The following is a 56981-nucleotide window of genomic DNA, read 5'->3' as shown; positions in this document are numbered from 1 at the left end:
CGCCGCGAGGCGCCGCTTGCAGCGGAATCCGCCTTGAACGTCGATTTCCCGATGCTCGGCAAGTTCTGATCGCACCCGGCCGCCGCAAGGGCGTCGCCGGGCTCAGGTGACGTCCGTAGTCCGGGCGGGATTCAGTCCAGCGCCCGCGCCATCGCAACGAAGCCGGCCACCGGGACCTCCTCTGCGCGGGCAGTCTCGGCGATGCCCGCCGCGTCGAGCAGGCGCGCCGGATCGGGCGTGGCGGCCTTCAGGCTCTGGCGCAGCATCTTGCGGCGCTGGCCGAACGCCGCTCGCGTCACCCGTTCGAGCGCTGTCACCGAACAGGGCAGGGGGGCGCGCCTCGGCTTCAAGTGGACGACGCTCGATGTCACCTTGGGCGGCGGCACGAAGGCCGAAGGCGCCACGTCGAACAGGATATTCGCCTCGGTGCGCCAGCCGCAGAGGACGCCGAGGCGCCCGTAATTCGCCCGGTCCGATTCATCCGCGACGATCCGCTCGGCGACCTCGCGCTGGAACATCAACGTGAGGGAGTCCCACCAGGGCGGCCAGACCGCTTCGGTAAGCCATCCCGTCAGCAGCGGCGTCCCGACATTGTAGGGGAGGTTGGCGACGATCCGCACCAGCCTATCGCCCACGAGGGGGCGCGGATCGAATTTCAGCGCGTCGGCGTCGATCACATCGAGGCGGCCCGGATAGTGGGCGGCAATCTCGGCCAGAGCCGGCAGGGCGCGGGGATCGCGCTCGATGGCGACCACGCGGGCGGCGCCGGCGGAGAGGAGGGCGCGGGTCAGGCCGCCGGGGCCCGGCCCCACCTCCACCACCGTGACCCCCTCCAGGGGGCCGGCGGCGCGGGCGATCCGCCCGGTCAGGTTGAGGTCGAACAGGAAGTTCTGCCCCAGCGCCTTCTTCGGCGCGAGGTCGTGCTTCAGCACCACGTCCCGCAGAGGGGGAAGTCCGTCCTCGCTCACGCGTGTTGCCCCGCCAGTCTGGCGGCGAGCCGCAGGGCGCCCATCAGACTGTCCGGCCGCGCCACGCCCTTGCCCGCGATGTCGAAGGCGGTGCCGTGATCGGGCGAGGTCCGGATGAAGGGCAGGCCCAGCGTGACGTTGACGCCATCGTCGAAGGCGATGGTCTTGATCGGGATCAGAGCCTGGTCGTGGGTCGGCGTCAGCGCGACGTCGTAGGTCGCGCGGGCACGGGGATGGAACAGCGTGTCCGCCGGAAGCGGTCCTCTGATATCGATCCCTTCGTCCTGGAGCTGCGCCACGGCGGGTTCCAGGACGTCGCGGTCTTCCGTCCCCATCGTGCCGGCCTCGCCCGCATGGGGGTTCAGCCCCGACAGGACGAGGCGCGGATGCGCGATGCCGAAGCGCTCCATCAGATCCCGCGCCACGATGCGCGCCGTCCGGACGACGAGGTCCTGGGTCAACAGATCGGGCACGCGGCGCAGGGCGACGTGGATCGTCACCGGAACTACCGCCAGGGTCTCGCTCCACAGCATCATCACGGGGAGCGGCGCGGCCTTGCCGGGCTCGGCCGCCAGGGCCGCGAGGAATTCGGTATGGCCGGGATAGGCGAAGCCGACACTGGTGAGAACGTATTTCGCGATCGGATTGGTGACGAGGGCGATCGCCTCGCCCGACCGAACCAGACCGACAGCCGTCATGATCGATTCGAGGGTCGCGCCGGCATCGGCCGCGCTCGGCCGTCCCGCCACCGCACCGACGCGGGCGCCGCTCGGCAGGGGCATCACCGGAAGTGCGCGGGGAAAGACCTCGACCGCGAGATCGGGGCCGACCTCCGCCACCGGGACCTGAAAGCCGAGGCTGCTTGCCCGCGCCTCGATGAAATCGGGGTCGCCGATGAGGAAGAACGGCGGAAGCCCGGCGCTCGCATCCCGTGCGAGCCACGCCATGAGAGCGATCTCGGGCCCGATGCCGGCGGGATCGCCCATCGTGAGCGCAATGGGTCTGTGCACCGTCATGGCCTGTTGTCGTCGCCGGATGAAGGCGAGGCCGGGCTCGCGCCCGATCTCACCGGGTGGCCGCAATGCCGTCGGCCGTGCTCGCGATGTTGACGTTCTGGCGCAGGTCGACCTCGCCGAGGGTCTTCAGCTCGATACGCAGCAGCACGGTGCGGTTGCGCTCCGTCACCCCGAGGGCAGCGGCCGTCGGAGAGACGATGTAGTTGAGCGAGAAGGTGGTGCACTCGTCCTGATAACCGCCGCCGACGCTCAAGCCGGCGAGGTTGGCGCGGCCGGGATTGGTATAGACCGGCGCAGCACCCACGGGATTGGCGAGATAGGCGGTGTAAGCGTTGGCGAAGGTATCGCGCACGTCGAGATAGTGCGTGAGATCGACGAGGGCCGAGCCGGTGACGAACCAGTTCGGGGTGATGTGGTAGGTCGCCGAGGCGGTCAGGCCCTCTCTCCGGTTGTTGAATCCGAGCATGGGCTGAGCGGCGTAATAGGAATAGAACATCGACAGGTCGATGGGCGCGAACGGGGCGAGGCGCGCGATGACGCCCGATTCCAGACGGTTGACGGTGAAGTCCCGCTGTTCGAACCGCGCACGGGTGACGAAGCTGATATTCTGGTTCGGGGAGAGCTGGAATCGTCCGACGTAATCGGATTGCCGCCGCTCCAGGCCGGAATCGAGACCGACATTGGCGAGATCGCCGCGCCGGAACGAGTTGACCCCGGCGACCTGGATGGATTCACCGAACATCACGTTCGCGTACCAGCCCGACGGCGTCACCACCGAGTATTGCGCGCCGAGATTGGTGCGGACGCCCCCTTCGACACGGTCGTAGCCCGAGAACTTGTCCCACTCGAACAGCGACGTGTCGTCGAAGACGAGGCTCTGCGCGTCCTCGTTGGGCAGGCGGCCGATATGGGTCTCACTCGGACGGATCACGACCTGCGCGATCGGTTCGAGGGTGTGGACGCCGAGAGGGCCGAAATTGCTCACGAAGGGATAGCGGTAATCGAGACCCACCGCCGGCATCACCCGGCCCGAGAAATCCGAATCCGTGGTGCTGATCGTTTGCGCCAGGGCGTTCTGATAGCCGGAATTGCGCGGGTCGACGAAGAAGGCGTCCGTGCGCAGATAAGCGAAGGGCGTGAAGACCTGGCCGGCATCGTCGATGAAGGTCCGGCGCCATGACAGCTGCGCGGATGCGCGCGTGTTGCTCCCCGACAGGCCGCGGATGATGCAGGTGCTACGCGTGAAGGTGGTGCAGGTGTCGTAGAGCGAATAGGTCGTCCCGTTGACCGTGGGGTTGAAGTAGTAGGAGCCCGTGCGCGGGATGGCCTGGAAGTCCGTGGCTTCGCGGTCGAGATGGGTGATGTTGGCCTCGAAGCGCACTTCGCCGCCGAGGAAGCCCGGACCGTTGATGCGCTTGTCGTAATCGATCACCGGCGCGACGACCGGCTGCTCCTTCTGCCAATCGTAGCTCGACAGGCCCTTGAAATAGTAGGCGCGCGCCTCAAACCACGAGCGGTCACCCTGGCCGATCAGATAGGCCGTCGACACCGCCTCGCGGAAATAATCCGTCGTGATGCTCGAATTGCGGACGCGGTAGTTGTCGAGGAACCATTTGTCGGTGACGCCGACCACGTCCCAGCCGGTTCGCCAGCGGTCGTTGATGTAGAACTGGCCCGTGGACTCGATGGAACCACGGAAGTCGCGGTCGCCCGCGCCGAGCGGGCCGGGGAGGAAGGCGCTGGGCGTCGTCTGGAAGATGCCGCTGGCGCGGATGGTGTAGGTTCCGGTGTCGAGCCGGTGGCGCAACTCACCCTGGCCGAGGATACCCTGCTCGCTCAGGAAGGACGGCGATAGGGTGATGTCGAAATTCGGCGCGACGTTAATGAAGAACGGCGTCGAGATGCCGCTGCCGAGGGCGGTGGAGGTGATGAAGCGCGGCGTGAGGAAGCCGGTCTTGCGCTTCACCGTCGGATCCGGCGCCTCGAAATACGGCAGGTAGCCCACGGGGATGCCGGCGATCTCGAGGGTCGATTCCTCGAACCCGATGATGTGCGTCTCGTTGTTGTGGATGATCTTGGCGGCGCGCACCTGCCACAGCGGCGGCGTCTCCGGATTGTTCTTGCACGGCTCGCAGGCGGTGTAGGTACCGGATTCAAAGGTCGTCTGCTCGCCGTCCACCCGCTCGCCGCGCGGCGCGGAGAAGCGCGTGCGGACCGGCTGGCCCCGCATCTCGACGGTCTGCTGGATGCGCAGGGCGTCGACGAACCCGTTCCGGAAATCGTCCGTCAGCTCCATCGTATCGCCGGTCACGACGGCACCGGTCTCGTCGGTGAGACGGACGTTGCCTTCGGCGAAGACGCGGCTGCTGGCGCGGTCGTAGCGCACGCGGTCGGCCTGAAGGGTGCGCGGACCGTAATGCAGCTCGGCATTGCCGCGCGCCGTGACGGTGTTGTTGTCGTTGTCGTAGATCAGCTCGGCGGCCTCGACGAGGAGTCGCTCGGCCGGCTTGCCCGTGGGCGCTGGCTGCGGGGCTGCCTTGGGCGCCACAGCGGATTTGGGCGCCGCAGCCTTGCGGGCCTGGCCCTTGTCACTCCGGCCGGCCGTCTGCGCGCTCGCTCCATCGGAGCCGAGCATGAGCGCGGCGCTGGAGACGAACGCCAGCAACCCGGCGAGCTTCGCGATGTCGGAGACTGTACGCAACCCGTGTCCCAACCTCTGCCTCGGCCTCGTTTCGCGTCCCGTCACCGACAACGGCATCAGCCGTCCTCCTGATAGAGAAGCGTGAGCGTACCGAGAAGACTCCCTACCACGGCCGGGAACCATGCCGCCACCGGGGGCGACACGATGCCTGATGCGCCGAGGCCCTCCATGACCTGCCGCGCGACGTAGAGGAAGAACCCCGCCGCCACACCGCCAAGCACAAGCTTACCCACTCCACCAAAGCGGAAGAACCTTAAGGAAACGCTGGCTGCCACGAGCACCATGGCAACGAAGAGAATGGGCCTCGCCATGAGAACATCATACTGGAGTCGGTAGCGCGTCGCATCCAACCCCGCCCTCTCCGTGCGTGCGATGGTCTCGTTCAGTTGCCAGAAAGGCACAGATTCCGGGGGCGTGAAGCGCTGCTTCACCTGTCCGGCGTCGAGGTTCGAGGCGAGGATATAGGTGTCGTAGCTCTCGGGAGGCTGGCCCTTGGCGAGGAGCCGCGCGTCCTGAAGGGTCCAGTAGCCGTCATGCAGCGTCGCCCGCGCGGCCTCGATCTGCGATAGAAAGACCCCAGCCTCGTCGAACGTATAGACCGATACGCCGGCCAGGGTGGTGGTGCCCTCGATCGCCGTCCCGGCGCGCAGGATCGCCTGTCCGTCGAGGCTGTTCTGGCGGATCCACAGATCCTTGCCGGAATTCGCCTTCGTGGATTTCGCGAAGATCTTCGCCTCGATCTCGGTAGAGCGCTGCTTCATCGCGGCGGAGACCGGATTGTAGATCCCCACCGTGAAGGCTCCGATGGCCAGCGCCACCAGGATGCCGGGCTGGAGGAACTGCCAGGCCGAGATGCCCGCGGCCCGCGCCACCACGAGTTCGAGCTTGCGCGACAGCTGAAGCAGCGCCGCCATGGAGCCGAACAGGATCGCGAAGGGCAGCACGCCCTCGGCCACCGCCGGGGTGCGATAGAGCGAGAGCTGAGCCATCAAACTTGTGGATGCGCCCTCGGTGTCGCCCGCCCGCCGCAGCAATTCGACGAAATCCAGGGTGTAGACCAGGGCGAAGACGGTGATGAACACGCCGAGCACCGTGCGCAGGAAGCGCAGGGCGAAGTAACGTCCGAGGGTGAAGCCGATCATCATGGCGGCGGCCTCACCCGTCGCCGAGGCGCGGCCGCCGCATCACGGTGCGGCCGAGATTCGAGAGGGTCCTGGAGACGCGCGCGTTCCAATCCCGTACCGCGGCCCCGTTGAAGACGACGAGGCAGGAGATCGCCAGCGCCAGGGCCGGGGCGGCATAGATCGCGATCACGGCGCCTTGGCTTCGCACCGCCGCGCTGCTGGCGGCAAAGCCCGCGATGCGCAGGACGATGACGGCGACGACGGCGCCCGCCATGGCGAGGCCGCGCCCCTGGCGCGTCGTGCGCGGGTCGCCCAAAGCGGCGAAGGCGATGAGGGTCAGGGCAAGCGGGTAGAGCCAGGCCGAAAGTCGGTCATGCACCTCGGCGCGGAAGCGACCCTTCTGCGACTGGTAATAGGTCTCGCTCGTATCGGGGAAGAGAAGCTGCGCGGTCGACCGTTCGCGCGGCTTGTAGACGATCTCGCCGTCGGGCGGGGTGAAGGCCGCGAGATCCACCGTGTAGCGCTCGAAGGTGATGATCGAAGAATCCCGCGAATCCTTCTGCTGCCGATGGATGCTGCCCTTCTCGAGGGCGAGATAGCTCTGGCCCTCGTAATCCACAGCCTGCCCCTGCTCGGCGAGATAGACCACCGTCTTTCCGGCTTCGCGCTTGTCCTGGATGAAGATGCCCTGGAGCGTTCCGCCCGGGCCGCGCTCGCGGAAATGGAAGGTGATGCCGCTGTCGAGTTCGGTGAACTGGCCCTCCTTCACCACGTTCGCGATGAAGTCGCCGCGCACACGGGTCAGGACGTCGCGCAGTTCCTGGAACGAGGACGGCATCACCTGGATCGTCAGGAAGGCGACGCCGGCGCTCACGATGAGCCCCAGGGTCAGGAATGGGCGAAGAATGCGCCGCGGCTGCATGCCGGCCGCCGACATGACGATGAGCTCGGAATCGCCGTTCAGCCGGTTCAGGGCGTAGACCACGGCGATGAACAGGGCCACGGGCGCGATCACGGTGATCAGCGTCGGCACCGACAACCCGGTGATCAGGAAGAAGACGATGAGGGTCTGGCCCTTGGCCGTAATCAGGTCGAGTTCGCGCAGGGCCTGCGTCACCCAGATCGTGCCCGTGAGGCCGATCAGGCAAGCGAGGAACGCCCCGGCCGCGATCCTGAATATGTAGCGCTCGATCTGCGTCATCGGATCTCGTGGCGGGCCCTACGCGCGGCTTGCGTGGGACGCGTCCCACGGGCCTTCCTCATGCCCCCCGGCATCGCGCCCGTCCACCGATGTCGATCGCCTTGGGGCGCTCCAAATCAGGCGGTTTCGCGGCGGCCGGATCACGTTGCGTTCTTCGCATCAACGGGTACACAGGGAGCGTCGCGGCGCCGCGTGTCGGGCCGCACGGACCAATTCAGATCTTCGGAAAGCGTGACTTATGGCGGACGGTATCACGATCGCATTCGGGCCGCTCGGTTCGGTCGGCCAGGGCGACGTCGTTCTCTTCGTCGGCGATGATCTGGCTCTCTCGCCCGCGGTCACTCAGGCCTTCGGCCGCGGCGCGGCCGACCTGGTGGCGCGCGCCGCCGCGAGCGAGCGTTTCAAGGGCAAGTCGCTGACCTCCCTGGCGCTGCCGGCCCCCGCCGGGCTCGATGCCGACCGGCTCCTCGTCATCGGCCTCGGTTCGGAGAAAGACCGCGCCAAGATCGATTGGCCGGCGCTCGGCGGCTATGCCGCGAGCAAGGTGAGCGGCCGCCAGGCCCATGTGGCCCTCGATTGGCCCGGTTCTTCGGTGAGCCCGGCGAACGCCGCCGATTTCGCCCTCGGTGCGCGTCTGCGCGCCTACAGCTTCGACCGCTACAAGACGAAGAAGAAGCCGGAGGGCGAGGAAGGCCGCGTCACCGCGCTCACCCTCATGGTCGCCGACCCCTCGGGTGCGGAGGCGGCTTCCAAGGTCTCGGAGGCCGTGGCCGGCGGCGTTCTCCTTGCCCGTGAGCTCATCAACGAGCCGCCGAACGTGCTCTACCCCGAGGAGTTCGCGCGGCGCGCCGAGGAATTGACCAAGCTCGGCGTCGAGGTCGAGGTCCTCGGCCCCGGCAAGCTCGAGGCCCTCGGCATGGGAGCGCTTCTCGCCGTAGCTCAGGGCTCCACGCGCGAGGCCCGCGTCGTCGTCATGCGCTGGAACGGCGGCGATGATGCCTCGGAGGCGCCGATCGCCTTCATTGGCAAGGGCGTCTGCTTCGATTCCGGCGGCATCTCGATCAAGTCCGCCGGCGGCATGGAAGACATGAAGGGCGATATGGGCGGCGCCGCCTGCGTCGTCGGCACGATGTTCGCGCTCGCCTCGCGCAAGGCGAAGGTCAACGCCATCGGCGCCATCGGCATCGTCGAGAACATGCCGGACGGCAACGCCATGCGCCCGGCCGACATCGTCACCTCGATGTCCGGCCAGACCATCGAGATCATCAACACCGACGCCGAGGGGCGCCTCGTCCTCGCCGACGTGATCTGGCACGTGCAGAGCGCCTACAAGCCGAAATTCATGATCGATCTGGCGACGCTCACCGGGGCGATCATCGTCGCCCTCGGCCAGGACATCGCCGGCATGTTCTCCAACGACGATGCGCTCGCGGCCAAGATCGCCGCCGCCAGCGAGGCCACCGGCGAGGCAGTGTGGCGGATGCCGCTCATCCCGGCCTACGACAAGGCCATCGACTCGAAGTTCGCCGACATGAAGAACACCGGCGGGCGCCATGGCGGCGCGGCCACCGCCGCCTCCTTCATCAAGCGCTACGTCAACGACGTGCCGTGGGCGCATCTCGACATCGCCGGCGTTGCGATGTCGTCGAGCCCCAGCGAGATTAATCGGAGCTGGGGCGCCGGCTGGGGTGTGCGTCTCCTCGACCGGCTCGTGCGCGACAATTACGAGGCGTGATGCCATCCGGCGGCTCGCCGGTGGCGCGGCACCTCCCGGCGGCGGCGTTTCCCCCTGCCGCCGCAGGCTTTCCTCTCGCAACCGCGGCGTTTCCCCTCGCCGCTGCGGGCTTGGCCGTCTGCGCGGCTGCCGTGACCGGCCTGAGCCAAGCGTCGGCGTTGCCGCCTGAGATCGCCGCGCGGTTCTATGGGTTCTTCCTCCAGCAATACCCGCTCTTCACCTTCGCGCTGATCTACGCTCTCGCGCGGATCGTCGCGATGGCAGCGACGAGCACCGCGTCACGTCTCCGGCGCGTCGTCGGTGCCCTGGTTGGGGCCACGCTGCTCTTCGCGCTCAGCCTCTATCCGACCTTCGGCGGTCTCGTTCTCCGCGCGGGCTTCGCCACCGGCGGCATGACCTTCCTCACCTACCAGCCCATGAATGCGGCCTTTGCCATCGGCGCCGCGGCATCGGCTTTCGTCTTCGGGTCGGCCTTGGCCGTCAGCCGAATCCTGATCGGCGGTGGTGCGTCCGCCCCGTCATGGGGCCGCCGTCTTGCGGTCGGTCTCTTCCACTGCGGAACGGGCTTTCTCGCCCTGTGGTTCGCCTTCGCGGTGATCGGGCAGGCCCATCCAGCCGGTTTCGGCCCCTGGCCCCGCCGCGCCCTATCGGTCGGCGAGACAGGGGTGGGAGTGTCCCTGGTCCTCGCCGCGTTTCTGCCCCATGCCATCCTGGTCTGGCTGGCACTTCGTGGCAGATCCCGACGTAAGTCACCCGATGTACGATCGATTGCGGCTTGATCCCATACGCGGGACGCCGGAAAAATAGTGCACATGTGAACGAAGGTGGCACCAAGCCGCCCCGCGCATCTAGAGGGAGGATCGAGATGATCCATGGCATGGCCCAAGGGCCGCTTTCCGTGCGCCCATGGCTTTCCATGTATCCGCCCGGCGTCCCGGCCGAGATCGATGTCGCGAGCCGGCGCACCCTCGTGGACATCCTGCGCCTCGGCACAACGGAATGTGCCGCCCGCCCGGCGATCCGCTGTTTCGGCAAGTCCATCACCTATGCCGAACTCGGTGCCTCCGCCGACGCGATCGCGGCCTGGCTGGTGGCCGAAGGGTTCGGCAAGGGCGACCGGATCGCCGTCATGATGCCGAACGTGCCGGCCTATCCGGCGGCGATCTACGGAATCCTCCTGACCGGTTGTGTCGTGGTCAATATCAACCCGCTCTACACCCCGCGCGAACTGGCGGTGCAGATCAACGATTCGGGGGCTCGAGCGCTCTTCGTCCTCGAGAATTTCGCCCATACCGTCGCCAGTGCGGGCGCCGACCTCGACCTCGACCGCATCGTCGTCGCCGGACCGGGCGACGGGCTCGGCCTCAAGGGCCGGATCGTCGATCTCGTCTCGCGCCACATCAAGAAGGCGGTGCCTCCCTATCGCCTGCCCGAGGGTAAGACGCTGCGCTTCGAGACGGTCCTGCGCCGCGGCCGAAGCCTGCCGAAAGCGTCGGTGTCGGTCGGGCCGCAGGATCTCGCGTTCCTGCAATATACCGGGGGGACGACGGGCGCCGCCAAGGCCGCCATGCTGACCCATGCCAACGTCGTCGCCAACGTGGCGCAGTGCCGGGTCTGGTTCTGCGTGTCGGAAACCGACGGGGTCGACCGGGTCATGGTCACGGCCCTGCCGCTCTATCACATCTTCGCTCTCACCGGCTGCTTCTTCCTGTTCATGAGCATCGGCGGATGCTGCCTGCTCATTCCCAATCCCCGCGACATCGACGGGTTCGTGAAGACCCTGAAGGGCAACCGCTTCACACATTTCTCCGGAGTGAACACACTGTTCAATCTGTTGAACAACCATCCGAAGATCGCGGAGGTGGATTTCTCCAAGGTCCATTTCGTGATCGCCGGCGGCATGGCCGTGCAGGCCCCCGTGGCGGCCAGGTGGAAGGCGATCACGGGCAAGTCCATCGTCGAGGGCTACGGACTCTCGGAGACCTCACCCGTGGTCTGCGTGAACGACCCGCGGGCGGACTGGACCGGCACGATCGGCTTCCCGGTTCCCTCCACCGATGTGGCGATCCGCGATGCCGAGGGCAGGGACGCCCTCCCCGGCGAGCCCGGCGAACTCTGCGTACGCGGCCCCCAGGTGATGGCGGGCTACTGGAAGCGGCCGGACGAGACCGCGCGGGCGACGACCAGTGACGGCTACTTCCGCACCGGTGACGTGGCGGTTCTCCAGGCGGACGGGCAGGTGCGGATCGTCGACCGGATGAAGGACATGATCCTGGTCTCGGGCTTCAACGTCTACCCGAACGAGGTGGAGGAGATCCTCGTCGGACATCCCGGCGTTCTCGAATGCGCCGTGGTCGGTACGCCATGCGAGGAGACCGGCGAGATGGTCGTGGCGCATGTGGTGCTCAAGGACAGAAGCGTCGGCGTCGAGGCGCTGCGGACCTACGCGCGCTCGCAGCTCACCGGCTACAAGGTGCCGAGGCGCGTCGTCTTCCACGACGCCCTCCCGAAGACCAATGTCGGCAAGGTGCTGCGCCGGGCGCTGCGCGAGGAGATGCCGCGCGCCTGACGTGCCCGCCGATGTAACCCGCGACGGCGTCTCGCCGAATGGTGACGATCGGCCCTGTTGCACGGACGGTCAGCGAGGCCGATCTTCGCGGGACGAGGCCGCCCCGCGCGGCCATCCCTTCTTTGTTCGAGGACGCCACATGTACATCAAGCGGACACGCGGCTGGGAAATGCCTGAGCGCCTCGCCACGCCCGAGAGCGTCTTCCTGAACCGCCGCGCCTTGCTCGGCGGCGCCGCCGGCCTTGCGGCGACCTCGCTTGTCGGCGTGGAGGGCGCGCGCGCCGCCGCCGACCCGACGAGCGGCCTCTATCCGGCCGCGCGCAACGAGGCCTATACCCTCGACCGTCCGCTGACGGCCGAGAAGTTCTCGGCCGATTACAACAACTTTTATGAGTTCGGCACCTCGAAGACCGTGCTGCCGGCGGCCAACGCCCTGAAGACCCGACCCTGGACCATCAAGATCGACGGTTTGGTCGAAAAGCCGTTCGAGATCGGAATCGACGATCTCGTCCGGAAGATGAGCCTGGAGGAGCGCCTCTACCGCCACCGCTGCGTCGAGGCCTGGTCGATGTCGGTGCCCTGGACGGGATTCCCGTTCTCGAAGCTCGTCGCTTTGGCAAAGCCGGCCTCGGGGGCGAAGTACCTCCGCATGGAGACGTTCATGGACAAGTCCATGGCGCCGGGACAGCGCTCGTTCCTGTATCCGTGGCCCTATGTGGAAGGGCTGACGATGGAGGAGGCCAACAACGACCTCGCCTTCATCGCCACCGGTATCTACGGCAAGCCGCTGGCCAACCAGTTCGGCGCGCCGATCCGGCTCGCGGTGCCGTGGAAGTATGGCTTCAAATCAGTGAAGTCGATCGTGAAGCTGTCTTTCGTCGCCGAGCGGCCGAAGACCTTCTGGGAAGGCCTGCAGGCCTCGGAATACGGCTTCTGGGCCAATGTGAACCCGGCGGTCTCGCATCCGCGCTGGAGCCAAGCATCGGAGCGCGTGCTCGGCACCGACCAGCGTGTTCCGACCCTGATCTACAACGGCTATGGCGAGCAGGTGGCCGGGCTCTACAAGGGCCTTGAGAACGAGCGCCTGTTCGTCTGAGCGAGCGTCCGGTCAGTAGGTCCAGCGCTGGGCCTTGGCCACGAGGAAGTCGCGGAAGGCTTGCACGCGGGCGACGGAGCGCATCTCCTCAGCATAGACGAGGTAGCTCTCCATGTGCGGCATCTCGACGTCGCGCAGGACCTGCATGAGACCGGTCTGCCCCTCCACGGCGTAGTCGGGGAGGATGCCGATGCCGGCGCCGGTCTCCATCGCCTTCTGCAGGGCGGCGATGTTGTTCACCGTGAAGTGGATCGTCCGCCGTTCCTGGCCCTCGCGGCCCACTGTCGAGAGCCAGTGAGTCGCCAGCAGGTAGGACGGCTCGTTGCCGCCGAACGACACGAGCCGGTGGTTGTCGAGATCCGCGATCACCTTGGGTTCGCCGAACCGCTTCACGTAATCGGCCGAGGCGAAGGCATGGTAGTGGACCGTGAACAGCCGCCGCTGGATCAGGTCGGGCTGGGCCGGGCGCCGCATCCGGACGGCGACGTCCGCCTCGCGCATGGCGAGATCGAGTTCCTCGTTCGTGAGGATGAGTTCGACGCGCACGTCGGGATAGAGGTCGAGGAACTCGGCGACGCGCTGGGCCAGCCACGAGGTGCCGAGGCCCGTCGTCGTCGTCACCTTGAGGTCGCCGCTCGGCCGCTCGCTCGTTTCCACCAGCCGCGCCCTGGTGTTCTCCAGGCGCAGCTTCATGTCCCGCGCTGCCCGGAACAGCAGGTCGCCCTGCTCGGTCAGGATGAGGCCGCGCGCATGGCGGTGGAAGAGCGGGGCCTTCAACTCCCGTTCGAGGGCGCTGATCTGGCGGCTCACCGCCGATTGGCTCAGGCCGATATCGTCGCCGGCACGCGTGAAGCTGCCGGCTTCGGCAACGTTGAGGAAGATCCGGATCTTGTCCCAGTCCACGGCGTCCAACCCCCTCCCGCAGCCCCGTGCCGACGGCAGGATGTCCGATGTCGGACCCGGTACGGTCAGGCATCGGTTCTTGCCGTGTCTCGGCGTGCCCGGCCGCCGTTTCATGCAGTTCGGCCGGGCAACATGGGACGCCGAGCCGATGGAACTCGGCTCACGCTGGTTTTAGGACAACGATCTTGCGATTAGGTTGATGTCCGACGCAAGGCGCCGAACAAAGATTTCCCTATTCCGCTGCAGCCTGCTGTGGGGTTTCGCCGAGTTCGAGGGCCGCGAGGTACTTTTCCGCCTCCAGGGCCGCCATGCAGCCCATCCCGGCCGCGGTGATCGCCTGCCGGTAGACGTCGTCCGTAACGTCGCCGGCGGCATAGACACCGGGGATCGCCGTCTCGGTGGTACCCGGCTTCGTCTCGATATAGCCGCCATGGCGCATGGCGAGCTGCCCCTCGAAAATCCCCGTTGCCGGCTGATGCCCGATGGCGACGAACACGCCGTCCGCCTTGAGCTCCGTGACCGCGCCCGAGCGCACGTCCTTCAGGCGCAGATGCGTGACGGAGGGCGGCGCCTGCGTGCCGCAGATTTCCTCGATCGCGTGGTGCCAGACCACCTCGACATTGGGATGCTTGAACAGGCGCTCCTGCAGGATGCGCTCGGCGCGAAACTCGCCCCGGCGATGCACCACCGTGACCTTCGCGGCGAGGTTGGCGAGATAGAGCGCCTCTTCCACGGCGGTGTTGCCGCCGCCGACCACCACGACCTCCTTGCCACGGAAGAAGAACCCGTCGCAGGTGGCGCAGGCCGAGACGCCGAAGCCCTGGAACTTGGCCTCGGACGGCAAGCCGAGCCACTTCGCCTGCGCGCCGGTGGCGATGATGAGCGCATCGCAGGTGTAGGTCTCGCCGGAATCCGCTTCCAGATGGAAGGGCCGCGCCTGCAGGTCGACCTTCGTGATGTATTCGGAGACGATCCTGGTACCCACATGCTCGGCCTGGAGCCGCATCTGCTCCATCAGCCATGGACCCTGGATCGGGTCGGCGAAGCCCGGATAGTTCTCGACATCGGTGGTGATCATGAGCTGGCCGCCGGGCTGGAAGCCGGAGATCAGCAGCGGCTCGACCATGGCGCGAGCGGCATAGATGGCGGCGGTGTACCCGGCCGGGCCTGAGCCGATGATGATGAGCTTGGAATGGTGGGGGGCCATGGTTCGGACGTCTCCTACGGCCGCGGCGCAGGTACCAACCCGGCGCGGTGCTCGATATAGGCGCGGGCCATAGCTTCTGCGATGGCCGGCGTCGCGTCGAGGGGGGTGTAATGCAACTCTTCCAGACGACCGGTGAAGGGCTTCAGGGCGCCCACCATGGCCAGTCCGGCAAAGAGCCGCCTGTGCCGAATGTAAGTCTTCGGGAGATCGAAGAGAAGCACCGGCGCACCGCTACTCACCGCTTCTCCCACCATGTTGGCCGAATCCGACGTGACCACGATGGCGTCCGCGAGGGCGAGCAGCGAGACGTAGGGGTTCGTCCCGGAACCGTCCCAGAAAAAGCCGCCCTTTTCCGTGACGAGGCGCTGAAGCGCCGTCCGCAGGGGCGGCGGCGTTCGGCGGGATACCGTGAGCATCAGCGACGATCCGCCATCGGCGAGTTTCGTCAGGCGGGCGAGCAGCCGCTTCATGTCGGCGGAACGATAGCTGAGATGGCGGCTGTCGCCGCCGATCAGGACCGCGACGCGCGGCCCCGGCAACCGGACCAGGCGCGGGTCGGGGGAACGGCGCGCCGCCGCCAGCCGCGCCGCCGTGACCTGATGCGGTGCCGTCAGGGTCGTGAACACGTTCGGCCCGCGAAGATCGTCGTAATCCGGCACCCAGATGAAGTCCGCGGTGTCGTGGCCCGTCCGGGGATCCTTCAGGAACGCGGTGAACGTCCGGCCTTTCGACGCCTTGCGGATCGCGCGCAGATAGGGAACCGCGCGGCGTCCCGAGGCGATCACGATCTCGGGGAACGGGCCGGCCAGGGCACCGCCGCGAAGGCCGGGGCGGTCGCGCGGATCGATCGGTCCCCATGGGGCGAGCCAGCCGAAGGGGGGGCGGGGGGCGACGCGGTGGATCTCGAAATCGAGGCCCAGGGTCTCCGCGAGACCGATGCATTGGTTCTCGTCACCGGCCTTGCCGTCGGTGACGATCCAGGCTCCCACATGCGCCAGGTTGGCGGCGAGGCCGGGGCTGAGGTCCTCTCCAGCAGATCGCATCACGCCGGACGCTCCCGATATCGACATGGCAGCGTCAGTTCGACGGGAATGCCCGGCGCAGCCAGCCGGCATAATGCTGGGCGATCGCGGCAACGCGGCGACGTTCGGAATCCGGATCGTACCACGCCCCGCCCGAGCTCGACGGCAGCGCGGATAGCTGCGGATGCCGGGCCAGAACCTCGCCGCGACGACCGACGATCAAGGCTTCGCCGTCGAGATAGTCGGATTGCGAGCCGCCGCCGAAGCCGCTGCGGCCCCCTTCGCTCCCGGTATAGGGCCGGAGCGACAGGCTCTTGATCCTCACCACCAGAACCGGACCGGCGCCCCCGATCCTGTCCGCGAACTCGCGGTTGAGCGCGCCGAGGAGATCGTCACGCAAGGCTTCCGCCGGCGCGCCGCCGCCCTGCGCCAGGAGCGGCCCCACATCGACGCGGATCACCGACAATTGCGTGGCCCCAAAGGACGACAGGCCCTCGGCCAGGGCAGGGGATGCCATGGCGAGGACGGCCACGAGGCCGATCCAAGCCCGCCGCCAGACCGTGACGGACCAGCGAGATACCGTCTGGCGCATGGTCGAAGCCTCGGGCGTCAAACGCCGTACTGGACCGCGACGACCTCGTAGGATTTGCCACCCCCGGGGGTCGTCACCTCCACCGTGTCCCCGACGCCCTTGCCGATGAGGGCGCGGGCGATGGGGGAGGTGATCGAGACCAGACCCGAACGGACGTCGGCCTCCGGCTCGCCGACGAGCTGGTAGGTCTTCTCTTCCTCGGTATCTTCGTCGACGAGCTTCACCGTGGCGCCGAACTTGATCTTCGTGCCCGACAGCTTGGTGACGTCGATGACCTCGGCCCGGGCGATCATGCTCTCGAGCTCCATCACCCGTCCCTCGTTGTGGGACTGGGCCTCCTTGGCGGCATGATACTCGGCATTCTCCGACAGGTCGCCGAGCGCCCGAGCTTCGGAGATGGCCTGGATGATGCGCTGGCGCTCCACCTGCTGGCGATGCTTCAGCTCGGCTTCCAGCGCAGCGAACCCGCGCACCGTCATCGGAACCTTGTCTATCGTCATCGTCTCGCGCCACAATGAATAGGCCCGGTCGGGAGCGGAACGCTCCCTCCGGGCCAGAGTAAGATGGTCTTGAAGCCTTGGCATCTGCTGTGTCCATCAAGACGGACACCACATCAAATGTTAAGCCGCGAAGTATTCCTGCAAGGCACGGACTTGGAGATCGCCTTCGAGATAGGCCTTGATCCCCTCGGCCGCCGCCATCGCTCCGGCTAGAGTGGTGTAGTACGGCACTTTATGCAAGAGGGCGGCCCGGCGCAGGGAGCGCGAGTCTGCCAGGGCGCCTGCGCCTTCCGTCGTGTTGAACACGAGCTGGATGTCGCCGTTCTTGATCGAATCGACCACGTGCGGCCGACCCTCCAGCACCTTGTTCACCCGCTCCGTGGGGACGCCGTTCTCCACGAGGTAGCGTTGCGTCCCGCTGGTGGCGACGATGGTGAAACCGGCCTCCGACAACTCCCGGATGGCCGGCAGGATGCGGGCCTTGTCGGCGTCACGGACCGAGACGAACACCGCGCCGCTCTTCGGCACGAGGGTGCCCGAGCCGAGCTGGCTCTTGGCGAAGGCGACGCCGAAGCTCGAATCCAGACCGATGACCTCGCCGGTGGAGCGCATCTCCGGTCCGAGCAGGACGTCGACGCCGGGGAAACGGGCGAAGGGGAACACGGCTTCCTTGACGGCGATGTGGTCGAGGACCTTCGGCTCGAGCCCGAAACTCGCCAGCGGCTCGCCGGCCATGACCCGCGCCGCGATCTTGGCGATGGGCTCGCCGATGACCTTGGCGACGAAAGGCACCGTGCGGGATGCCCGTGGGTTCACCTCCAGCACGTAGATCGCGCCGTCCTTGATGGCGTATTGCACGTTCATCAGGCCGCCGACCTGAAGGGCCAGCGCCATCGCCTTCGTCTGGCGCTCCAACTCGGCGATGGTCTCCGGCGAGAGCGAGCGCGAGGGCAGCGAGCAGGCGGAATCGCCCGAATGGATGCCCGCCTCTTCGATGTGCTCCATGATACCGGCGATGTAGACGTCCTTGCCGTCGCAGATGGCATCCACGTCGATCTCGGTGGCATCCGACAGGTAGCGGTCGAACAGGAGCGGATTCTTGCCCAGCACCGTGTTGATCTGGCCGGTCTTGTCGTTGGGGTAGCGGGATTTCACGTCCGACGGGATCAGGCTCGGCAGGGTGTCGAGGAGGTAATCGGCGAACTGGACCTCGTCGCGGATGATCGCCATGGCGCGGCCGCCGAGCACGTAGCTCGGGCGCACCACGAAGGGCAGGCCGAGATCGGAGGCCACGAGGCGGCTCTGCTCGACGGAATAGGCGATGCCGTTCTTCGGCTGCTTCATACCGAGCTTGTCGAGGAGGCGCTTGAACTGGTCGCGGTCCTCGGCGAGGTCGATGGCGTCCGGTGAGGTGCCGAGGATCGGCACGCCGGCCGCTTCGAGGGCGCGGGCGAGCTTCAGCGGGGTCTGGCCGCCGAACTGGACGATGACGCCGTGCAGCGTGCCGGCCTGCCGCTCGGTCTCGATGATCTCGAGCACGTCCTCCTGGGTCAGCGGCTCGAAATAGAGGCGGTCGGAGGTGTCGTAGTCGGTGGAGACCGTCTCCGGATTGCAATTGACCATGATGGTCTCGTAGCCGGCCTCGGTGAGCGCGAAGCACGCGTGACAACAGCAATAGTCGAACTCGATGCCCTGGCCGATGCGGTTGGGTCCGCCGCCGAGGATGATGACCTTCTTCGCGTCGGTCGGCTGCGCCTCGTCCACCACGGTGCCGGCGAAGGGCGCGACGTAGGTGGAGTACATATAGGCGGTGGGCGCCTTGAACTCGGCCGCGCAGGTGTCGATGCGCTTGAAGACCGGGCGGACGCCCAGTGCCCGGCGGGCGGCGCGGACGCTGTCCTCGTCGGTCTTGGCGAGCACGGCGAGGCGGGCATCGGAAAAGCCGGCGGCCTTGAGCTGGCGCAGCGCGCCGGGGGTGTTCGGAATGCCGTGGGCCTTGACCCGGTTCTCCAGGTCGATGATCGCCTGCAGCTGCTCCAGGAACCACGGATCGATCTTGCACGAGGCGTGGACCTCCTCGTGGCTGACGCCGAGGCGGAGCGCCTGTCCCACTTTGAGGAGACGATCCGGCGTCGGCGTGCCGAGAGCCGCCTTGATGGCGTTATGGTCGTCGCCCTTGCCGAGCCCCTCGATCTCGATCTCGTCGAGGCCGGTGAGGCCGGTCTCCAGGGAGCGCAGGGCCTTCTGCAGCGATTCGGCAAAGCAGCGGCCGATGGCCATGGCCTCGCCCACCGACTTCATCGCCGTGGTGAGCGTCGGCTCGGCGCCGGGGAACTTCTCGAAGGCGAAGCGCGGGATCTTGGTGACGACGTAGTCGATGGTCGGCTCGAACGAGGCCGGGGTCGCGCCGCCGGTGATGTCGTTGGCGATCTCGTCGAGGGTGTAGCCCACCGCGAGCTTGGCCGCGACCTTGGCGATGGGGAAGCCCGTGGCCTTGGAGGCCAGCGCCGACGAGCGCGACACGCGCGGGTTCATCTCGATGACGATCATCCGGCCGGTGGCCGGATCGATGGCGAACTGCACGTTCGAGCCGCCGGTCTCCACGCCGATCTCGCGCAGCACCGCGAGCGACGCGTCGCGCATCACCTGGTATTCCTTGTCTGTCAGCGTCAGCGCCGGCGCCACGGTGATGGAATCGCCGGTATGGACGCCCATCGGGTCGATGTTCTCGATGGAGCAGACGATGATGCAGTTGTCGTTCTTATCGCGAACGACCTCCATCTCGTATTCCTTCCAGCCGAGGACGCTCTCTTCGATCAGGACCTCGTTGGTCGGCGAGGCGTCGATGCCGCGCTCGACGATGTCGAGGAATTCTTCCCGGTTGTAGGCGATGCCGCCGCCGGTGCCGCCCATGGTGAAGGAGGGGCGGATGATGGCCGGGAGGCCGACTTCGGCCAGCGCGATCAGGGCCTGCCCGATGGCATGCTCGCCGTAGCGCTTGCGCCGGTCGGATTCGCCCGCATGCCACTTCTTCTCGAAGGCGGTGAGGGCCGCCGGGCGGGCGGCCTCGTCGATGGAGGTCTCGATCCGGGCGATCTCGGCGAGGTACTTTTCGCGATCTACCTTCTTGGCGGCGGATGCGTTGGCGACGGCCGATTTCGGCGTTTCCAGGCCGATCTTGGTCATCGCGTCACGAAACAATTGCCGATCCTCGGCCTTGTCGATGGCCTCGGCCGTGGCGCCGATCATCTGGACGTCGAATTTTTCGAGTATGCCCAGCTTCTTGAGCGAAAGGGCGCAGTTCAAGGCCGTCTGGCCGCCCATCGTCGGCAGCAGGGCGAAGCCGCCGGGAAGGACGTGGCGCTCTTTCTCGATGATCTTGGCGACGATCTCCGGCGTGATCGGCTCGACATAGGTCGCATCCGCCATGTCCGGGTCGGTCATGATCGTCGCCGGGTTCGAATTGACCAGCACGATCCGGTAGCCCTCTTCGCGGAGGGCCTTGCACGCCTGAGTCCCGGAATAGTCGAACTCGCAGGCCTGCCCGATCACGATCGGACCGGCACCGATGATGAGGATCGTGGAGAGGTCGGTGCGTTTCGGCATCGGGCGCCTTGGCTTGCGGACGCGCGCGTCCGTCAAGCGCGGCGCCACAATCTGGAGCGGGCCGGATATGGACGCGAGCGGCGTGAATGATCGTTAGGGTTCGCGTCTACACGCGGCGGGCGGGTTTTGGAAGAGCGCCAAGAGGCTTGGCGACGATTGTGGCCGCCCCGGACGGGCGCCGGTTCGCCACCGAAGACAATCGAACTATAATAACTATAGAACTTGGAAATCGCACAATATTGCGCCCTCGATGGAGCCGTGTAATTGAGACGATCGGCGCCTTGTCGATCTCGAACAAGACTAAATCGAGGATAAGAATGATCAAGCTAGGAACGCTCATGGGCACGCTGGCCCTGTGCATCGCCACCGGCCCCGCCGCTTTCGCCGCCGAGATCGCCGTGAAGACCCTCAATAGCGGACCGGGTGGTCTGATGGTCTTCGACCCCGCCTTCGTGAAACTGGCGCCGGGCGACAGCATCAAGTTCGTCCCCCAGGACAAGGGGCACAATGCCGAGCTGATCAAGGGCATGGCGCCCGAGGGAGCGGAGACCTTCAAGACCGTCCTGGGCAAGGAGGAGGTCGTCACGTTCGACAAGCCCGGGGTCTACGGCATCAAGTGCTCGCCGCATTACCTCATGGGCATGATCGCCGTGGTGGTGGTCGGCGACAAGCCGCAGAACCTCGAGGCGGCCAAGGCGGTGACGCACAACAAGCTCGCCGCCAAGCGGTTCGAGCCCCTGCTCGCTCAGGTTCAGTGACGTGAGAAAGGAGGCGGCGCCAAGCCGCCTCCGACTGCCCGCGCGGTGCCGTCAGAGGCCGATATAGAGGGCGGCCACCGCGCGATCGATGGAGAGATAGAACACGCCGAAGGCCACCGCAGCGGCCGCGGCGAATTCGAGGGCGACGTTGGGCAGGGTCTGCGAGCGGCGCAGGGTCTCGCGGCCGAAATACAGGCTGATCCAGGCGATCGTGAGGACGACGGGCAGGACGAACAGGAAGGACCAGGTGCTCTCGACGGTCTGGGTGCCGCCGGCCGGGTCGATGAGCGCGCGGATGTTGCGGACCCAGGGGGCGTAGCAGGCCGAATACAGGGCGGTCATCCAGGCGAGGGCGACGCCCACACCGAGATGGAACGTGAAGACCCGATGCAGGCGCGAGAAATCATCGCGCGCGTCGTCGAACGTCATGTGGAAAACCCCGTGCTCGTGGCAGCCGGACGATCGTTGCGGCGTCGTCGCCGTGCCGATCGTCGTTGGCTTCGGGGAGTACCGGTCAAAGCCGGGTTTTTTGTGACAGGCGAGGGAACCATTTCGCGAATGCCCCGGCGGCGATCCGCCGGAGCTCATGGGAAGCAGCGAAGATGCGCCCGGCGCGGCGAGCGATACGGCCTTAAGCCGCGCTTGTGGGGGCCGTCTCCGCCTTGCCGCTGCGCATCAGCGCCACGAACCGCTCGAACAGGTAGTGGCTGTCGCGCGGTCCCGGCGAGGCTTCCGGGTGGTGCTGCACCGAGAAGGCCGGGCGATCGGTGAGGGTGAGGCCGCAATTCGAGCCGTCGAACAGCGAGATATGCGTCTCCACCGCCGTGTCGGGCAGGCTGGCCGGATCGACGGCGAAGCCGTGGTTCATCGAGACGATCTCGACCTTCCCCGTGGTCTTGTCCTTGACCGGGTGGTTGGCCCCGTGATGGCCTTGGGCCATCTTCACGGTGCGGCCGCCGAGCGCCAGGCCCATGAGCTGGTGTCCGAGGCAGATGCCGAAGGTCGGCACCTTCTCGTCCAGCAACTCGCGGATCACCGGGACGGCGTATTCGCCGGTGGCGGCCGGATCGCCGGGACCGTTCGACAGGAAGACGCCGTCGGGCTTCATCGCCATGATCGCGGCGGCGGAGGTGGTGGCGGGCACCACGGTGACGTCGCAGCCGGCCTCGGCGAGGAGGCGCAGGATGTTGCGCTTCACCCCGTAATCGATGGCCACGACCTTGAGGCCCTCGCCGATCTGGCGGCTGCCGTAGCCGCTCTTCACGGCCCAGGTCGTCTGCGACCAGTCTGACGTCTCGCGGCTGGTCACCGGCGGAACGAGGTCGAGCCCTTCCATCGGGGCGAGAGCGGCGGCGCGTGCCTTCAGCGCCTCACGATCGAACCGGCCCTCCGGATCGTTGGCGATGACGGCGTTGGGCATGCCGTGGTCGCGGATGAGGGCGGTGAGCGCCCGCGTGTCGATCCCGGTGATGCCGACGATGCCGCGCGCCTTGAGCCAAGCGTCGAGATGGCTCGACGAACGCCAGCTCGACGGGTTGGTGACGGCCGAGGCGATGACCGCGCCGCGCACGCCGGAGGCGGGAGCCGCGTCGAGGCTCTCCAGGTCTTCGTCGTTGGTGCCGGTATTGCCGATATGCGGAAAGGTGAAGGTGACGATCTGGCCGGCATAGGAGGGGTCGGTGAGGATCTCCTGGTAGCCGGTCATCGCCGTGTTGAAACAGACTTCGCCATCGGCGGCCCCGGTCTGGCCGATACCGAATCCTTCGAGGACGGTGCCGTCGGCCAGCACGAGGAGGGCTGTCGCGACGGGCTCGGCCCAGGGTGCGGGCGTGGAGGATGATTGCGCCGGGGCGCCTTCGTCTTGCAGCATCGTCGCGATCTCGCTTATGTCCGGCCGACCCATCGACGCCGGTGCGACGGCGCGTGCGGGTGGCGCATTGTGCGGCGCTCATAACGAGCGGGCCGTGATGGGGTCAATGTGGCCCCTGTTCCCGACCGGCTCAACCACCTCGGTCGGCCGATCACAGCAATTCGCAGACCATCCGGGCGCCGAGCCCAGAGACCACAACCATCCTTAGGAGACGACCATGCTGCGCGCGCGCCTCACCACCGAGATGAAGGAGGCCATGAAGGCCGGCGACAAGGCCAAGCTCGCCACTGTGCGGATGATCCAGGCCGCGTTGAAGGACAAGGACATCGAGGCCCGGGGCCTCGGCAAGGAGCCGGCCTCCGAGGAGGAGATCCTCGCGCTGCTGCAGAAGATGATCAAGCAGCGCAACGAATCGGCCGGCGTCTACGACCAGGGCGGTCGTCCCGAACTCGCCGAGACCGAGCGGGCCGAGGCCGCAATCATCGCGGGCTACCTGCCCCAGCAGATGGACGAGGCCGAGACCCGCGCCGCCATCGAGGCCGCCGTGGCCGAGACCGGCGCGGCCGGCCCCAAGGACATGGGCAAGGTCATCGCCGCCCTGAAGGGCCAATTCGCCGGCCGGATGGATTTCGGCAAGGCGAGCGGGCTGGTGAAGGACGTGCTCAACGCCAAGGCTTGAGGATTTCCGCCGATCGGACCGGACGGTGATGAGGCCCACTCGTCACGGTCCGGTCCGAGGCATGAGCGATGGATGCGTCGAAGCGTTCGGGACTCCTTAAACGCGGTGAGGTAGACTGCAGGCCTGCAAAGGTCTGGTTCACCCGTGCGTTACCCACCCCACATCCTCGAAGAGATCAGGGCGCGGCTTCCCGCCTCCGACGTGGTCGGGCGGCGCGTGCGGCTGAAGAAGGCGGGCCGTGAGTGGCGCGGGCTGTCGCCGTTCAATTCGGAGAAGACCCCGTCCTTCTACGTCAACGACCAGAAGCAGTTCTATCACTGCTTCTCGTCCGGCAAGCACGGTGACGTCTTCACCTTCCTGATGGAGACCGAGGGCCTTAGCTTTCCCGAGGCGGTGGAGCGTCTGGCCGGAGAGGCGGGGGTGACCCTGCCCGCGCCCAGCGCCGATGCGCGGGAGATGGAGACGAAGCGCACCGGCGCCTTCGAGGTGATGGAACTGGCGGCCGCCTATTACGAGGATCAGCTCAAGGGCCGCCTCGGCACCAGCGCCCGCGCCTATCTCGACCGGCGTGAGCTAGGCCTCGAAATCCGCTCGCGTTTCCGCCTCGGCTACGCCACGTCGGAGCGCTACGGCCTGCGCGATCATCTCGCCGCGAAGGATGTGGACAAGGAGCTGATGGCCGAACTCGGCCTGCTCGTCAGCGGCGACGACATCGCCGTCCCCTTCGACAAGTTCCGCGACCGGGTGATGTTTCCCATCACCGACAGCCGGGGCCGGGTCATCGCCTTCGGTGGCCGCGCCATGCAGGCCGACGCCAAGGCGAAGTACATGAATTCGCCGGAGACCCCGCTCTTCCACAAGGGGCAGGTGCTCTACAACCTGCATGGTGCCCGCAAGGCCGCCCATGACCGCGGGACGATCATCGCCGTGGAAGGCTATGTCGACGTCATCGCCATGACCATGGCCGGGCACCCGAATGCCGTCGCCGGCCTCGGTACGGCCTTGACGGAGGAGCAGCTGGCGCTGCTCTGGCGCCATGCCGACGAGCCGATCCTGTGTTTCGACGGCGACGGCGCCGGCCAGCGCGCGGCGTTCAAGGCGCTCGACGTCGCCCTGCCGGGGCTGACGCCGGGCAAGTCGCTTCGCTTCGCCCTCCTGCCGGAAGGCCAGGACCCCGACGACCTGCTCCGCTCGGCCGGCGCCTCCGCCATCGACCGGGTGCTCGACGGAGCCCGACCCCTCGTGGAGGTGTTGTGGTCGCGCGCCACCGACTCGACGCCGACGGATACGCCCGAACGCAAGGCCGGCCTCGCCAAGGGCTTGCGCGAGATGGTCGCCTCGATCCGCGACGAGACGGTGCGGCGGTTCTACAAGGACGAGATCGAGGGGCGCCTCCGCGCCCTCTCTCCCGGAGGCGGTGGCGGCCAGCGCCGGACCGGCTACGAGCCTCGGAGCAGCGGAGGCTCGACGTTCCAGCGCAAGCCGAGGCCGGGAGACCCGCCGCCCTCGCCGCGAATCACCACGAAATTCAATCCGCTCTTTGCCGGGTCGACGAATTCCGGCGGGACGGCTATGTTCAGGGACCGCGAGGCGATGATCGTCTCCTCTCTGCTCGCCCACCCGGAATTGTTGGGGATAGAAGCCGAGGATCTGGCGGCGCTGGAACTCGACGATCCCGATGCGCAGGCGTTGCGGTCCCTCCTGCTGGATCAGGCGGCGGATGCCGATCAGCCCGATGTGGAGGTTCTGGAGAGCCGGTTGCGGAGGGCGGGGCTCGACGGCGCGGCCATGCGGCTTGCCACCCATGTCCGTCCGGGGGACCGCTGGACGCTCGATTCGCACGCGGACCGGATGCGTCTGGAAGACGCATTGCGTCAGGCCGTGATCTTGCACCGGAAGTCTGGAGCGCTAAATAGCGAACTTCGCGCTGCCGAGAGAGCACTGGCCGAGGAGGGATCCGAGGCCAACTTCGCTTGGCTATGTGACGTCAAGGGACGTATGGCCGTGATCGCAGGGGCAGAGGCAGAGGCCGACGAGCCTGAATCGGACGATACAGCGGCCGCGTAACCGCGACGAACCGGAATTTAGGGTGCCGCTCGCGGCACATGGTTAACAGTCGGTCAAGCGTAGCGCTTGTAGACCGGGATATGAGATATCGACGCGGTCGCTTCGTGCGCGCCGCACATCAACGAGAATGGCGGCGTGGACGACGCGGAGTGAGCCGAACGCTCCCGCTCAACGCGACCAGGGCAACAATAGGCGGACCATGGCGACGAAGGCAACGGAACGGGACGAAACGGATGCTGCTCCTGAGCAACAGACGGACGGACCGCTCCTCGATCTGACCGATGCCTCGGTCAAGCGGATGGTGAAGCTCGCCAAGAAGCGCGGCTACATCACCTACGAGGAGATCAACGAGGTGCTGCCCGAGGGCCAGTCCGATCCGGACCAGCTCGAGGACGTGCTGTCGCAGCTCTCCGAGATGGGCATCAACGTCGTCGAGGCGGAAGAGACCGAGGATGCCGGTGGCGACAAGCCGGCCAACGGCGAAGCTTCCGAAGACGACGATGCTGCCGAGGGGACGGAAGTCGCCGAGATCGCGCCGACCAAGCCCTTGGCCGTGCGCGAGACCACGGCCAAGGAGCCCACCGACCGGACCGACGATCCGGTGCGGATGTACCTGCGCGAGATGGGCTCGGTGGAGCTACTGTCCCGCGAGGGCGAAATCGCTATCGCTAAGCGCATCGAGGCCGGCCGCGAAGCCATGATCGCGGGCCTCTGCGAGAGCCCGCTGACGTTCCAGGCCATCATCATCTGGCGCGACGAACTCGTCGACGGCCGCGTGCTCCTGCGCGACATCATCGATCTCGAAGCCACCTATGCCGGACCGGACGCCAAGAATGCGCCGCAGCTCACCGAAGGTGAGGATGGCGACGAGGCCGAGGCGGAGGCACCGATCCCCGCCGAAGGCGGCGACGATGACGACGACATGGAGAACAACGTCTCGCTCGCGGCCATGGAAGCCGAGATCAAGCCGCGCGTTCTCGAGACGTTCGACAACATCGCCAACAACTACAAGAAGCTGCGCAAGCTCCAGAACGAGCATGCCGACCTGAAGGCCGGCGGCGCGACGCAGACTTCCGCCCAGAGCCAGAAGCAGTCCGATTTCAAGGATACCGTCGTCGCCGACGTGAAGTCGCTGTCGCTGAACTCGAACCGCATCGAAGCGCTGGTCGAGCAGCTCTACGACATCAACAAGCGCCTCATCAGCCATGAGGGTCGCCTTATGCGCTATGCCGAGAGCCACGGCGTCGCCCGCGACGAATTCCTGCGCCACTACCAGGGCTGGGAGCTCGATCCGAACTGGATGGAGCGGGTCGGCAAGCTCGGTGGCAAGGGCTGGAAGAACCTCGTCGAGAAGGGCGCCAAGCAGGTCGCCGACCTGCGCGAGCAGATCCTGACGCTCGCCTCCGAGACCGGTCTCGAGATCGGCGAGTACCGCAAAATCGTCAACATGGTCCAGAAGGGCGAGCGCGAAGCCCGTCAGGCCAAGAAGGAGATGATCGAGGCCAATCTCCGCCTCGTGATCTCCATTGCCAAGAAATACACCAACCGCGGCCTGCAGTTCCTGGACCTGATCCAGGAAGGCAATATCGGCCTGATGAAGGCGGTCGATAAGTTCGAGTATCGCCGGGGCTACAAGTTCTCGACCTACGCCACCTGGTGGATCAGGCAGGCGATCACCCGCTCCATCGCCGATCAGGCGCGCACCATCCGCATTCCGGTGCACATGATCGAGACGATCAACAAGATCGTTCGGACCTCGCGCCAGATGCTCCACGAGATCGGGCGGGAACCCACTCCGGAAGAGCTGGCCGAGAAGCTGGCCATGCCTTTGGAGAAGGTCCGAAAGGTCCTCAAGATCGCCAAGGAGCCGATCTCTCTCGAGACGCCCATCGGCGACGAGGAGGATTCGCATCTCGGCGATTTCATCGAGGACAAGAACGTCGTTCTGCCGATCGATGCAGCGATCCAGTCGAACCTGCGCGAGACCACGACCCGCGTGCTGGCCTCGCTGACGCCGCGCGAGGAGCGGGTGCTGCGCATGCGCTTCGGCATCGGCATGAATACCGACCACACCCTGGAAGAGGTGGGTCAGCAATTCTCGGTGACCCGCGAGCGCATCCGTCAGATCGAGGCGAAGGCGCTGCGCAAGCTCAAGCACCCGAGCCGTTCGCGCAAGCTGCGGAGCTTCCTCGACAATTGAGGGCGGCCCGGCCGCCTCTTTCGTGATGAGGGACTGTCTATCGAAAACGACAAGGGCGCACCGAAGGGTGCGCCCTTGTCGTTTCAGGTCACATCTTCACGCCGGGAGAGGCTACTCTCCGTCGCCGATGCCTCACTGGCTCCCCGCTCGTGCCGGATCGAAGCCGCGCTTGCGCGAGTAGATGCTTTCGGCGTCGGGCATGACGGCGCCCGCCACGGGGGTCACGCGCCCGGCGACGTGCTGCTTCTGGCGAGACCCATCCGTCCTGCAACCCGTGCACAAAGAGGCGATGGCCCGTTCGCCGCGGCGGGCGATGCGCTCGTTGAAGACCGCCTGACGCCGGCTGCTGGCTTCGTTGGACTCCGAAAAGCTCGACGTCGTCGGAATGCCGGCTTCGTCCTGCGAGGCGGCGGGGGGCTGCACGGGTGTGTTGGCGGCGGGAAGCAGGAGGGGGCCGGCCTGCGCGGCCCCGGTAAGCGCCATGGCGATCACGAGGGCGACGGCACGGGGTGCGAAAGGCATGGGTGGTTCCGATGGCAGGGGTAGAATCTCGGCGTCATGATGAGCCGGTATTGGTCATTTTCACCTTATCATGTCACCAATGGGACGATATTGACCGTCGGACCTGGTGACGAACGTGGCGGCACCCGTTGCCGCCCGCCTCCCTCCGACCCACTTTGGCAACATGCTCGATTTTGGCCCGCCTCATCCCTCGCCGACTGCCGAAGCGGATGGGTCGGAGGCGAACGACGTGCCGTTCGGATCTCTGCAGGAATGTGTCGCCCTAAGGGATTGGCTCCTGAGTGAAGGCGCACGCCTGCCGCAGGCGGACGATCTTCTGGCGGGGATGTCCGAGCGGCTGATCGCCCTGGGCGTTCCCGTCAACCGGGCGTCCACCGCCATCGACACGCTCCATTCCGAGTATTCCGGGGTCGGTCGATTCTGGACCCCCGAGAGCGGATCGACCGTGCGGCTGTTCCCGCATGGGGAAGCGTCCGACAAGGCCTATCACGACAGCCCGTTCTTCACCGTCCACGAGACCGGCGAATGGCTGATGGTCGACCTGAACGACGCGGATGACCTGCAATACTCGATCATCGGCGATCTCAAGGCCGGGGGCTACACGCATTACATCGTGGCGCCGCTGTTCTTCACCAATGGCTCGCGCAACGGCATCACCTTCGCGACCCGCGCCCCGGACGGATTCCGCGACGAGGACATCGCCATACTCCGGTTCGTCATGCCGACCCTGGCGGCGGTGATGGAGATGCGCATCGTCAACAAGACGCTGGATCAGGTCCTTCGCATCTATGTGGGCGACGAGCCTCACCGGGCGATCCTGTCGGGCGATATCCGGCGTGGACAGGTCAAGCGCATCCGCTCGGCCATCCTGTTCGCCGATATGCGCGACTACACTCAGATTTCGGCGAACATGACGCCGGAGGAGGCTGTCGACCTCCTCAACATCTTCTTCGATTGCCTGGTGCCGGCGGTGGAGCGGGAGGGCGGCGAGGTTCTGAAATATCTCGGCGATGGGTTGCTGGCGATCTTCCGCGAGCGTGGCGACGATCTCGGCGGAGCCGCCAAGGGCGCCCTCATCGCCGCCCGTTCCGCCCTCTCCGCCCTCGACGAGGCGAATTCCATCGGCCGTTTCGCGCAGCCCGTGGTCGCCGGCATCGCGCTCCACCATGGCGAGGCAGCCTACGGCAATGTCGGTTCCGGTGCGCGCCTCGACTTCACCGTCATCGGCCGCGACGTGAACCTGGCGAGCCGCCTCGCGCGCCTCAACAAGGTCCTCGGCGAACCGCTCCTCATGTCGAAGCCCTTCGTCGATTTCCTCTGGGACGAGTCGGACTCCCTCGGCGAGCACGATCTCGACGGGTTCACCGAACCGATGGGCGTCTACCGGCCGGGCCGAACACCGGTGGCACTCTGATACCGGCGAGCATGTGAAACGATGTGCGCAGGGATTGACCGGAGCGTGGTCCTTGCCCACATCAGGGGTGTTCCAGGGAGATCCCCGTCAAGGGGCTGAGAAACCGATGAGCGTGGACCTTGGGTCCGCGCGGCGCGGAAATCCTTTGAACCTGAACCGGCTCATACCGGCGTAGGGATTGGACCGCGGGTTTTTCCGTCAAGGAACCCGGCACGCTTCGGATCAGAAGCTGAAGGATACCAATCTCTGCGGATCATCGCGGAGGTTCCTTTTGGACGTCTCAGCCACCCCGACCCCCCTGTCGCGCCGGACGACCGGTCTCGTCATCGACGGCAACGCTCTGCCCGCGCGAAGCGACGTCGTGATCGTCGGCGCCGGTCTGATCGGCCTCTCCGCGGCCTGGCGCCTGGCTCGGGCGGGTCTCACCGTCACGGTGATCGAACGCGACACCGTGGGCGCCGGTGCGAGTCTCGCGGCCACGGGGATGCTCGCGCCCGCGGCGGAACACGAACCGGGGTCCGATCCGCTGCTTCCCCTGGCCCTCGAGAGCCTGGCGCGCTGGCCGGGCTTTCGCGATGAACTTCAGGCCGCCTCCGGTATCGGCATCGACTACCGGGAGGAGGGGACCCTCGTCCTGGCCATCGGCCGCGACGAGGTCGACCGTCTGCGCTTTCGGCACGACCTCCAGATCCGGTCCGGGCTCACGGCGCGCTGGCTGTCGGGGGCGGAGGTCCGTGCCCGCGAGCCGGCGCTTCGCCCCTCCGTCACCGCCGGACTGTTCTGCGCGGAGGATCATCAGGTCGACCCACCCCTCGTCATGGCGGCGCTCACCCGCGCGGCCCAGGCGGCCGGAGTGTCCATCGTCGAGCAATGTCCGGTGGAGGCGCTGGATTGGGAAGGCGGCCGCGTCAGGGGCGTCATGACGCCCCTCGGATCCGCGTCGGCCGAGACCGTGATCCTGGCAGCGGGCGCCTGGAGCGGGGAGGCCGGGCTTTTGCCGGACGAACTCGCCCTGCCGGTTCGGCCGATCCGCGGCCAGTCGCTGGCGCTGAAGACCACCGCCCGGACGGGCAACCTCTCGCACATGGTCTGGACCGAGCAGGTCCACATGGCTCCCAAGGCCGATGGTCATCTCATCGTGGGGGCCACGGTGGAGGATTGCGGCTTCGTTTCGGGCGTCACCGCCGGCGGTCTCTACGCCCTCTTGGAAGGGGCACGGCGCGTCCTGCCCGGAATCGAGGAGATGGAGGTCGCCGCGGTCTGGAGCGGCTTCCGGCCGACCTCCGACGACGATGCCCCGATCATCGACACGCTGGCGCCCGGCCTCGTGGCGGCCACCGGCCATCACCGCAACGGTTACCTCCTGGCTCCCGCCACGGCCGACGCCGTCTGCGCCCTTCTCACCACCGGCGCGCTGCCCGATTTCGCGCGCGGCTTCGGCCTCGCCCGATTCCGGCGGCCCGCGCGGAGCGAGAGGAGGGCTTTCGCATGAAGCTCACCATCAACGGGCACCCGCGCGAGGTCGAGGCAACGGACCTGTCGGCCCTCTTCCGGGTCGAGGCGGAGGAGGCGGGGATCGAAAGCCCGCAGGGCATCGCCATCGCGCTGAACGGCACCGTCATCCGCCGCCGCGACTGGGAGACGACCCCCGTCGCCGAGGGCGACAGGGTCGAGATCGTGCGCGCCATGCAGGGCGGATAGTCGAGGGATCGGGATCATGAACGGACACAGGATCGAAACCGCAGCGGAGGACGCGCTGGTCATCGCCGGCGTGAGCCTGGGCTCCCGCCTCTTCATCGGCACGGCGGGATATCCCACGCAGAGCATCATGGTGGACGCGGTAGAAGCCTCCGGGGCGGAGATCGTCACCGCCTCGATCCGCCGAGTCTCTCTCCAGGGCCACGGTTCGGATACGGTGCGGCGCCTGAAGGGCTATCGCTTCCTGCCCAACACCGCCGGCTGCGAGACCGCCCGCGACGCGATCATGACGGCCGAACTCGCCCGTGAGGCTTTGGACACCAACTGGATCAAGGTGGAGGTCATCGGCGACCGCGAAACGCTCTATCCAGACGTGGCCGAATTGCTGGAAGCTTGCCGCCACCTCGTCGATGACGGCTTCGTCGTGCTGCCCTATTGCAACGACGACCCCGTCGTCTGTCAGCGGCTCGCCGATATCGGCTGCGCGGCGGTGATGCCGATGGGGTCGCTCATCGGCTCGGGCATGGGTGTCGCCAACCCGGCCAATCTCGAACTGATCTGTCGCCGGGCCAGCGTGCCGGTCATCGTGGATGCCGGGATCGGGACGGCCTCCGACGCCGTGGTGGCCATGGAACTCGGCGCCGCTGGCTGCCTCCTCAACACCGCCGTCGCCAAGGCCGACGACCCCGTCCGCATGGCCCGCGCCATGCGCCATGCCGTCGAAGCCGGCCGGCTCGCCCATCTCGCCGGCCGCATCCCCAAGCGGGGACGCGCCGAGCCGTCGAGCCCGCAGCTCGGACTCGTGGGTTCGTGACGCGGAAACCGTCGGGGCTCCTTCTGGTCACGGATCGGGCCGGAAGCCCGCGGGCTTTGGTCGAGAGGATCGAGGCGGCGCTCTCGGGCGGCGCCCGCTGGATCTGGTTCAGGGACCGCGACCTCGACGCGGCCTCCCGCCGGGCGCTTGCTGAAGAACTGATGGGGCCGGTGCGGGACGTGGATGCGAGGCTCATCGTCGGGGGAGACGTGGCGCTCGCCCGCATGATCGGCGCCGATGGGGTCCATCTCGGCGGAGGGGCGATGCCCGTAGACGTCGCGGCGGCGCGGCGGGATCTTTCGCCCGGTTGCCTCGTCGGCGTCTCGGCCCATTCACCCGTGGAGGTGAGCCGGGCCGCCGAAGCGGGCGCGGACTACGCCACACTCAGCCCCATTTTCGCGACACCGAGCAAGCCGGGATACGGGCCGGCTCTCGGCCCGACCATTCTCGAACGCGGTTCAAGACCCGCGATCCCGGTCTTCGCCCTCGGCGGCGTCACCCCGGCGAATGCGGGAGTCTGCCGCGACGCCGGGTTCTCCGGCATCGCCGTCATGGGCGGGGTCATGGGGGCGGCGGATTCACGAGCGGCGGTGCGTGCCTATCTCGATGCCTGGGGCGGCGTCAGCCCGGCGGGTCTGGCGAATGGGATCGCCGGTTCTGCGCGCTAGAATCGGCGACACTCCAAGGGCCTGAACGACGCGTACCGGCTTTAGTGCGCAGCGGGGCCGTAAGGGGGCCGTGGGATGGCCCGATGCGCCGCGCGCAGGGCCGCGGACCAGCGCTCGCGCAGATCGTGGAAGTAGGATTCTCCCGCCTCGATCCGATGGCTCACTTCGAGGTCGAGCCCACCGCGACGGGCCACGGCGATGTCGATGGGCAATCCCACGCCGAGATTCGAGCGCATGGTCGAATCCATGGAGACGAGGCTCACCTTCAGGGCGTCGTAGAGGTCGGTCTCGAACTTGACGGCCCGGTCGAGGATCGGCTTGCCGTATTTGTGCTCACCGATCTGGAGGAACGGCGCATCGGTGCTGCACTCGATGAAGTTGCCCGCCGAATAGATCAGAAACAGGCGCATGGGCTCGTTGCCAATCTGGCCGCCGAACAGCAGCGAGATCGAGAACCGGAGATTGGCCGCCTCGAACCCGGCCTTTTCGATGGCCCGGACGCGACGGATCGCCTTGCCGATGAGCTGGGCCGCCTGGAACATCGTCGTGGTTTCGGTGAGCTTCAGCATCGGCTCGCCATCGTCGCCGGCAACGCCCTCGGCGAGCATGCTGAGCACCGATTGGGTCACGGAGAGGTTGCCGGCCGATGCCAGCATCATCACGCGCTCGCCGGGAACGTTGAAGTGATGCAGCTTACGGTAGGTCGAGATGTCGTCGAGGCCCGCATTGGTGCGGGTGTCGGCAACCATCACGAGCCCTTCCTCGACAAGGAGCCCGACGCAATAGGTCATGATACCGATACCCCTGATGGCCCGAGCAAATCAGGCCATTCTTGACGTTGTGACAGGCTAGACTTGAACGGCGGCCTGGGCCTGTTCGACGCGAAGCTTTACTTCGAGTGTTTCAGTCCCGCCACCCATCCGGCTGCCTCTGATCGGGGCCGCACCTAAATAATCCAGCCCGATGGCGACACGGATATGCGCCTCCGTCGTAGCGATACCATTGGCCGGGTCGAAACCGACCCATCCCAGACCGGGCACCAGAGCTTCCGCCCAAGCATGCCCCGATCCCTGGTCTACCTCGCTGTCGGCGTGGAAGAAATAGCCGGAGACGTAGCGGGCGGGAATTTCCAGATGCCGCGCGGCGGCGATGAAAATATGGGCAAGATCCTGGCAGACGCCCTTTCCGGCGGCGAAGGACTGCGCGGCGGTGGTGCTGGCGCTGGCCGGACCCGGCTCGAACGCGATCGTGTCGAAGACGGCGGCGAGGAGACGGTGAAGGCAGGGAAGGACCGAGGAATCACCCTCGTCGACCACGCTCTTGGCAAAAGCCTGAAGCTCGCCATTGGCCGTCGCGAGATCGGAATCGCGCAAATAAAACACGTCGGGCAGGCGTTCCACGGTGCCGCGGACGATACCGTGCATCTCGTTGGTATCGACTTCGCCGGTCACACGGATCGTCAGGGCGTCGGCGGGCTCGTCGGCCGTGAACCAATGGGTGACGTTGCCGAACCCGTCCTCGCGCTCGCTGATCCGCCCATCCACCGAGGGCTCGATCCGCCAGCGGCGGACATATTGCCCGTCATGGTCGCGCGGTCGAAGGCGAAGAAGCTGGATAAGACCCCGGGCCGGCTGCTCGTAGGTGTAGTTGGTCTCATGGAAGACGCGGATGCGCATGGACGTCTCTTGTAGAACTCGGGATTCGACGGAACCCTACACCAGATATTGTTCGATGACCGCCGCGCCGAGGCGATTGTTCTCGACGATGAAGGCCGTCACGAACTCATGCAGGCCCGATCGGAAGACCCGGTCGATGTTCTCGCCCTCCAGGCGTGCGAGGGTGTTGCTCGCCAGACGCTGGCTCGCGCCGCGGCGGCCATAGGCGTCGGCGATGAGATCGAGATGCTCCACCAGCATGCCGTAGCAATTGGTCAGGGAGCGCGGCATCTGCCGGTTGAGGATCAGCAGATCGGCCACGAGCAGCGGTTTGACGCTCTCGCGATAGACCCAGTGATAGGCGTTGAAGGCCGAGACCTCGCGCAGGATCGTGGTCCACTGGAAATAATCGAGGCTGCCGCCGACCTTCTCCGTGGCCGGCAGCAGGATGCGGTACTTCACGTCGAGGATGCGGGCCGTGTTGTCGGCCCGCTCGATGGCGGTACCGAGCCGCGTGAACCAGTAGGCGTCGTTGCGCAGCATGGTGCGGTAGGCCGAGCCGTCGAAGGCGAGAGACACGCCCTTCACCCATTCGAGGAAGCGGCTGAACTCGTCGCGATTGAGGTCGCGGCCTTCGTAGTTGCGCAGTTCGAGCCAGGCCCCGTTGATCGCGTCCCACATTTCCGTGGTCAGCGCGGTGCGGACGGAGCGGGCATTCTCGCGCGCGGTCTCGATGCAGGACCGGATCGAGGACGGGTTGTGCGGCGAGAAGGCGAGGAAGTTGCACACCGTCGCTTCGTTGACGCTGTCATAGAGCGGCTTGAACACCTCCGGGTCGCCTGCGGAGGCCAGGGCCGACGCCCATTCGTTGGTCTCGCCGCCGCCATAGCTCGAGGGGAGGGCGGCGAGCCGATGGGCCGCATCGAGGATGCGGGCGACGAACTCGGCCCGCTCGGCGTAGCGCGAGAGCCAGTACAGATTGTCGGCGGTCCGGGACAGCATGGGCTTCCGTTAAGGCGATGGGCGAGAAAACGATCCACCCCGCTTCCGAGGTGGGCTTTGGCGTAGCGTCAGGCGTCCAGCACCCAGGTATCCTTGGTGCCCCCGCCCTGGCTGGAATTGACGACGAGCGACCCTTCCTTGAGGGCGACGCGAGTCAGGCCGCCGGGAACGATTCTGATCTCGTCGGAGCCGCATAGCACGAAGGGCCGCAGGTCGACGTGGCGCGGCGCGACGCCGGACGCGACGAAGGTCGGGCAGGTGGACAGCGCCAGGGTCGGCTGGGCGATGAATCCGTCCGGCGCGTGGCGCAGCTTGCGGCTGAAATCCTCGATCTCCCGCTTGGTGGCGTGCGGGCCCACCAGCATGCCGTAGCCCCCCGATCCGTTGACCTCCTTCACGACGAGGTCGGCGAGGTTGTCCATCACGTAGGAGAAGGCCTCCTTCTCGCGGCAGCGATAGGTCGGCACGTTGTGCAGGATCGGCTCCTCGCCGGTGAAGAACTTCACGATCTCCGGCATGTAGCTGTAGACGGCCTTGTCGTCGGCGATGCCGGTGCCGACCGCGTTGGCGAGGGTGACGGTGCCGCGCTCGTAGGCGTTCATTAGGCCGGGCACGCCGAGGACCGAATCGGGCCGGAACACCAGGGGGTCGAGGAAGTCGTCGTCGAGGCGGCGATAGATCACGTCGACCCGGCGTGGGCCTTCCGTGGTGCGCATGTAGACCACGTCGTCCTTGGTGAAGAGGTCGGAGGCCTCCACCAGATCGACGCCGAGCTTGTCGGCCAGGAACGAGTGTTCGTAGAACGCGGAATTGTAGCGCCCCGGGGTGAGCAGCACGACGGAGGGGTCGCGCGTCGCCGTCTGCGGGGCGAGGCTGCGCAGGGTCGCCAGGAGCGCGTCGGGGTAGTTCTCCACCGGTGCCACGCGGTGGCGCGAGAACAGTTCGGGGAAGAGCCGCAGCATGACCTCCCGGTTCTCCAGCATGTAGGAGACGCCGGACGGCGTGCGGGCATTGTCCTCCAGCACGAAGAAGTCGTTTTCGCCGGTGCGGACGATGTCGATGCCGGCGATGTGGACGTAGAGGTCGTGCGGGACTTTGAAGGCCCGCATCTCCATCCGGTAATGCGGGTTGCGATAGACCAGATCGGCTGGAATGATTCCGGCCTTGATGCATTCCTGGGCGCCATAGATGTCGCTGAGGAAGGCATTGATCGCGGTGACGCGCTGCTTCAGCCCGCGCTCGAGGAAGCTCCATTCCGGCTTGGTGATCACCCGGGGGATGATGTCGAAGGGGATCAGCCGCTCGGTGGATTCGTTGGCGCCGTAGACGGCGAAGGTGATGCCGATGCGCCGGAAGAGCATCTCGGCCTGGCTGCGACGCGTGTTGAAGTGCTCGGGCGGCGTCGTCTCGAGCCACGATTTCAGGCTGTCATAGGCTTCGCGAACCGAGGCATCGCCCAGGGCGGCTCCCGGTATCCCATTCATTTCGTCGAACGCAGCGAGCGCCATTCGCGCCTCCCCTTTTATCCCGGCATCTTCGCAAGAGGCGCGCCACCGGGACGATGTGCGCTTCGCAGCAGACCGATGGTGTTGTCCGATCACCGCGACGCGAACGACCCGCGGCGACCCGATCGTCAGAGTAGCACGTTCACATCAGCTTCAACCCCTTCAGGCTCGCGTGTCCATCCCGGCCGAGGATGACATGGTCGTGGACGACGATCCCCAGCGGGTCGAGGATCGCCACGATCTCCCGCGTCATCCTGATGTCGGCCGCCGAAGGCGCCGGATCGCCGGAGGGGTGGTTATGCGCGAGGATGATGGCGGTGGCCGAAAGTTCGAGGGCGCGGCGGGCGACCTCGCGCGGATAGACCGGTGTGTGATCGACGGTGCCGCGCCCCTGGACCTCGTCGGCGATGAGGTGGTTGCGCTTGTCGAGGAACAGCACGCGGAACTGCTCGCGCGGCGAGAACGCCATGGTGGCGCGGCAATAGTCCAGCAGCGCCGCCCAGGAGGAGAGCAGGGGGCGCGCGGCGATGGCGCCCCGCGCCAGGCGATGGCCCGCCGCCTCGATGAGCTTGAGATCGGCGACGACACCCTGGCTGACGCCCTCCACCTCCGCGAGGCGGTTCGGCTCCGCGCTCACCACTTCGGCGAAACTGCCGAACCGGCGGATCAGGGCTTTCGCCAGGGGCTTCACGTCCCGCCGCGGGATCGCGCGAAAGAGGACGAGTTCGAGGAGTTCGTAATCCGGCAGGGCATCCGCCCCGGCCTGGGCGAAACGGGCCCGCAGCCGGTCGCGGTGCCCGAGATAATGCGGAGCGTCCGAGGCCGCCTCGCCGGCGGGCGATTCGAGGGGGAGGCGCGGCATCGTCTTGCCTCCGGATCCCGGCATCGTCAGGCGGAGGGGTCGATCGGCTGATGCAGGCCCTTGGGCGAGTAGGTGAAGACCTCGACGCCCGTCTCCGTCACCGCCACCGTGTGTTCGAACTGCGCCGAGAGCGAGCGATCCCGCGTCACCGCGGTCCAGCCGTCGGAGAGCACCTTCACCGCCGGGCGGCCGAGATTGATCATGGGCTCGACCGTGAAGAACTGTCCCGGCTCGAAGGTCACGTCGTAGCTCGGCTCGACATAGTGCAGGATGGTCGGCGCATCGTGATAGATGCGCCCGAGACCGTGCCCGCAGAAATCGCGCACCACGGAGCAGCGCTCGGCTTCGGCATAGGCCTGGATCGCGCGGCCGATATCCGTGGTCGAGCCGCCCGGCTTGATCGCGGCGATGCCCCGCATGAGGCATTCGTGGGTGATCTCGCACAGGCGTGCCGCCTTGCGCGGCACCTCGCCGACATAGGCCATGCGGCTGCTGTCGCCATGCCAGCCATCGACGATGAGGCAGATGTCGAGATTGACGATGTCGCCGTCGCGCAGGGGCTTGTCGTTGGGGATGCCGTGGCAGACCACATGGTTGATCGAGGTGCAGATCGACTTCGGATAGCCGCGATACAGCAGCGAGGCCGGGTAGGCGCCGTTGTCCATGGCGAATTCGTAGGCGAGGCGGTCCAGTGCCTCCGTGGTGACGCCGGGGGCGGTGGCCTCCATCAGCACGTCGAGGGCTTCCGCCGTGAGGCGTCCGGCCTTGCGCATGCCCTCGAACCCTTCGGGACCGTGAATCGGCGGGCGGGGCGCGCGGCGTCCGCCTTCGACGACGGCCTGTTCGTTCTGGGTCATGAGGAACGTGGTTTCGTAAAAGCGGCTGAGAGACATCCCTCTCTACGGCGGCCTGCGCGGGAGGCCAAGCCTCGACGGGACGGGCTTTTTGCTGGGCTTGGGGAATCGTCGGCGCTAGGCTTGAGGGCGACGAGCGGGTACAGAATGGCCCGGACAGGGCAATGGTGCCCGGGCGGGGCTCAGCTCCGGCGGGCCGGAGGCAGGATCGGGCGATGGCTGACAAGGCGGTGCCGCATTTCCACAACGACCTCGGAGTTGCCCTGATCGCAGTGGGCTCGAAGGAGTTCATGTGCATCGGCGCCAAGCCGCCCTTCGATCATCCGCACGTCTTCCTCGACATGGGGACCGACGACGAGATCATCTGCCAGTATTGCTCGACGCTCTACCGCTATCGCCCCGGCCTGAAGGCCGGCACGGCCGATCCGGCCGCCGCCGTCTGGGATGACCACGGCGCGAAGGCCGCCTGATCGCACACGATTCGCGAGGGCGAGATCCGCAGGTGTCCGACGGTTCCCATGGGTCGCGAACCCCTCACGCAGCCCCCGGCCTGGCCGTCGCCATCGTCGGCGCCGGCATAGGCGGCCTGACCGCCGCCCTCGCCCTCGATGCCGCCGGGCATGAGGTGACGCTCGTCGAGCGCAGGACCGGCTTCAGCGAAGTCGGCGCCGGCCTCCAGCTCTCTCCGAATGCCAGCCGCGTGCTGATCTCCCTCGGCCTCGGCGCCGCCCTGCGCCGGGCGGCGAGCGAGCCGCCACGGGTGGTGGTGCGTGCCCTTGGGTCCGGCCGCGAGATCGGCGGCGTCGAACTCGGGGCCGAACTGCGCGGCCGCCACGGCGCGCCCTATTATGTCATCCACCGGGCCGACCTGCAGACGCTCCTGCTCGACGCCGTGCGCAGCCGGCCGGGAATCCGCCTGATGATGGGGCGGGACGTCAGGGGGCTCGCCGAATCGGACACCTCCGTCGAGCTGACCCTGGAAAGCGGCCAGGGCTCGCGATCCGAGACGCTGGCCGTCGACCTCGTGGTGGGAGCCGATGGCGTGCGCTCCACCCTGCGCGGCCATTTCGACGGCCGGCGGTTGCGGTCCTGCGGCGAGGCCGCCTGGCGCGCCACGATCCCGCGCGATGCCGCGCCTCCGGAATTGCAGGGCGACGAGACCGGCCTGTGGCTCGGCCGTCGCCGGCACGTGGTGCATTACCCGATCCAGGGCGGGCGGAGCATCAACATCGTGGCCGTGGTGCCCGAGCGCCTCGGCAGCGAGGATTGGGGCCAGCTCGGCGAACCCGCCGTCCTGCGCGCGCAGTTTCCCGACGCGACCCCGGTTCTGGCCGAGCTCCTGACCGCGCCGGATTCCTGGCTGGTCTGGTCCCTCGTCGACCGGCCGACCGCGCGGCCCATGGCGCGGGGCCGGGTGGCCCTCATCGGCGACGCGGCCCATCCGGTCCTGCCGTTTCTGGCGCAGGGGGCGGCGCTGGCCATCGAGGACGCGGCCGTCTTTGCCCTGACCCTGCGGGCCGACGACGTGGCGGCGTCGCTGGCGGCCTATGCCGGCCTGCGCGCCCCCCGCACCCGGCGCGTGCAATCGGCCGCGCGCGGCAACGGCCGGACCTACCATGCGGGCGGACTCATCGGTTTTGCCCGCAACGTCGTCATGCGCCGCCTCGGTCCCGCCGGGATGGGCCGCCGCTACGACTGGCTCTACGGCTGGGCGCCGTGACGGCCACGCCGGGGTCGGGGTGCCTTGATCTCCCGCCCGCGCATCGCTACCCCTCGTGGCGGCATGCGGACGTGGCGAAACCGGTAGACGCACGAGACTTAAAATCTTGCGGCTGAAAGGCTGTGCGGGTTCGAGTCCCGCCGTCCGCACCATCGCCCGCACCGAACCGCGATGGCCTGAAACCTGCTGAGCCGATCCGGTCATTGATCGTACCGCGCGGCGACCGATCTATCGCCTGCGAGACGAGCCCTCTACGTTCCTGACAGCAGGTGGCTTCGCATCAGCGAGGGAAGGATCTGCCATGACCGAACTTCACCCGGAAGTCGCAGCCGTCACTGAGCGCGTGGTGACGCGCTCCAAGGCGAGCCGGCGCGCCTATCTCGACCTGATCGCCCGCGAACGCGACGGCGGCGTGCACCGGCCGATGCTCAATTGCGGCAACCTCGCCCATGGCTTCGCGGCCTCCGGCGAGGACAAGCCGGCGATCAAGTCCGGCCGGGGCATGAATATCGGCATCGTCACCGCCTATAACGACATGCTGTCGGCGCATCAGCCCTATGGCCGCTACCCGGAGCAGATGAAGTTGTTCGCCCGCGAGGTCGGTGCCACGGCCCAGGTGGCGGGCGGCGTGCCGGCCATGTGCGACGGCGTCACGCAAGGCCAGCGAGGCATGGAACTGTCGCTGTTCTCCCGCGACACCATCGCGCTCTCCACGGCGGTGGGGCTCAGCCACGGCATGTTCGACGGGGCGGCCCTGCTCGGCATCTGCGACAAGATCGTGCCCGGCCTGCTCATCGGGGCGCTGCGCTTCGGTCACCTGCCGCAGATCCTGATCCCGGCCGGGCCGATGCCCTCGGGCCTTGCCAACAAGGAGAAGCAGCGCATCCGCCAGCTCTATGCCGAAGGCAAGGTCGGCCGCGACGAGCTGCTCGAATCGGAATCCGCCTCCTATCACGGGGCGGGAACCTGCACCTTCTACGGCACCGCCAATTCTAACCAGATGATGATGGACGTGATGGGCCTGCACATGCCCGGCGCCTCCTTCATCAATCCCGGCACGAAACTGCGCCAGGCCGTCACCCGCGCCGCCGTGCACCGGCTCACGGAGATCGGCGCCGCCGGCAACGATTACCGGCCCCTCGGGCGCTGCGTCGACGAGAAGGCGATCGTCAACGCGATCATCGGCTTGTTGGCCACGGGCGGCTCCACCAACCACGCCATCCACCTGCCGGCCATCGCGAGAGCCGCCGGGATCATCGTCGACTGGGAGGATTTCGACCGGCTCTCGGCGGTCATCCCGCAGGTGGCCAAGGTCTATCCCAACGGTTCGGGCGACGTGAACCACTTCCACGCCGCCGGCGGCATGTCCTACGTCATCGCCAGCCTGATCGACGCGGGCCTGCTGCACGACGACATCCTCACCGTGGCCGGCGGGCGCCTGCGCGACCATGCCCGCGACCCGAAGCTGATCGAGGACGACCTGGTGTTCGAGGACGCGGCCGCCGCCTCGCACGACGAGAGCATCCTGCGCGGCCCCGCCAACGCCTTCCAGAAGGACGGCGGGATGCGGCTGGTGAAGGGCAATCTCGGCCGGGCCACCTTTAAGACCAGCGCCGTCGATCCCTCGCGCTGGACCGTCGAGGCTCCGGCACGGGTGTTCGACGATCAGGATGACGTCATGGCCGCCTTCAAGGCGGGCGAACTGGAGCGGGACGTGGTCGTCGTCGTGCGGTTCCAGGGGCCGAAGGCCAACGGAATGCCCGAACTGCACAAGCTAACGCCGCAGCTCGGTGTGCTTCAGGATCGCGGCTTCCGCGTCGCCCTCGTCACCGACGGGCGCATGTCCGGCGCGTCGGGCAAGGTGCCGGCGGCGATCCATTTGAGCCCCGAGGCCCTCGGCGGCGGTCCGCTCGGCAAGCTGCGCGACGGCGACATCGTCCGCCTCAGCGCCGAGGACGGAACGCTCCAGGCCCTCGTCGACCCGGAGGAATGGGAGGCGCGGGAGGGCGCCACCCCGCCGCCGCCGGCTTTCGGGACCGGCCGCGAGCTCTTCGCCTTCCTGCGCCACGGGGCGGACGGGGCCGAGCAGGGCGCGTCCGCGATGCTCGCCGCTGCGGGCCTCTAGTCGAGGCGCTTCGCACCCCGCTCCCACGACCGACGGAACACTCCAATCTTCGCCAAGGACGGTTCTCAATGACGACCATCGACGCGCTGATGCGCTCCGTTCCCGTGATCCCCGTCCTCGTGATCGAGGACGCCGCCCATGCCGAGCCGATCGCCAGGGCGCTGGTGGATGGCGGGCTGACAGCCCTGGAGGTGACCCTGCGGACCCCCGCCGCCCTGGAGGTGATCCGCATCATGGCGCAGGTGGACGGGGCCGTCGTCGGCGCGGGCACCGTGCTGAACGAGCGGGATCTCGACGCGGCGATGGAGGCGGGCGCGCAATTCATCGTCAGCCCCGGCCTCACCGATCCGCTGACGAAGGCCGCGATCGATCGCGGCATCCCCTTCCTGCCGGGGGTCGCCAATGCCGCCGACATCATGCGCGGCCTCGACCATGGGCTCGACCGGTTCAAGTTCTTCCCCGCCGAGGCCGCCGGGGGAATCAAGGCGCTCAAGGCCCTCACCGGACCGTTCGGGCAGGTCCGCTTCTGCCCCACGGGCGGGATCACCGAAGCGACGGCACCGGACTGGCTCAAGCTCGCGCAGGTCCTCTGCGTCGGTGGCAGCTGGGTCGTCCCGGCCGGCGAACCGCAGCCGGAAGCGATCCGCCGGGCAGCGAGGGTCGCGTCGGGTCTGCGCCCGCACTGATCCGAAGCCTCGAGCCACGGGTCTTCGGGCCTTCCCCGGAAGAGGCCTGGCACCGTTGGATGAATGCTTGCGCGGCAAACGAAAAGGAATAGCCTCCTCCCGGATCGACTTCACGAAGAATGAAGGTATCGAGGCTGAAGCACCGCCGAATGCCCGCGCCCGCGCCATGTGGGACTCGTTGGACCGGCCAAGCAGATCACTCGGTATCGAGGCTTCGTGATGCGACGTCGCCAAGCATGGCATGTCGCATGCAGGACCTTGAAGACGTTTCTGCCGGTGAGGAAGTGCGATGCAGTCCAGGCTGACGACTTACATCTTCATCGGCATGCTTCTGGGCATCGCGGTCGGTTATCTCTGCAACATCACTTGGCCGGACCCTCAGACATCCAAGGAGATCTCCGGCTACATCGCCCTCGTCAGTGACGTGTTCCTGCGGCTGATCAAGATGATCATCGCGCCCCTGGTGTTCTCGACCCTTGTCGTCGGCATCGCGCATATGGGCGACACCGCCTCTGTCGGCCGCGTCGGCGGCAAGGCGATGCTGTGGTTCGTCGGCGCGTCCCTGTGCTCGCTGCTGCTCGGCCTGGTGATGGTCAACATCCTGCGACCCGGCGATGCCCTGAACCTTCCCCTGCCGGATGCCGGCGCCACTACCAACCTCAAGGCCGCATCGCTTTCCCTCAAGGAATTCGTCACCCATCTGGTGCCGAAAAGCCCCGTGGAGGCGATGGCCAACAACGAGATCCTGCAGATCGTCGTCTTCTCGATCTTCTTCGGCGTCGCGCTCGCGGCGTTGGGACAGAAGGGCAAGCTCCTGGCCGAAGGTATCGAGGGCCTCGCCGACGTGATGCTGAAGATCACCGGCTACGTCATGGGTTTCGCCCCCGTCGCGGTGTTCGCGGCCATCGCGGCGACGATCACCACGCAGGGCATCGGCGTCCTTGTGACCTACGGCAAGTTCATGGTGGAATTCTACTTCAGCCTCGCCATGCTGTGGTGCCTGCTGGCCTTCGCCGGATTCCTGCTCGTCGGAAAGCAGATGCGGCGGCTCCTCAACCTGATCAAGGAGCCGTTCCTCCTCGCCTTTTCCACCGCATCGAGCGAGGCGGCCTATCCGAAGACCCTGCAGAACCTCGAGCGCTTCGGCGTGCCGAACAAGATCACCTCGTTCGTGTTGCCGATGGGCTATTCCTTCAATCTCGACGGCTCGATGATGTACTGCACCTTTGCGGTGATGTTCATCGCGCAGGCCTACAACATCCCGCTGACCCTCGGGCAGCAGATGACCATGCTCCTCCTGCTGATGGTGACGTCGAAGGGCATGGCCGGCGTGCCCCGCGCTTCCCTGGTGGTGATCTCCGCCACGCTCTCGACCTTCCACATCCCCGAGGCCGGCCTCCTCCTCATCATCGGCATCGACCAGTTCCTCGACATGGGCCGCTCGGCCACCAACGTCCTGGGCAACAGCGTCGCCACCGTCGCCGTGGCGAAATGGGAGGGGCAGCTGGAATTGACCGACCAAAGCCTCGACCGGGACGTGTCGCCCCTGGCCGAGCCGGCCTGAACCGCCAGCGGCATCGCTCGCCGCCGACCGCAACCGCAATGGCATGATGGGACACGGACAATGCACGCGAAGGGCATGATGGCAGCGGTCGCCGGCGCCCTGGTGCTCGCCTTGGGCACCGCACCCGCCGCCGCCATCGATGTTCTTACCGGAACGCTGAAGAAGATCGGCGAATCGCGCTCCGTCACCCTCGGCTATCGCGAAAACTCGCTGCCCTTCTCGTTCAAGGACGCGGCCGGGCATCCGGTGGGATACGCCATCGATCTCTGCCTTGAAGTGGTCGACGCCATCGGCAAGGAGATCGGTCGCACCGATCTTGCCGTCCGCTACGAGCCCGTCACCCCGGAAACCCGGATCGCCGCCCTGACTTCGGGCCGGATCGACCTCGAATGCGGGTCGACCACGGCGAATGCGGAGCGTCGCAAGCTCGTGGCGTTCTCGCCCATTACCTATTTCAGTGCCACCAAGCTCCTGGTGAAGCGCGGCGGGTCCATCGGCTCCTATCGCGACCTCTCCGGCAAAACCGTCGCGGTCACCGCCGGCACCACCAACGAGGCGGCCCTGCGCGCGCTGATGGCGCGGTTGAACCTCTCCGCCAGCATCGTCACGGGCCGCGACCATGCCGAATCCTTCGCCATGGTCAGGGACGGCCGCGCCGACGCGCTGGGGCTCGACGATGTCCTGCTCTATGGCCTCATCGCGGCGGCTGGCCCGGACGGGGCGTCCTATACTGTGTTGGCGGACAAGCTCTCCTTCGAGCCCTACGGCCTGATGTTCCGCAAGGACGACCTGCAATTCGCCGGCGTGGTCAACGCCGCCTTCGAACGTCTCGCCGAGTCGCGCGAGCTGCGCTGGATCTATGAGCGCTGGTTCCTCAAGCGGTTGCCGAACGGCGAGCGCCTGAACGTCCCGATGTCCGACGAGCTGAGAACGAATTTCCAGGTCATCGGGCTTCAGGACTGAGCCGATGTCAGGATTGCCCGCCCACGGCGCTTGACGGCTCCGCCGCCGCATGTGGCCTTCGGCGGTGCCGCCGCGAGCGTGGCGCGAGGGAGACGACCGATGGCGACGGACACGCAGAAGCCCACCGAGGCGCCGGCCGAGAACATCGCCGTCGCCACCGTGCGGACCGTCGAGATGGAGGGCGCGCAGACGCGGACCGAGCACGACCTCCTCGGCTACGGCGAGGTGCCGGCCGGCGTCTATTGGGGAATCCACACCAAGCGCGCGGTGGCCAACTTCCCGATCACCGGCGTGCCGGTGGGGCACTTTCCCGAATTCGTCAAAAGCCTCGCCCTGGTGAAGCAGGCGGCGGCCCGCGCCAACCGGCGGCTGGGCTACCTTTCCGCCGACAAGGCCGATGCCATCGACCGCGCCTGCATCCTCGTCGCCACCGAGCCGCGCTTTGCCGAATCCTTCGTGGTGGATGCGATCCAGGGCGGGGCCGGCACCTCGACCAACATGAACGCCAACGAGGTCATCGCCAACGTCGCCCTGGAACTGATGGGGCACCCGCTGGGGCATTACGAGGCGCTCCACCCCAACGACGACGTCAACATGGCGCAATCCACCAACGACGCCTATCCGACCGCCCTGCGCCTCGCCGTCATGTTCGCGACCCAGCCCCTCATCAAGGCCCTCGACGACCTCGCCTACGCCTTCAAGGGCAAGGCCGTGGAATTCGCCGACGTTCTCAAGATGGGCCGCACCCAACTGATGGATGCGGTGCCGATGACCCTCGGCCAGGAATTCGACGGGTTCCACGCCACCATGAAGGAGGATGTGGCCCGGCTGAACGAGATCGTCGGGCTGTTCCGCGAGGTCAATCTCGGGGCCACCGCCATCGGCACCGGCATCAATGCGGACCCGCGTTATGCATCCCTGGCGGTGGAGGAGCTGTCGCGCATCTCCGGACACCCGATGGTGCTCGCCTCGAACCTGATCGAGGCGACATCCGATCTCGGCGCGTTCGTACTGTTCTCGGGCGTGCTGAAGCGCGTGGCGGTGAAGCTCTCGAAGATCTGCAACGACCTGCGCCTGCTCTCGAGCGGGCCGCGCACCGGGTTCGGCGAGATCCGGCTGCCGGCGGTCCAGGCCGGTTCCTCGATCATGCCGGGGAAAGTAAACCCGGTGATTCCAGAGGTGGTGAACCAGGTCGCGTTCCTGGTGATCGGCCACGACCTCACCGTGACCCTCTGCGCCGAGGGAGGGCAGCTCCAGCTCAACGCCTTCGAGCCGACCATCGGGTATTGCGTCCTCAGCTCGCTGCGCATGCTCACCGCCGCGGTGGATACCCTGACGAAACGCTGCATCGAAGGGATCGAGGCCGATCGCGAACGCTGCCGCTCCCTCGTCCATGGTTCCATCGGCCTCGTGACCGCCCTGGTGCCGGCTCTGGGATACGAGGCGTGTTCGAGGGTCGCCCAGCGCGCCCTGGCGGAGAATCGCCCGGTCGCCGACATCGTTTTGGAGGAAGGGCTTCTGACCGAGGTCCAGCTCGATCACCTGCTCGAACTCGAGGCAATGACCCGTCCCTCCCGCGTGAGGAGGAACGGCCCCTCGGCTTGAAGGCCGCCGCTGGATCGGGGCCGAGGGGGGCTTCGTGACGGTTCGGTGACGGTGCGAAGCACAAAAACTAAGCAAAGGGCGCGCTGGCAGGAACAATTGATCCCAAGAGCACCGCAGGATGCATTGCGTTTCTTCTCCAAGCCCTCTTTCTGCACATCAATTGACCCCGGCGATGACATGGTTTGCCGCCTGACGAACGTTGCAGCGCCGCCACAGCAGTTCAGAACCGATGTGGCATCCGCGATTCCGAGTTGCTCGCAGGAACCCGCTCGCACAGAGTGAATACGCACTGGGGAAACCCCGGGGCACGGTCGGAACGGGGCGCTCAAGTCCTGCCGGCTAACAAATAAAGGCAAACGAACGCCGGTCCGTGCCGGGTTGAAGTTGCCTGTCCCTCGGGTCTCGAAGCTTTTGGAGATATCAATGAAGCTCTTGAAGAGCTCACTCCTCGGTACCGCCGCAGCCTTTGCGTCGGTCGCTGGAGCGCATGCCGCCGATCTTCCCGTGAAGAAGGCCGTGCCGATCGAATACGTCCGCGTCTGCAGCGCCTACGGCGCCGGCTTCTTCTACATCCCCGGAACGGATACCTGCATCCGTCTCTCGGGCCGCGCCCGCCTCGACATCGGCTACCAGCCGACGGACAGCCGCACCGGCGCTGGCAACGGCGACACGACCGGCTATATCGGCCTCGCCCGCATCAACGTCGATGCCCGCACCCAGACGGCCTACGGCACCCTGCGCGCCTTCACCCGTATCCAGTTCGCCTCGCGCACCGGCGGCACCGGCGGCCTCCGCTCCGGCACTCAGGAGCGTATCGGCTCCGCCTTCGGCGCCACCGGCCAGGATCAGGCCGGTCGCGACCAGCAGTTCGTGAACACCGACAAGGCGTTCATCCAGTTCGCCGGCCTCACCGCCGGTCGCGCTTCCTCGTTCTTCGACTTCTACGCCCACGATTTCGAGTTCGCCGGCGCGACCCTGAACTCCGATGTTCAGTCCACCAACCTGCTCGCCTACTCGGCCAAGTTCGGTGAAGGCTTCTCGGCCACCGTTTCGCTCGAAGACCCGACCTTCCGTCGCAACACGGTCTACTCGCAGACCTTCGGGGCGACTGGCGTCACTGGCGCTCCGTCTCCGGTTCTCGTCGGACTCGGTGCAACAAACACGTTCCAGAACTACGACGTGTCGCAGCGTAACCGGATGCCCGACTTCGTTGGCGTTCTGCGCTACGATGCTGCCTGGGGTTCGGCTCAGATCTCAGCTGCCGTCAAGGAAATCAACGTCCAAAATCCCACTGGATCTACCTTCGGTATAGCTTCGGTTCCCGGTCTTGGTGGGACTGCTGTGACCGGACATCCCTCGAGCGAGTACGGCTGGGCTGTCCAGGGTGGCGTGAAGATCAACACCCCGTTCATCGCTCCCGGCGACACCCTGTACCTGCAGGGAGCCTACGGTGAGGGTGCGACCCTCTACACGGGCTACTCGTCCTACAACGGCAGCTACACCTCGATTGCCAGCACCATCAACGGCGCTGCCTTCGATCCCTTCATGTCCGACGCCACGCTGAACCCTCTGACCGGCAAGATCGAAACCTCCACCAGCTTCACGGTGGTTGGCTCGTTCCTGCATTACTGGTCGCCTGAGTGGCGTTCGGCCGTGTTCGGCAGCTACGGCGAGCTCTCCTTCGCCCGTGGCGCTCGCGCCGCCAACGCAGCGGCGTTCCAGACCAACGGTGCGACCACTCAGTTCACCGGCATTCCTGGCCAGACCTCCTTCGACGTCAGCCCGGTTCTGCGTGACACCTACCAGATCGTCGCCGGCGCGAGCCTGATCTGGTCGCCGGTGAAGGACCTCGATATCGGTGTCGAGGGCTTCTACACCAAGGTCGGCGTCCAGAACGGTCGTGTCGTGGATCGCACTCAGTCGAGCGGCACCGTCAACGCTGCGAACATCGCCTCCGGCGCCGTTCGCACCGTGACCGCGGACGACACCTACCAGGTGCGTATGCGCGTTCAGCGCGACTTCTAAGCATCGATGCTCGGCGGGATTGGAGCCGTGCTCCGATCCCGCACGATCATTCAAGATGTTCCGAAAAAGGCCCGGCTTTGCAGCCGGGCCTTTTTCATGTGCTGTGGCGATCCGCGATGCCCACGTCTTCTCCGGCCCGTTAGACTTTCAAAGGCGGGGCAATGTCTCGCCGAAATGGATCCCGGTCGCGCGCGCGGCACGCCGATTGCTATAACGTCGTCGAGCGGTTGACATCTCCGGTGAGGCCTCATTCACCGATTGCGATGGGCGAGACCGCTGCTACGTTGAGCCTCACGTGCCGGTCGTCCGATCGGCGAGAACCCCTCCGGGAGCCAGCCTTCACATGCATTTTGGTCATCACAGGTCCGTCGCTCTGTCGGCGGCGGTCGTCCTCGCATCGGCGATGGGCATTACGCTCGGCGCATCCGGTGCCGGCGCCCAGGAACTGACCGGCACCCTCAAGAAGATCAAAGAGACCGGCGAAATCACCATCGGCTATCGCGACGCCTCGGTCCCGTTCTCCTACCTCGACGGCGACCAGAAGCCGGTCGGCTACGCCTTCGAGATCTGTAAGAAGATCGCCGAGGCGGTGAAGACGAACCTGAAGCTGACGAAGCTCGAGGTTAAGCTCAATCCGGTCACCTCCGCCACCCGCATCCCGCTGATCGCCAACGGCACCGTCGATCTCGAATGCGGCTCGACCACCAACAACGTCGACCGCCAGAAGCAGGTGGCCTTCACCAACACCCACTTCCTCACCGCCACCCGCTACGTGGCGAAGAAGTCGGCCAAGCTCGACACGATCGAGGATCTCAAGGGCAAGACCGTGGTGTCCACCTCGGGCACCACCAACATCCGCCAGATCAACGAGGCCAACACCGCCCGCAGCCTCGGCCTGACAATCCTGCCCGCCAAGGATCACGCCGAAGCCTTCCTCATGGTCGAGACCGGCCGCGCCGCCGCCTTCGTCATGGATGACGTTCTGCTCGCCTCGCTGGCCGCCAGCTCCAAGGAGCCCGGTGCCTACGCGATTTCGACCGAGGCCCTGTCGAAGCCCGAGCCCTACGGCATCATGCTCCGCAAGGACGACGCGCCGTTCAAGGCCGTGGTCGATGAAGCGACGGCCAAGCTCTACAAGAGCCCCGAGGGCAAGGTCCTGTACGAGACCTGGTTCACCAAGCCGATCCCGCCGCGCGGCATCAACCTCAGCCTTCCCATGAGCGACCCCATGAAGAAGGCCTTCGAGTCGCCCAGCGACAGCGCCGATCCGGCCGCCTACTAAGCCGCCGCATCGGAGCAGACGACAGGCGATGAACTATAACTGGAACTGGCGGATCTTCTTCGAACCGTCGCCGGAAGGCACCGGCACCTATGCCGACATGCTTCTCTCCGGCCTCTCCTGGACGATCGCCACGGCGCTTTGTTCCTGGATCATCGCCTTCTCCCTCGGCTCGCTCATCGGGGTGCTGCGCACCCTTCCGAGCCGGGGGGCTCAACGGGTCGGCACCACCTATGTGGAGCTGTTCCGCAACATCCCGCTCCTCGTGCAGATGTTCCTCTGGTTCTACGTGGTGCCGGAGATCCTGCCCGGCTCCTGGGGGACCTGGCTGAAGCAACTGCCGAACTCGTCGTTCTACACGGCGGTCATCTGCCTCGGCTTCTTCACGGCCTCCCGCGTCGCCGAGCAGGTCCGCACCGGCATCGAGACCTTGCCGCGCGGTCAGCGCATGGCCGGCACGGCTTTGGGCCTCACCACGTGGCAGACCTATCGCTACGTGCTGCTGCCCAATGCCTACCGGGTGATCCTGCCGCCGCTGACCTCGGAGTTCCTGAACAACCTCAAGAACACCTCGGTGGCGCTCACCATCGGCCTGCTCGAACTCACGGCTCGGGCACGCTCGATGCAGGAATTCTCCTCCCAGGTCTTCGAATCCTTCACGGCGGCGACGGTCATCTATCTCGGCATCAGCCTGATCGTGGTGACGGTATCGAGCAAGCTCGAGACCCGCATCGCCGTCCCGGGATCGCGCTGATGATGGCGCGATCGCTCTCCCCATCCTTCGCGACCGTCAGACGGGGCTAGAGGACCGATGTTCACGGATTTCGACTTCGGAGTCGTCCTCTCATCCTTGCCGTACCTGTTCGGGACGGGAATGGTGTTCACGCTGACGCTCACCGCGCTTGCCGCCTCGGGCGGCATCATCCTCGGCACCATCATCGCGATGATGCGTCTGTCCGGGATCACCGCCCTGGCGCTCCCGGCCAAGATCTACGTGAACTTCATGAGGTCGCTGCCCCTCGTGCTGGTGATCTTTTGGTTCTACTTCCTCGTTCCTTATATCGGCCAATGGATGACGGGCGCGTCGCGGCCGATCTCGGTGGGCGCCTTCACCTCGGCCCTCGTTACCTTCACCCTGTTCGAGGCGGCGTTCTTCTCCGAGATCATGCGCGCCGGCATCCAGGCGATCCCGAAAGGCCAGACGGCGGCGGCGCAGGCCATCGGCCTGACCTACGGCCAGACCATGCGGACGGTGATCCTGCCGCAGGCCTTCCGCAACATGCTGCCGCTGCTGCTGACCCAGACCATCGTGCTCTTCCAGGACACGTCCCTGGTCTACGTCATCTCGCTCACCGACTTCCTCGGCGCCGCCTCGAAGGTCGCCCAGCGCGATGGCCGTCTCGTGGAGATGTATCTGTTCGCCGCCGCCGTCTACCTGGTGATCTGCATCACCGCCTCGACCCTCGTCCGGCGTCTCCAGCGCCGCGTCGCCATCATCCGCTAAGCTCTCGAGGATCCGTCATGTCCGCCATCGATCCCCAGGCTTCGGCGAAGCCGATGATCGCCATCGACAACATCAGCAAGTGGTATGGCCCGGTCCAGGTCCTCAACGGCTGTACGACACAGGTCACCAAGGGCGAGGTGGTCGTCGTCTGCGGCCCCTCCGGATCGGGCAAGTCCACCCTGATCAAGACGGTGAACGCCCTGGAGCCGATCCAGAAGGGGGCGATCACTGTCGACGGCATCGGCGTCCAGGCCAAGGGCACCAATCTGCCCAAGCTGCGCGCCCGCGTCGGCATGGTGTTCCAGCATTTCGAGTTGTTCCCCCACCTGTCGATCATCGACAATCTGATGCTCGGCCAGTGCAAGGTGCTGGGACGGGCCAAGGACGATGCCCATGACCGCGGCCTGAAGCTCCTCGGGCGGGTCGGCCTCTCGGCGCATTCGCACAAATATCCGGGCCAGCTCTCCGGCGGTCAGCAACAGCGCGTCGCCATCGCCCGCGCCCTGTCGATGAACCCCATCGTCATGCTGTTCGACGAACCGACCTCGGCCCTCGACCCGGAAATGGTCGGCGAGGTGCTCGACGTGATGATCGAGCTCGCCCGCGAGGGCATGACGATGATGGTCGTCACCCACGAGATGGGCTTTGCCCGCAAGGTCGCCAACCGCGTCGTCTTCATGGATCGCGGCGAGATCGTCGAGGACGCCACCAAGGACGACTTCTTCGACAAGCCGCGCTCCGAGCGCGCGCAGACCTTCCTGTCGAAGATCCTGGCTCACTGATTCTCGAACCACCGGGCGGGGGCCGTCCCGGCTCCCGCCCGTGGCCGTGCATGCGCGCGGCTTTCCGACTCAGGCGTAGCCGGGCGTGGCCTCCGCCCGTCGCCGAATGCTCGACGCGATCGCGTCCAGGCGCTCGTCGCCGACGAGAGTGCGGACGGCGAGGAAGTAGGTCTCCTCGCCCAGCGGCAGGTAATCGAGCCCGAACCGTTCCGCGACGGCGCGGGTGCCCATCCCTACATCGGCCGCCCCGGACGCGATCAGGGCCGCGACGGCCTGATGCGTGAACTCCTCCGTCTCGTAGCCGCGAATATCGCGTCCGCTGATGCCGGCCTCGGCGCAGAGTCGGTCGAACCAGATCCGCGTCCCCGCACCAAACTGCCGGTTGACGAAGCGGATGCCGCCCGTGGCGAGGTCCGTGATGGCGGCCACGGCGAAGGGATTGCCCGGCTGGAGCATCAGGCCCTGCTCGCGCAGCAGGACCGGGCGTGTCAGCAGGGCCGGGTCGGCGAGGATGTCGGCGAAGACCGAGCCCGGATCGGGCAGGGCCGCACCGAAATGGAACCCCGCCCCATCGGCCCGTCCGGCCTTCAGGTGCGAGAGCGCGTCCATGCTCCCCGCGATGGTGACCGCGATGCTGCCCATCTCGCGCAGGGCATCGAGCAGGACGGAATCGTGGCTGACCGCGAAGGTGAGGGGGCCGGCAGCGCGTCCGAGGAGGCCAGTGAGCGTCGCCTCCAACCGCCTCTCTTCGCGTGCGATGATCTCACCACTCGCCCGTGATGCGGCGCCGAGCGCCTGATGGAACGCGGTGCCGAAGGGCGTCAGCACGGTGCCGTGTCCTTTGGTCTTGCGGATGACGGGCTGGCCGAGCGCGTCCTCCAAGATCTGGAAGCGGCCCCAGGCGGAGCGATAGGACAGGTCGAGCCGCGCCGCGGCACCCCGCAGCGAGCCCTCGGCGGAAACCGCGTCCAGAAGCGCCAGGGTCGGGGCGAAGGCGAGTTGCCGGTCCGCCGCCGCGATGGTCCCGTCGAGGAGCAACCCGACCTTCATAGGCAATCCGTTTCCTATTGAACTGGCGCTGACAGCGGTAGCATGAGGGGGCGAGCGTGCCTCACAAAACTCCCGGTCTCGGTCGGCTTTTTCTCGAAGCGCCACCGTGCAGCGGGAGTTTCTGCGCCAGACACGAACCGCGCACAGCACCGGAGCCATGCTTCAGACCCTCGAGGAGACGTTCCAGCGGATCGCCGCGCTCGATCCGGAGGTGGTCGCCATCGCCGGCCTGTCGCTGCGGGTGAGCCTATCGGCGGTGGGGCTCGGCACGCTGATCGGCGTGCCCCTCGGGGCCCTCGTCGCCGTGGCGGCATTCCCGGGGCGCAAACTGGTGGTGGGATGCCTCAACGCGGCGATGGGCCTGCCGCCGGTGGTCATCGGCCTCGTCCTCTACCTCATCCTGTCCCGGTCCGGTCCCCTCGGCAGCCTCGGCCTGCTGTTCACGCCGGGCGCGATGATCGCGGCGCAGACGGTCCTCGTCATCCCGCTCATCGCCGCCCTCGCACGCCAGATCGTCGCCGATGCGGAGGAGCATCTCGGCGAGCAGCTTCGCTCCTTCGGCCTCGGACCCGTGCGGCGGGCCGCGATCCTGATCTACGATACGCGCTTCTCCCTGGTGACGGCGATTCTCGCCGCGTTCGGCCGCGCCATTTCGGAGATCGGAGCCGTCCTCGTCGTCGGCGGCAATATCGACGGGCACACCCGCACCATGACGACGGCGATCTCCCTCGAGACGCAGAAGGGCGACCTGCCCCTCGCCTTGGCCCTCGGCCTTGTCCTCATCGCCATCGTCCTCGCCGTCAGCGCCACCGCCTCGCTGCTGCGTTCCTATGCCATGCGAGCCTATGGATGAGCGCGGCGCTTCCCATCGTCATCGAAGGTTTGCGCTACCGGGTGGGAGACCTCGCGATCCTCAAGGGCGTCGACATGTCGGTGACGTCGGCCGGCATCACGGCGATCATCGGTGCGAACGGCGCCGGCAAGAGCGTGCTCCTGCGCCTCATCGACGGATTGCTGGCGCCGACGGGCGGGACCATCCGCATCGGCCCATCGGCCGGCACCCGTCCGGGCACCGCCTTCGTGTTCCAGCGGCCCGGCCTCGTCCGTGCGAGCGCCGCCGCCAACGTGGCGCTGGCCCTGGCCCCGCTCGGCCTCGGCGCGGCTGAGCGGGCCGAACGAGTGCGGGCCGCGCTCCGCCATGTGGGGCTGTCCGAACGGGCCGGCGCTCCGGCCACCCGCCTGTCGGGGGGCGAGCAGCAGCGCCTCGCCCTCGCGCGGGCCTGGGCGCGGGCGCCCGATCTCCTCCTGCTCGACGAGCCCACCGCCAATCTCGATCCGGCCTCGTCCCGTGTCATCGAGGATCTCGTGGCATCGATGGCGGCGGCCGGGACGAAGGTCGTGCTGGTCTCGCACAATCTCGGTCAGGTCATGCGTCTGGCCGAGGATGTGGTCGTCCTCGCCGGGGGGCGCGCCGTCGAGCACGGCCCCGTGCGCACCACCCTGTCATCCCCCCGTTCGCCGCAGGCGCGGGCCTATCTCACCGGAGAAATGCCATGGACCTCCTTCGCCGCTCTCTCCTGAGCCTCGGCCTTTTCGTTGCCGTCTCCGGATTGTCGACGGTACCGGGTGTCGCCGAACCCGCCGAGACCATCACGGTGGCCTCCACCACGTCCACCGAGCAATCCGGCCTGTTCAAGGAGTTGCTGCCGGCATTCACGCAGGCCAGCGGCATCGGCGTGAAAGTGGTGGCCCTCGGCACCGGGCAGGCCCTCGATGCGGCCCGACGCGGGGATGCCGACGTCGCCCTCGTCCACGACACCGCCGCCGAGGAGAAGTTCGTCGGCGAGGGGTGGAGCACCAAGCGCTATCCGGTGATGTACAACGACTTCGTCATCGTCGGCCCGAAGGACGATCCGGCCGGTGCGGCCGGCGCCAGCGTCGTCGAGGCCCTGCGCAAAATCGCCGCCGCCAAGGCGCCCTTCGTCTCGCGCGGCGACCGCTCGGGCACCCATAGCGCCGAGCTGCGCTACTGGAAGGAGGCCGGTCTCGATCTCGGCGCTGTGCGTGGCGATTGGTACAAGGATGTGGGCCAGGGGATGGGGCCGGCGCTCAACACCGCCTCGGCCGCCAATGCCTACCTCCTCAGCGATCGGGGCACGTGGCTGTCGTTCAAGAACCGGGGCGATCTCAAGATCCTGGTGGAAGGCGACAAGCGCCTCTTCAACCAATACGGCGTGATGGTCGTGAACCCGGACAAACATCCGCATGTGAAGGCGAAGGCGGCCCAGGCTTTCGTGGACTGGCTCGTCTCAGGCCCGGGCCAGGCGGCCATCGCTGGCTACCGGATCGGTGGGGAGCAGCTCTTCTTTCCCAATGCCGATGCCCGATGACGGCCGGTCCCCGACGATGGGGCGCGCTGCGCCGCCCTTGACACGTCCCGCGTCCCGCGCACCTTCCTTGGTCAATCGCGCTGTCGCAGATACGGCGGCTGGCCTCGGGAGGGCCGTGACATGATGGGTTCGGGTATCAGAGGGTTTTCCATCGCCGCCGTGACGGCGGTAATGGCGATGGTTCCGGCGATCGCGTCGGCCGAATCGGCGGGCAAGCCGGCCAATATCTGCAAGGAGCTCACCGCGTTCCTGCATGCGCCGGCTCAGCCGGCCGCGTCCGGTTCGGCGACGGCCCAGTCGAGCACGGCCGTCACCGCTCCGGGCTCGGGATCGCAGAAATCCTCGGGCAATGAGACGCAGAAGGATTCCGGCCTGAGCGGGCCGACGTCCCCCAACGGTCCCGGTGCCTCCGGTCCCCAGGGGGCGACCCAGAACGCGGCGGCCCCCTCGGGCGGGTCGGCCCAAGTCTCGGCACCGGCC

The 56981-nt window shown here is 66.9% G+C and carries 50 protein-coding genes, 1 tRNA gene, 1 pseudogene and 1 riboswitch (1 of these 53 running past the window's edge); of the genes and pseudogenes, 31 read left to right on the top strand and 21 right to left on the bottom strand.

The features are described from left to right. On the top strand, positions 1-69 hold the end of the coding sequence (locus FPV16_RS04145; RefSeq protein ID WP_056148076.1) for a response regulator. 384 nt of this gene lie to the left of the window's left edge; the window shows 69 of its 453 coding nt (coding positions 385-453); its start codon lies beyond the left edge, outside the window; the stop codon is at positions 67-69. A 62-nt stretch (positions 70-131) separates the two neighbouring features. Here FPV16_RS04145 and rsmA read toward each other — a convergent pair whose 3' ends face one another. The 5 genes from rsmA to lptF are packed head-to-tail and all read right to left on the bottom strand — an operon-like array spanning position 132 to position 7010. Next, positions 132-968: a 16S rRNA (adenine(1518)-N(6)/adenine(1519)-N(6))-dimethyltransferase RsmA gene (rsmA, locus tag FPV16_RS04140; protein ID WP_227436293.1), complete on the bottom strand. Its 837-nt coding sequence runs from the start codon at positions 966-968 to the stop codon at positions 132-134. Continuing rightward, positions 965-1984: a 4-hydroxythreonine-4-phosphate dehydrogenase PdxA gene (gene pdxA / locus FPV16_RS04135; protein ID WP_227436292.1), complete on the bottom strand. Its 1020-nt coding sequence runs from the start codon at positions 1982-1984 to the stop codon at positions 965-967. Before pdxA ends, rsmA begins: the two co-directional genes overlap by 4 nt. Before the next feature lie 49 nt (positions 1985-2033). Next, positions 2034-4685, bottom strand: coding sequence for an LPS-assembly protein LptD (locus tag FPV16_RS04130; RefSeq protein WP_227436291.1), 2652 nt, complete (start codon positions 4683-4685; stop codon positions 2034-2036). 56 nt (positions 4686-4741) lie between these two features. Next, a complete protein-coding gene (gene lptG, locus FPV16_RS04125) occupies positions 4742-5830 on the bottom strand; it encodes an LPS export ABC transporter permease LptG (protein ID WP_227436290.1) in 1089 nt (362 codons plus the stop codon). A gap of 10 nt (positions 5831-5840) precedes the next feature. Continuing rightward, positions 5841-7010, bottom strand: coding sequence for an LPS export ABC transporter permease LptF (lptF, locus tag FPV16_RS04120; RefSeq protein ID WP_227436289.1), 1170 nt, complete (start codon positions 7008-7010; stop codon positions 5841-5843). A gap of 238 nt (positions 7011-7248) precedes the next feature. On the opposite strand from lptF, the gene FPV16_RS04115 reads away from it, so the two are divergent. The 4 genes from FPV16_RS04115 to msrP all read left to right on the top strand — a co-directional run bounded on the left by FPV16_RS04115 (position 7249) and on the right by msrP (position 12410). After that, positions 7249-8745, top strand: coding sequence for a leucyl aminopeptidase (locus FPV16_RS04115; protein WP_227436288.1), 1497 nt, complete (start codon positions 7249-7251; stop codon positions 8743-8745). Continuing rightward, positions 8745-9524 (top strand): hypothetical protein, encoded by a 780-nt coding sequence (locus tag FPV16_RS04110; RefSeq protein ID WP_227436287.1) that lies wholly within the window; start codon positions 8745-8747, stop codon positions 9522-9524. The genes FPV16_RS04115 and FPV16_RS04110 overlap by 1 nt, the downstream gene beginning before the upstream one ends. Before the next feature lie 98 nt (positions 9525-9622). After that, complete coding sequence (locus FPV16_RS04105) at positions 9623-11314, top strand: AMP-binding protein (protein WP_227436471.1); 1692 nt, start codon at positions 9623-9625, stop codon at positions 11312-11314. A gap of 139 nt (positions 11315-11453) precedes the next feature. Continuing rightward, the gene (gene msrP / locus FPV16_RS04100; protein WP_227436286.1) at positions 11454-12410 is read left to right on the top strand and encodes a protein-methionine-sulfoxide reductase catalytic subunit MsrP; all 957 of its coding nucleotides are present in this window, start codon (positions 11454-11456) and stop codon (positions 12408-12410) included. A gap of 12 nt (positions 12411-12422) precedes the next feature. Here msrP and FPV16_RS04095 read toward each other — a convergent pair whose 3' ends face one another. The 6 genes from FPV16_RS04095 to carB all read right to left on the bottom strand — a co-directional run bounded on the left by FPV16_RS04095 (position 12423) and on the right by carB (position 20240). Then, on the bottom strand, positions 12423-13313 hold the full coding sequence (locus FPV16_RS04095; RefSeq protein WP_227436469.1) for a LysR family transcriptional regulator: 891 nt from the start codon (positions 13311-13313) through the stop codon (positions 12423-12425). A gap of 232 nt (positions 13314-13545) precedes the next feature. Next, positions 13546-14520 (bottom strand): thioredoxin-disulfide reductase, encoded by a 975-nt coding sequence (trxB, locus tag FPV16_RS04090; RefSeq protein WP_227436284.1) that lies wholly within the window; start codon positions 14518-14520, stop codon positions 13546-13548. Between the two features lie 14 nt (positions 14521-14534). After that, positions 14535-15563, bottom strand: a complete 1029-nt coding sequence (locus tag FPV16_RS04085; RefSeq protein ID WP_227436467.1) for a mitochondrial fission ELM1 family protein — start codon at positions 15561-15563, stop codon at positions 14535-14537. A gap of 34 nt (positions 15564-15597) precedes the next feature. After that, positions 15598-16134 (bottom strand): hypothetical protein, encoded by a 537-nt coding sequence (locus tag FPV16_RS04080; RefSeq protein ID WP_227436282.1) that lies wholly within the window; start codon positions 16132-16134, stop codon positions 15598-15600. Positions 16135-16151: 17 nt separating this feature from the next. Continuing rightward, positions 16152-16628, bottom strand: coding sequence for a transcription elongation factor GreA (greA, locus tag FPV16_RS04075; protein ID WP_187273304.1), 477 nt, complete (start codon positions 16626-16628; stop codon positions 16152-16154). Between the two features lie 126 nt (positions 16629-16754). Beyond that, positions 16755-20240 (bottom strand): carbamoyl-phosphate synthase large subunit, encoded by a 3486-nt coding sequence (gene carB, locus FPV16_RS04070; protein WP_227436280.1) that lies wholly within the window; start codon positions 20238-20240, stop codon positions 16755-16757. A gap of 317 nt (positions 20241-20557) precedes the next feature. Between carB and FPV16_RS04065 the strand changes: the two genes are divergently transcribed. Then, positions 20558-20998, top strand: a complete 441-nt coding sequence (locus FPV16_RS04065) for a pseudoazurin (RefSeq protein ID WP_413629175.1) — start codon at positions 20558-20560, stop codon at positions 20996-20998. Between the two features lie 51 nt (positions 20999-21049). Here FPV16_RS04065 and FPV16_RS04060 read toward each other — a convergent pair whose 3' ends face one another. Further along, a complete protein-coding gene (locus FPV16_RS04060) occupies positions 21050-21427 on the bottom strand; it encodes a hypothetical protein (protein ID WP_227436278.1) in 378 nt (125 codons plus the stop codon). 202 nt (positions 21428-21629) lie between these two features. Continuing rightward, the gene (carA, locus tag FPV16_RS04055) at positions 21630-22868 is read right to left on the bottom strand and encodes a glutamine-hydrolyzing carbamoyl-phosphate synthase small subunit (protein WP_227436276.1); all 1239 of its coding nucleotides are present in this window, start codon (positions 22866-22868) and stop codon (positions 21630-21632) included. A gap of 217 nt (positions 22869-23085) precedes the next feature. Here carA and FPV16_RS04050 point away from each other — a divergent pair, with 217 nt between their 5' ends. The 3 genes from FPV16_RS04050 to rpoD all read left to right on the top strand — a co-directional run bounded on the left by FPV16_RS04050 (position 23086) and on the right by rpoD (position 27814). Continuing rightward, a complete protein-coding gene (locus FPV16_RS04050) occupies positions 23086-23547 on the top strand; it encodes a GatB/YqeY domain-containing protein (protein ID WP_227436273.1) in 462 nt (153 codons plus the stop codon). Between the two features lie 144 nt (positions 23548-23691). After that, a complete protein-coding gene (gene dnaG, locus FPV16_RS04045) occupies positions 23692-25614 on the top strand; it encodes a DNA primase (RefSeq protein ID WP_227436271.1) in 1923 nt (640 codons plus the stop codon). A 199-nt stretch (positions 25615-25813) separates the two neighbouring features. Further along, complete coding sequence (gene rpoD / locus FPV16_RS04040) at positions 25814-27814, top strand: RNA polymerase sigma factor RpoD (RefSeq protein ID WP_227436269.1); 2001 nt, start codon at positions 25814-25816, stop codon at positions 27812-27814. Positions 27815-27946: 132 nt separating this feature from the next. Here the strand turns inward: rpoD and FPV16_RS04035 are convergent, their stop codons facing one another. Then, positions 27947-28336 (bottom strand): hypothetical protein, encoded by a 390-nt coding sequence (locus FPV16_RS04035; protein ID WP_227436267.1) that lies wholly within the window; start codon positions 28334-28336, stop codon positions 27947-27949. Positions 28337-28499: 163 nt separating this feature from the next. Here FPV16_RS04035 and FPV16_RS04030 point away from each other — a divergent pair, with 163 nt between their 5' ends. From FPV16_RS04030 to FPV16_RS04010, 5 genes are all read left to right on the top strand, one after another. After that, positions 28500-29750 carry an adenylate/guanylate cyclase domain-containing protein gene (locus FPV16_RS04030; protein ID WP_227436463.1) on the top strand — a complete coding sequence of 417 codons (1251 nt, stop codon included), beginning with the start codon at positions 28500-28502 and terminating at the stop codon, positions 29748-29750. Between the two features lie 65 nt (positions 29751-29815). Then, positions 29816-29946: riboswitch (TPP riboswitch) on the top strand. A gap of 102 nt (positions 29947-30048) precedes the next feature. Beyond that, positions 30049-31242, top strand: a complete 1194-nt coding sequence (gene thiO, locus FPV16_RS04025; RefSeq protein ID WP_227436461.1) for a glycine oxidase ThiO — start codon at positions 30049-30051, stop codon at positions 31240-31242. Then, positions 31239-31451 (top strand): sulfur carrier protein ThiS, encoded by a 213-nt coding sequence (gene thiS / locus FPV16_RS04020; RefSeq protein WP_227436266.1) that lies wholly within the window; start codon positions 31239-31241, stop codon positions 31449-31451. The genes thiO and thiS overlap by 4 nt, the downstream gene beginning before the upstream one ends. A gap of 16 nt (positions 31452-31467) precedes the next feature. Next, positions 31468-32262 carry a thiazole synthase gene (locus tag FPV16_RS04015; RefSeq protein WP_227436265.1) on the top strand — a complete coding sequence of 265 codons (795 nt, stop codon included), beginning with the start codon at positions 31468-31470 and terminating at the stop codon, positions 32260-32262. After that, positions 32259-32930, top strand: coding sequence for a thiamine phosphate synthase (locus FPV16_RS04010; RefSeq protein ID WP_227436264.1), 672 nt, complete (start codon positions 32259-32261; stop codon positions 32928-32930). The genes FPV16_RS04015 and FPV16_RS04010 overlap by 4 nt, the downstream gene beginning before the upstream one ends. Positions 32931-32971: 41 nt before the next feature. On the opposite strand, the gene FPV16_RS04005 is transcribed toward FPV16_RS04010, so the two are convergent. From FPV16_RS04005 to map, 6 genes are all read right to left on the bottom strand, one after another. Then, complete coding sequence (locus FPV16_RS04005; RefSeq protein WP_227436263.1) at positions 32972-33721, bottom strand: peptidase; 750 nt, start codon at positions 33719-33721, stop codon at positions 32972-32974. Positions 33722-33778: 57 nt separating this feature from the next. Next, on the bottom strand, positions 33779-34606 hold the full coding sequence (locus FPV16_RS04000) for a transglutaminase family protein (RefSeq protein ID WP_227436262.1): 828 nt from the start codon (positions 34604-34606) through the stop codon (positions 33779-33781). 36 nt (positions 34607-34642) lie between these two features. Then, positions 34643-35587, bottom strand: coding sequence for an alpha-E domain-containing protein (locus tag FPV16_RS03995; protein ID WP_018044837.1), 945 nt, complete (start codon positions 35585-35587; stop codon positions 34643-34645). Positions 35588-35655: 68 nt separating this feature from the next. Next, positions 35656-37095, bottom strand: coding sequence for a circularly permuted type 2 ATP-grasp protein (locus tag FPV16_RS03990; RefSeq protein WP_018044836.1), 1440 nt, complete (start codon positions 37093-37095; stop codon positions 35656-35658). 139 nt (positions 37096-37234) lie between these two features. Beyond that, on the bottom strand, positions 37235-37954 hold the full coding sequence (radC, locus tag FPV16_RS03985) for a RadC family protein (RefSeq protein ID WP_227436261.1): 720 nt from the start codon (positions 37952-37954) through the stop codon (positions 37235-37237). Positions 37955-37980: 26 nt separating this feature from the next. Continuing rightward, positions 37981-38811: a type I methionyl aminopeptidase gene (gene map, locus FPV16_RS03980; RefSeq protein WP_227436260.1), complete on the bottom strand. Its 831-nt coding sequence runs from the start codon at positions 38809-38811 to the stop codon at positions 37981-37983. 212 nt (positions 38812-39023) lie between these two features. Here map and FPV16_RS03975 point away from each other — a divergent pair, with 212 nt between their 5' ends. From FPV16_RS03975 to FPV16_RS03915, 13 genes are all read left to right on the top strand, one after another. Then, entirely contained in the window at positions 39024-39278 is a 255-nt protein-coding gene (locus tag FPV16_RS03975) for a zinc-finger domain-containing protein (protein ID WP_227436259.1), read from the top strand. Between the two features lie 32 nt (positions 39279-39310). Beyond that, positions 39311-40528: an FAD-dependent monooxygenase gene (locus FPV16_RS03970; protein WP_227436257.1), complete on the top strand. Its 1218-nt coding sequence runs from the start codon at positions 39311-39313 to the stop codon at positions 40526-40528. A gap of 65 nt (positions 40529-40593) precedes the next feature. Continuing rightward, a tRNA-Leu gene (locus FPV16_RS03965) sits at positions 40594-40680 on the top strand. A 149-nt stretch (positions 40681-40829) separates the two neighbouring features. Further along, complete coding sequence (gene edd, locus FPV16_RS03960) at positions 40830-42653, top strand: phosphogluconate dehydratase (RefSeq protein WP_227436255.1); 1824 nt, start codon at positions 40830-40832, stop codon at positions 42651-42653. 68 nt (positions 42654-42721) lie between these two features. After that, positions 42722-43339, top strand: a complete 618-nt coding sequence (eda, locus tag FPV16_RS03955) for a bifunctional 4-hydroxy-2-oxoglutarate aldolase/2-dehydro-3-deoxy-phosphogluconate aldolase (protein WP_227436253.1) — start codon at positions 42722-42724, stop codon at positions 43337-43339. Positions 43340-43628: 289 nt separating this feature from the next. Beyond that, positions 43629-44903, top strand: coding sequence for a dicarboxylate/amino acid:cation symporter (locus tag FPV16_RS03950; RefSeq protein WP_227436251.1), 1275 nt, complete (start codon positions 43629-43631; stop codon positions 44901-44903). A 60-nt stretch (positions 44904-44963) separates the two neighbouring features. Continuing rightward, positions 44964-45866 carry an amino acid ABC transporter substrate-binding protein gene (locus FPV16_RS03945; RefSeq protein ID WP_227436249.1) on the top strand — a complete coding sequence of 301 codons (903 nt, stop codon included), beginning with the start codon at positions 44964-44966 and terminating at the stop codon, positions 45864-45866. Between the two features lie 99 nt (positions 45867-45965). After that, the gene (locus FPV16_RS03940) at positions 45966-47471 is read left to right on the top strand and encodes an aspartate ammonia-lyase (protein WP_227436247.1); all 1506 of its coding nucleotides are present in this window, start codon (positions 45966-45968) and stop codon (positions 47469-47471) included. A gap of 423 nt (positions 47472-47894) precedes the next feature. After that, positions 47895-49496, top strand: coding sequence for a porin (locus tag FPV16_RS03935; RefSeq protein WP_227436244.1), 1602 nt, complete (start codon positions 47895-47897; stop codon positions 49494-49496). 343 nt (positions 49497-49839) lie between these two features. Beyond that, positions 49840-50778, top strand: coding sequence for an amino acid ABC transporter substrate-binding protein (locus tag FPV16_RS03930; RefSeq protein WP_413629173.1), 939 nt, complete (start codon positions 49840-49842; stop codon positions 50776-50778). A 28-nt stretch (positions 50779-50806) separates the two neighbouring features. After that, on the top strand, positions 50807-51529 hold the full coding sequence (locus FPV16_RS03925) for an amino acid ABC transporter permease (protein WP_056257514.1): 723 nt from the start codon (positions 50807-50809) through the stop codon (positions 51527-51529). A 57-nt stretch (positions 51530-51586) separates the two neighbouring features. Then, complete coding sequence (locus FPV16_RS03920; protein WP_018044823.1) at positions 51587-52279, top strand: amino acid ABC transporter permease; 693 nt, start codon at positions 51587-51589, stop codon at positions 52277-52279. Positions 52280-52332: 53 nt separating this feature from the next. Then, complete coding sequence (locus FPV16_RS03915) at positions 52333-53061, top strand: amino acid ABC transporter ATP-binding protein (RefSeq protein WP_198290855.1); 729 nt, start codon at positions 52333-52335, stop codon at positions 53059-53061. Positions 53062-53130: 69 nt separating this feature from the next. On the opposite strand, the gene FPV16_RS03910 is transcribed toward FPV16_RS03915, so the two are convergent. Further along, on the bottom strand, positions 53131-54111 hold the full coding sequence (locus FPV16_RS03910; protein ID WP_227436242.1) for a substrate-binding domain-containing protein: 981 nt from the start codon (positions 54109-54111) through the stop codon (positions 53131-53133). Between the two features lie 157 nt (positions 54112-54268). Between FPV16_RS03910 and FPV16_RS03905 the strand changes: the two genes are divergently transcribed. The 4 genes and pseudogenes from FPV16_RS03905 to FPV16_RS03890 form a co-directional block, all read left to right on the top strand. Further along, positions 54269-54964 carry an ABC transporter permease gene (locus FPV16_RS03905; RefSeq protein ID WP_227436240.1) on the top strand — a complete coding sequence of 232 codons (696 nt, stop codon included), beginning with the start codon at positions 54269-54271 and terminating at the stop codon, positions 54962-54964. Next, a complete protein-coding gene (locus FPV16_RS03900; RefSeq protein ID WP_227436238.1) occupies positions 54961-55692 on the top strand; it encodes an ATP-binding cassette domain-containing protein in 732 nt (243 codons plus the stop codon). The genes FPV16_RS03905 and FPV16_RS03900 overlap by 4 nt, the downstream gene beginning before the upstream one ends. Continuing rightward, positions 55665-56501 (top strand): substrate-binding domain-containing protein, encoded by an 837-nt coding sequence (locus tag FPV16_RS03895; protein WP_227436236.1) that lies wholly within the window; start codon positions 55665-55667, stop codon positions 56499-56501. Before FPV16_RS03900 ends, FPV16_RS03895 begins: the two co-directional genes overlap by 28 nt. A gap of 120 nt (positions 56502-56621) precedes the next feature. Then, a pseudogene (locus FPV16_RS03890) lies at positions 56622-56981 on the top strand (hypothetical protein); the annotation flags it as partial.

The organism is Methylobacterium sp. W2, assembly GCF_020662345.1.
GTDB lineage: Bacteria > Pseudomonadota > Alphaproteobacteria > Rhizobiales > Beijerinckiaceae > Methylobacterium.
The sequence above is the reverse complement of the archived record's forward strand: the minus strand, read 5'-3'. Positions and strand labels throughout refer to the sequence as shown.

Excerpts from the sequence above, each read along its gene's own strand:
- pdxA (WP_227436292.1), bottom strand. The coding sequence starts at position 1,984 with ATGACGGTGCACAGACCCATTGCGCTCACGATGGGCGATCCCGCCGGC.
- lptG (WP_227436290.1), bottom strand. The coding sequence starts at position 5,830 with ATGATGATCGGCTTCACCCTCGGACGTTACTTCGCCCTGCGCTTCCTG.
- lptF (WP_227436289.1), bottom strand. The coding sequence starts at position 7,010 with ATGACGCAGATCGAGCGCTACATATTCAGGATCGCGGCCGGGGCGTTC.
- FPV16_RS04115 (WP_227436288.1), top strand. The coding sequence starts at position 7,249 with ATGGCGGACGGTATCACGATCGCATTCGGGCCGCTCGGTTCGGTCGGC.
- FPV16_RS04110 (WP_227436287.1), top strand. The coding sequence starts at position 8,745 with ATGCCATCCGGCGGCTCGCCGGTGGCGCGGCACCTCCCGGCGGCGGCG.
- FPV16_RS04105 (WP_227436471.1), top strand. The coding sequence starts at position 9,623 with ATGGCCCAAGGGCCGCTTTCCGTGCGCCCATGGCTTTCCATGTATCCG.
- msrP (WP_227436286.1), top strand. The coding sequence starts at position 11,454 with ATGTACATCAAGCGGACACGCGGCTGGGAAATGCCTGAGCGCCTCGCC.
- trxB (WP_227436284.1), bottom strand. The coding sequence starts at position 14,520 with ATGGCCCCCCACCATTCCAAGCTCATCATCATCGGCTCAGGCCCGGCC.
- FPV16_RS04085 (WP_227436467.1), bottom strand. The coding sequence starts at position 15,563 with ATGCGATCTGCTGGAGAGGACCTCAGCCCCGGCCTCGCCGCCAACCTG.
- FPV16_RS04080 (WP_227436282.1), bottom strand. The coding sequence starts at position 16,134 with ATGCGCCAGACGGTATCTCGCTGGTCCGTCACGGTCTGGCGGCGGGCT.
- carB (WP_227436280.1), bottom strand. The coding sequence starts at position 20,240 with ATGCCGAAACGCACCGACCTCTCCACGATCCTCATCATCGGTGCCGGT.
- FPV16_RS04065 (WP_413629175.1), top strand. The coding sequence starts at position 20,558 with ATGATCAAGCTAGGAACGCTCATGGGCACGCTGGCCCTGTGCATCGCC.
- FPV16_RS04060 (WP_227436278.1), bottom strand. The coding sequence starts at position 21,427 with ATGACGTTCGACGACGCGCGCGATGATTTCTCGCGCCTGCATCGGGTC.
- carA (WP_227436276.1), bottom strand. The coding sequence starts at position 22,868 with ATGCTGCAAGACGAAGGCGCCCCGGCGCAATCATCCTCCACGCCCGCA.
- FPV16_RS04050 (WP_227436273.1), top strand. The coding sequence starts at position 23,086 with ATGCTGCGCGCGCGCCTCACCACCGAGATGAAGGAGGCCATGAAGGCC.
- rpoD (WP_227436269.1), top strand. The coding sequence starts at position 25,814 with ATGGCGACGAAGGCAACGGAACGGGACGAAACGGATGCTGCTCCTGAG.
- FPV16_RS04035 (WP_227436267.1), bottom strand. The coding sequence starts at position 28,336 with ATGCCTTTCGCACCCCGTGCCGTCGCCCTCGTGATCGCCATGGCGCTT.
- FPV16_RS04030 (WP_227436463.1), top strand. The coding sequence starts at position 28,500 with ATGCTCGATTTTGGCCCGCCTCATCCCTCGCCGACTGCCGAAGCGGAT.
- thiS (WP_227436266.1), top strand. The coding sequence starts at position 31,239 with ATGAAGCTCACCATCAACGGGCACCCGCGCGAGGTCGAGGCAACGGAC.
- FPV16_RS04015 (WP_227436265.1), top strand. The coding sequence starts at position 31,468 with ATGAACGGACACAGGATCGAAACCGCAGCGGAGGACGCGCTGGTCATC.
- FPV16_RS04005 (WP_227436263.1), bottom strand. The coding sequence starts at position 33,721 with ATGACCTATTGCGTCGGGCTCCTTGTCGAGGAAGGGCTCGTGATGGTT.
- FPV16_RS04000 (WP_227436262.1), bottom strand. The coding sequence starts at position 34,606 with ATGCGCATCCGCGTCTTCCATGAGACCAACTACACCTACGAGCAGCCG.
- FPV16_RS03995 (WP_018044837.1), bottom strand. The coding sequence starts at position 35,587 with ATGCTGTCCCGGACCGCCGACAATCTGTACTGGCTCTCGCGCTACGCC.
- FPV16_RS03990 (WP_018044836.1), bottom strand. The coding sequence starts at position 37,095 with ATGGCGCTCGCTGCGTTCGACGAAATGAATGGGATACCGGGAGCCGCC.
- radC (WP_227436261.1), bottom strand. The coding sequence starts at position 37,954 with ATGCCGCGCCTCCCCCTCGAATCGCCCGCCGGCGAGGCGGCCTCGGAC.
- map (WP_227436260.1), bottom strand. The coding sequence starts at position 38,811 with ATGACCCAGAACGAACAGGCCGTCGTCGAAGGCGGACGCCGCGCGCCC.
- FPV16_RS03975 (WP_227436259.1), top strand. The coding sequence starts at position 39,024 with ATGGCTGACAAGGCGGTGCCGCATTTCCACAACGACCTCGGAGTTGCC.
- edd (WP_227436255.1), top strand. The coding sequence starts at position 40,830 with ATGACCGAACTTCACCCGGAAGTCGCAGCCGTCACTGAGCGCGTGGTG.
- eda (WP_227436253.1), top strand. The coding sequence starts at position 42,722 with ATGACGACCATCGACGCGCTGATGCGCTCCGTTCCCGTGATCCCCGTC.
- FPV16_RS03950 (WP_227436251.1), top strand. The coding sequence starts at position 43,629 with ATGCAGTCCAGGCTGACGACTTACATCTTCATCGGCATGCTTCTGGGC.
- FPV16_RS03945 (WP_227436249.1), top strand. The coding sequence starts at position 44,964 with ATGCACGCGAAGGGCATGATGGCAGCGGTCGCCGGCGCCCTGGTGCTC.
- FPV16_RS03940 (WP_227436247.1), top strand. The coding sequence starts at position 45,966 with ATGGCGACGGACACGCAGAAGCCCACCGAGGCGCCGGCCGAGAACATC.
- FPV16_RS03935 (WP_227436244.1), top strand. The coding sequence starts at position 47,895 with ATGAAGCTCTTGAAGAGCTCACTCCTCGGTACCGCCGCAGCCTTTGCG.
- FPV16_RS03930 (WP_413629173.1), top strand. The coding sequence starts at position 49,840 with ATGCATTTTGGTCATCACAGGTCCGTCGCTCTGTCGGCGGCGGTCGTC.
- FPV16_RS03925 (WP_056257514.1), top strand. The coding sequence starts at position 50,807 with ATGAACTATAACTGGAACTGGCGGATCTTCTTCGAACCGTCGCCGGAA.
- FPV16_RS03920 (WP_018044823.1), top strand. The coding sequence starts at position 51,587 with ATGTTCACGGATTTCGACTTCGGAGTCGTCCTCTCATCCTTGCCGTAC.
- FPV16_RS03915 (WP_198290855.1), top strand. The coding sequence starts at position 52,333 with ATGATCGCCATCGACAACATCAGCAAGTGGTATGGCCCGGTCCAGGTC.
- FPV16_RS03910 (WP_227436242.1), bottom strand. The coding sequence starts at position 54,111 with ATGAAGGTCGGGTTGCTCCTCGACGGGACCATCGCGGCGGCGGACCGG.
- FPV16_RS03905 (WP_227436240.1), top strand. The coding sequence starts at position 54,269 with ATGCTTCAGACCCTCGAGGAGACGTTCCAGCGGATCGCCGCGCTCGAT.
- FPV16_RS03900 (WP_227436238.1), top strand. The coding sequence starts at position 54,961 with ATGAGCGCGGCGCTTCCCATCGTCATCGAAGGTTTGCGCTACCGGGTG.
- FPV16_RS03895 (WP_227436236.1), top strand. The coding sequence starts at position 55,665 with ATGGACCTCCTTCGCCGCTCTCTCCTGAGCCTCGGCCTTTTCGTTGCC.